This is a genomic window from Streptomyces sp. NPDC055632 (genome assembly GCF_053618675.1).
Genome location: NZ_JBSHHY010000007.1, coordinates 161,711 through 217,675, shown reverse-complemented (window position 1 = coordinate 217,675; position 55,965 = coordinate 161,711). Strand labels below are relative to the sequence as shown.

Annotated in this window: 56 protein-coding genes and 1 tRNA gene; 31 read left to right on the top strand and 26 right to left on the bottom strand. The window is 72.7% G+C overall.

Annotated elements, in window-relative coordinates; all coding sequences use genetic code 11:
• Positions 1-378 precede the first annotated feature (378 nt).
• From ACWGSR_RS13105 to ACWGSR_RS13095, 3 genes are all read left to right on the top strand, one after another.
• Positions 379-1,029, top strand: a complete 651-nt coding sequence (locus ACWGSR_RS13105) for an HNH endonuclease family protein (RefSeq protein WP_376242193.1) — start codon at positions 379-381, stop codon at positions 1,027-1,029.
• Between the two features lie 322 nt (positions 1,030-1,351).
• Positions 1,352-1,819 (top strand): DoxX family protein, encoded by a 468-nt coding sequence (locus ACWGSR_RS13100; RefSeq protein WP_453566197.1) that lies wholly within the window; start codon positions 1,352-1,354, stop codon positions 1,817-1,819.
• Between the two features lie 495 nt (positions 1,820-2,314).
• Positions 2,315-2,950 (top strand): DedA family protein, encoded by a 636-nt coding sequence (locus ACWGSR_RS13095; protein WP_376242195.1) that lies wholly within the window; start codon positions 2,315-2,317, stop codon positions 2,948-2,950.
• Here the strand turns inward: ACWGSR_RS13095 and ACWGSR_RS13090 are convergent.
• Positions 2,910-3,176: a DUF2277 domain-containing protein gene (locus ACWGSR_RS13090; RefSeq protein WP_366375668.1), complete on the bottom strand. Its 267-nt coding sequence runs from the start codon at positions 3,174-3,176 to the stop codon at positions 2,910-2,912. The two genes, ACWGSR_RS13095 and ACWGSR_RS13090, sit on opposite strands and share 41 nt — an antisense overlap.
• Positions 3,177-3,253: 77 nt before the next feature.
• Complete coding sequence (locus ACWGSR_RS13085; RefSeq protein WP_030208456.1) at positions 3,254-3,487, bottom strand: hypothetical protein; 234 nt, start codon at positions 3,485-3,487, stop codon at positions 3,254-3,256.
• A gap of 188 nt (positions 3,488-3,675) precedes the next feature.
• Here ACWGSR_RS13085 and ACWGSR_RS13080 point away from each other — a divergent pair, with 188 nt between their 5' ends.
• Together ACWGSR_RS13080 and ACWGSR_RS13075 are read left to right on the top strand one after the other, a co-directional pair.
• Positions 3,676-4,434: a GntR family transcriptional regulator gene (locus ACWGSR_RS13080; protein ID WP_376242198.1), complete on the top strand. Its 759-nt coding sequence runs from the start codon at positions 3,676-3,678 to the stop codon at positions 4,432-4,434.
• A 187-nt stretch (positions 4,435-4,621) separates the two neighbouring features.
• The gene (locus tag ACWGSR_RS13075) at positions 4,622-5,071 is read left to right on the top strand and encodes a lamin tail domain-containing protein (protein WP_453566078.1); all 450 of its coding nucleotides are present in this window, start codon (positions 4,622-4,624) and stop codon (positions 5,069-5,071) included.
• 112 nt (positions 5,072-5,183) lie between these two features.
• On the opposite strand, the gene ACWGSR_RS13070 is transcribed toward ACWGSR_RS13075, so the two are convergent.
• Positions 5,184-5,819 (bottom strand): DUF4231 domain-containing protein, encoded by a 636-nt coding sequence (locus ACWGSR_RS13070; RefSeq protein WP_453566075.1) that lies wholly within the window; start codon positions 5,817-5,819, stop codon positions 5,184-5,186.
• A gap of 124 nt (positions 5,820-5,943) precedes the next feature.
• Between ACWGSR_RS13070 and ACWGSR_RS13065 the strand changes: the two genes are divergently transcribed.
• The 3 genes from ACWGSR_RS13065 to ACWGSR_RS13055 all read left to right on the top strand — a co-directional run bounded on the left by ACWGSR_RS13065 (position 5,944) and on the right by ACWGSR_RS13055 (position 8,616).
• Entirely contained in the window at positions 5,944-6,150 is a 207-nt protein-coding gene (locus ACWGSR_RS13065) for a hypothetical protein (protein WP_376242204.1), read from the top strand.
• A 145-nt stretch (positions 6,151-6,295) separates the two neighbouring features.
• A complete protein-coding gene (locus ACWGSR_RS13060) occupies positions 6,296-6,703 on the top strand; it encodes a hypothetical protein (protein ID WP_453566072.1) in 408 nt (135 codons plus the stop codon).
• Positions 6,704-6,840: 137 nt separating this feature from the next.
• Positions 6,841-8,616, top strand: a complete 1,776-nt coding sequence (locus tag ACWGSR_RS13055; RefSeq protein ID WP_453566069.1) for an HNH endonuclease — start codon at positions 6,841-6,843, stop codon at positions 8,614-8,616.
• Positions 8,617-8,717: 101 nt separating this feature from the next.
• On the opposite strand, the gene ACWGSR_RS13050 is transcribed toward ACWGSR_RS13055, so the two are convergent.
• Positions 8,718-8,792, bottom strand: a tRNA-Val gene (locus ACWGSR_RS13050).
• 267 nt (positions 8,793-9,059) lie between these two features.
• Here ACWGSR_RS13050 and ACWGSR_RS13045 point away from each other — a divergent pair.
• The 3 genes from ACWGSR_RS13045 to ACWGSR_RS13035 all read left to right on the top strand — a co-directional run bounded on the left by ACWGSR_RS13045 (position 9,060) and on the right by ACWGSR_RS13035 (position 11,473).
• Positions 9,060-9,722: a DUF4097 family beta strand repeat-containing protein gene (locus tag ACWGSR_RS13045; protein ID WP_376242208.1), complete on the top strand. Its 663-nt coding sequence runs from the start codon at positions 9,060-9,062 to the stop codon at positions 9,720-9,722.
• A gap of 169 nt (positions 9,723-9,891) precedes the next feature.
• A complete protein-coding gene (locus ACWGSR_RS13040) occupies positions 9,892-11,163 on the top strand; it encodes a coiled-coil domain-containing protein (protein ID WP_376242228.1) in 1,272 nt (423 codons plus the stop codon).
• Between the two features lie 94 nt (positions 11,164-11,257).
• Positions 11,258-11,473, top strand: a complete 216-nt coding sequence (locus tag ACWGSR_RS13035; protein ID WP_376242210.1) for an FmdB family zinc ribbon protein — start codon at positions 11,258-11,260, stop codon at positions 11,471-11,473.
• Between the two features lie 17 nt (positions 11,474-11,490).
• On the opposite strand, the gene ACWGSR_RS13030 is transcribed toward ACWGSR_RS13035, so the two are convergent.
• The 3 genes from ACWGSR_RS13030 to ACWGSR_RS13020 form a co-directional block, all read right to left on the bottom strand.
• Positions 11,491-12,309, bottom strand: coding sequence for an HAD family hydrolase (locus ACWGSR_RS13030; protein ID WP_453566195.1), 819 nt, complete (start codon positions 12,307-12,309; stop codon positions 11,491-11,493).
• Positions 12,310-12,422: 113 nt separating this feature from the next.
• Positions 12,423-15,095: a phosphoribosyltransferase gene (locus ACWGSR_RS13025; protein ID WP_453566066.1), complete on the bottom strand. Its 2,673-nt coding sequence runs from the start codon at positions 15,093-15,095 to the stop codon at positions 12,423-12,425.
• An 18-nt stretch (positions 15,096-15,113) separates the two neighbouring features.
• The gene (locus ACWGSR_RS13020; protein ID WP_453566063.1) at positions 15,114-16,277 is read right to left on the bottom strand and encodes an HpcH/HpaI aldolase/citrate lyase family protein; all 1,164 of its coding nucleotides are present in this window, start codon (positions 16,275-16,277) and stop codon (positions 15,114-15,116) included.
• Between the two features lie 187 nt (positions 16,278-16,464).
• Between ACWGSR_RS13020 and ACWGSR_RS13015 the strand changes: the two genes are divergently transcribed.
• Complete coding sequence (locus ACWGSR_RS13015) at positions 16,465-17,337, top strand: TerD family protein (RefSeq protein ID WP_376242216.1); 873 nt, start codon at positions 16,465-16,467, stop codon at positions 17,335-17,337.
• Between the two features lie 30 nt (positions 17,338-17,367).
• Here ACWGSR_RS13015 and ACWGSR_RS13010 read toward each other — a convergent pair whose 3' ends face one another.
• From ACWGSR_RS13010 to ACWGSR_RS12985, 6 genes are all read right to left on the bottom strand, one after another.
• Positions 17,368-18,105, bottom strand: coding sequence for a TerD family protein (locus ACWGSR_RS13010; RefSeq protein ID WP_376242218.1), 738 nt, complete (start codon positions 18,103-18,105; stop codon positions 17,368-17,370).
• A 101-nt stretch (positions 18,106-18,206) separates the two neighbouring features.
• Positions 18,207-19,346 carry a DUF475 domain-containing protein gene (locus tag ACWGSR_RS13005; protein ID WP_376242219.1) on the bottom strand — a complete coding sequence of 380 codons (1,140 nt, stop codon included), beginning with the start codon at positions 19,344-19,346 and terminating at the stop codon, positions 18,207-18,209.
• Positions 19,347-19,375: 29 nt separating this feature from the next.
• Positions 19,376-19,951, bottom strand: a complete 576-nt coding sequence (locus ACWGSR_RS13000; RefSeq protein ID WP_453566059.1) for a TerD family protein — start codon at positions 19,949-19,951, stop codon at positions 19,376-19,378.
• Positions 19,952-20,035: 84 nt separating this feature from the next.
• Entirely contained in the window at positions 20,036-20,611 is a 576-nt protein-coding gene (locus tag ACWGSR_RS12995) for a TerD family protein (protein WP_030210761.1), read from the bottom strand.
• A gap of 173 nt (positions 20,612-20,784) precedes the next feature.
• A complete protein-coding gene (locus tag ACWGSR_RS12990; protein WP_376242222.1) occupies positions 20,785-21,243 on the bottom strand; it encodes a peroxiredoxin in 459 nt (152 codons plus the stop codon).
• A 215-nt stretch (positions 21,244-21,458) separates the two neighbouring features.
• Positions 21,459-21,881 carry a DUF3052 domain-containing protein gene (locus ACWGSR_RS12985; RefSeq protein ID WP_366375689.1) on the bottom strand — a complete coding sequence of 141 codons (423 nt, stop codon included), beginning with the start codon at positions 21,879-21,881 and terminating at the stop codon, positions 21,459-21,461.
• Positions 21,882-22,298: 417 nt separating this feature from the next.
• Between ACWGSR_RS12985 and aceE the strand changes: the two genes are divergently transcribed.
• Positions 22,299-25,031, top strand: coding sequence for a pyruvate dehydrogenase (acetyl-transferring), homodimeric type (gene aceE / locus ACWGSR_RS12980; RefSeq protein ID WP_376242224.1), 2,733 nt, complete (start codon positions 22,299-22,301; stop codon positions 25,029-25,031).
• A gap of 99 nt (positions 25,032-25,130) precedes the next feature.
• Here aceE and ACWGSR_RS12975 read toward each other — a convergent pair whose 3' ends face one another.
• Positions 25,131-25,562, bottom strand: a complete 432-nt coding sequence (locus ACWGSR_RS12975; protein WP_453566192.1) for a peptidase inhibitor family I36 protein — start codon at positions 25,560-25,562, stop codon at positions 25,131-25,133.
• Positions 25,563-25,750: 188 nt separating this feature from the next.
• Positions 25,751-27,373 (bottom strand): MFS transporter, encoded by a 1,623-nt coding sequence (locus tag ACWGSR_RS12970; RefSeq protein WP_376246958.1) that lies wholly within the window; start codon positions 27,371-27,373, stop codon positions 25,751-25,753.
• Positions 27,374-27,509: 136 nt separating this feature from the next.
• Here ACWGSR_RS12970 and ACWGSR_RS12965 point away from each other — a divergent pair, with 136 nt between their 5' ends.
• The 7 genes from ACWGSR_RS12965 to ACWGSR_RS12935 all read left to right on the top strand — a co-directional run bounded on the left by ACWGSR_RS12965 (position 27,510) and on the right by ACWGSR_RS12935 (position 35,348).
• Positions 27,510-28,154 carry a TetR/AcrR family transcriptional regulator gene (locus ACWGSR_RS12965; protein ID WP_453566054.1) on the top strand — a complete coding sequence of 215 codons (645 nt, stop codon included), beginning with the start codon at positions 27,510-27,512 and terminating at the stop codon, positions 28,152-28,154.
• Between the two features lie 270 nt (positions 28,155-28,424).
• Entirely contained in the window at positions 28,425-29,645 is a 1,221-nt protein-coding gene (locus ACWGSR_RS12960) for an alpha/beta hydrolase (RefSeq protein ID WP_453566051.1), read from the top strand.
• Between the two features lie 56 nt (positions 29,646-29,701).
• Entirely contained in the window at positions 29,702-30,682 is a 981-nt protein-coding gene (locus ACWGSR_RS12955) for a DUF4429 domain-containing protein (RefSeq protein ID WP_453566049.1), read from the top strand.
• Positions 30,683-30,820: 138 nt separating this feature from the next.
• Positions 30,821-32,215: a sensor histidine kinase gene (locus tag ACWGSR_RS12950; protein ID WP_453566046.1), complete on the top strand. Its 1,395-nt coding sequence runs from the start codon at positions 30,821-30,823 to the stop codon at positions 32,213-32,215.
• The gene (locus tag ACWGSR_RS12945) at positions 32,212-32,892 is read left to right on the top strand and encodes a response regulator (RefSeq protein WP_376328685.1); all 681 of its coding nucleotides are present in this window, start codon (positions 32,212-32,214) and stop codon (positions 32,890-32,892) included. The genes ACWGSR_RS12950 and ACWGSR_RS12945 overlap by 4 nt, the downstream gene beginning before the upstream one ends.
• A 273-nt stretch (positions 32,893-33,165) precedes the next feature.
• Complete coding sequence (locus ACWGSR_RS12940) at positions 33,166-34,146, top strand: alpha/beta hydrolase (RefSeq protein ID WP_453566044.1); 981 nt, start codon at positions 33,166-33,168, stop codon at positions 34,144-34,146.
• A complete protein-coding gene (locus ACWGSR_RS12935) occupies positions 34,143-35,348 on the top strand; it encodes an acyltransferase family protein (protein WP_453566041.1) in 1,206 nt (401 codons plus the stop codon). Before ACWGSR_RS12940 ends, ACWGSR_RS12935 begins: the two co-directional genes overlap by 4 nt.
• A 17-nt stretch (positions 35,349-35,365) precedes the next feature.
• On the opposite strand, the gene ACWGSR_RS12930 is transcribed toward ACWGSR_RS12935, so the two are convergent.
• Complete coding sequence (locus tag ACWGSR_RS12930; protein WP_376232719.1) at positions 35,366-36,391, bottom strand: aldo/keto reductase; 1,026 nt, start codon at positions 36,389-36,391, stop codon at positions 35,366-35,368.
• Positions 36,388-36,843, bottom strand: a complete 456-nt coding sequence (locus ACWGSR_RS12925) for a MerR family transcriptional regulator (protein ID WP_376232717.1) — start codon at positions 36,841-36,843, stop codon at positions 36,388-36,390. Before ACWGSR_RS12925 ends, ACWGSR_RS12930 begins: the two co-directional genes overlap by 4 nt.
• A gap of 70 nt (positions 36,844-36,913) precedes the next feature.
• Between ACWGSR_RS12925 and ACWGSR_RS12920 the strand changes: the two genes are divergently transcribed.
• Positions 36,914-37,768 (top strand): serine hydrolase domain-containing protein, encoded by an 855-nt coding sequence (locus ACWGSR_RS12920; protein ID WP_453566038.1) that lies wholly within the window; start codon positions 36,914-36,916, stop codon positions 37,766-37,768.
• A gap of 80 nt (positions 37,769-37,848) precedes the next feature.
• Positions 37,849-38,091, top strand: coding sequence for a hypothetical protein (locus ACWGSR_RS12915; protein WP_376232715.1), 243 nt, complete (start codon positions 37,849-37,851; stop codon positions 38,089-38,091).
• 68 nt (positions 38,092-38,159) lie between these two features.
• Here ACWGSR_RS12915 and ACWGSR_RS12910 read toward each other — a convergent pair whose 3' ends face one another.
• Genes ACWGSR_RS12910 through ACWGSR_RS12890 form a run of 5 tightly spaced genes read right to left on the bottom strand, consistent with a single transcriptional unit; the run spans position 38,160 to position 43,791 of the window.
• The gene (locus ACWGSR_RS12910; protein ID WP_376232714.1) at positions 38,160-38,753 is read right to left on the bottom strand and encodes a hypothetical protein; all 594 of its coding nucleotides are present in this window, start codon (positions 38,751-38,753) and stop codon (positions 38,160-38,162) included.
• A complete protein-coding gene (locus tag ACWGSR_RS12905; protein ID WP_453566035.1) occupies positions 38,750-40,258 on the bottom strand; it encodes an ATP-binding protein in 1,509 nt (502 codons plus the stop codon). Before ACWGSR_RS12905 ends, ACWGSR_RS12910 begins: the two co-directional genes overlap by 4 nt.
• On the bottom strand, positions 40,255-40,938 hold the full coding sequence (locus ACWGSR_RS12900; protein WP_453566032.1) for a response regulator: 684 nt from the start codon (positions 40,936-40,938) through the stop codon (positions 40,255-40,257). The genes ACWGSR_RS12905 and ACWGSR_RS12900 overlap by 4 nt, the downstream gene beginning before the upstream one ends.
• Positions 40,939-40,972: 34 nt before the next feature.
• Positions 40,973-42,616 carry a murein biosynthesis integral membrane protein MurJ gene (murJ, locus tag ACWGSR_RS12895; protein WP_453566030.1) on the bottom strand — a complete coding sequence of 548 codons (1,644 nt, stop codon included), beginning with the start codon at positions 42,614-42,616 and terminating at the stop codon, positions 40,973-40,975.
• Positions 42,613-43,791 carry a lipid II:glycine glycyltransferase FemX gene (locus ACWGSR_RS12890; RefSeq protein ID WP_453566027.1) on the bottom strand — a complete coding sequence of 393 codons (1,179 nt, stop codon included), beginning with the start codon at positions 43,789-43,791 and terminating at the stop codon, positions 42,613-42,615. The genes murJ and ACWGSR_RS12890 overlap by 4 nt, the downstream gene beginning before the upstream one ends.
• Before the next feature lie 204 nt (positions 43,792-43,995).
• Here ACWGSR_RS12890 and ACWGSR_RS12885 point away from each other — a divergent pair, with 204 nt between their 5' ends.
• The 3 genes from ACWGSR_RS12885 (at position 43,996) to ACWGSR_RS12875 (ending at position 46,103) form a co-directional block, all read left to right on the top strand.
• A complete protein-coding gene (locus tag ACWGSR_RS12885; protein ID WP_453566025.1) occupies positions 43,996-45,156 on the top strand; it encodes an Ig-like domain-containing protein in 1,161 nt (386 codons plus the stop codon).
• Between the two features lie 127 nt (positions 45,157-45,283).
• A complete protein-coding gene (locus ACWGSR_RS12880) occupies positions 45,284-45,925 on the top strand; it encodes a Scr1 family TA system antitoxin-like transcriptional regulator (RefSeq protein ID WP_376232706.1) in 642 nt (213 codons plus the stop codon).
• Positions 45,909-46,103: a DUF397 domain-containing protein gene (locus ACWGSR_RS12875; RefSeq protein ID WP_453566023.1), complete on the top strand. Its 195-nt coding sequence runs from the start codon at positions 45,909-45,911 to the stop codon at positions 46,101-46,103. The genes ACWGSR_RS12880 and ACWGSR_RS12875 overlap by 17 nt, the downstream gene beginning before the upstream one ends.
• A gap of 64 nt (positions 46,104-46,167) precedes the next feature.
• On the opposite strand, the gene ACWGSR_RS12870 is transcribed toward ACWGSR_RS12875, so the two are convergent.
• Both ACWGSR_RS12870 and ACWGSR_RS12865 read right to left on the bottom strand, forming a co-directional pair.
• Entirely contained in the window at positions 46,168-46,818 is a 651-nt protein-coding gene (locus tag ACWGSR_RS12870; RefSeq protein ID WP_376232703.1) for a flavin reductase family protein, read from the bottom strand.
• 203 nt (positions 46,819-47,021) lie between these two features.
• The gene (locus tag ACWGSR_RS12865; RefSeq protein WP_453566189.1) at positions 47,022-47,681 is read right to left on the bottom strand and encodes a pirin family protein; all 660 of its coding nucleotides are present in this window, start codon (positions 47,679-47,681) and stop codon (positions 47,022-47,024) included.
• A gap of 95 nt (positions 47,682-47,776) precedes the next feature.
• Between ACWGSR_RS12865 and fasR the strand changes: the two genes are divergently transcribed.
• The 5 genes from fasR (at position 47,777) to fabF (ending at position 52,663) form a co-directional block, all read left to right on the top strand.
• Positions 47,777-48,958 (top strand): fatty acid biosynthesis transcriptional regulator FasR, encoded by a 1,182-nt coding sequence (gene fasR, locus ACWGSR_RS12860; RefSeq protein ID WP_376232699.1) that lies wholly within the window; start codon positions 47,777-47,779, stop codon positions 48,956-48,958.
• Positions 48,959-49,047: 89 nt separating this feature from the next.
• Positions 49,048-49,968, top strand: a complete 921-nt coding sequence (locus ACWGSR_RS12855) for an ACP S-malonyltransferase (protein ID WP_376232697.1) — start codon at positions 49,048-49,050, stop codon at positions 49,966-49,968.
• A gap of 18 nt (positions 49,969-49,986) precedes the next feature.
• Positions 49,987-51,018, top strand: a complete 1,032-nt coding sequence (locus ACWGSR_RS12850; RefSeq protein ID WP_376232695.1) for a ketoacyl-ACP synthase III — start codon at positions 49,987-49,989, stop codon at positions 51,016-51,018.
• A gap of 55 nt (positions 51,019-51,073) precedes the next feature.
• Complete coding sequence (locus ACWGSR_RS12845) at positions 51,074-51,322, top strand: acyl carrier protein (RefSeq protein ID WP_366375737.1); 249 nt, start codon at positions 51,074-51,076, stop codon at positions 51,320-51,322.
• Between the two features lie 78 nt (positions 51,323-51,400).
• Complete coding sequence (gene fabF, locus ACWGSR_RS12840) at positions 51,401-52,663, top strand: beta-ketoacyl-ACP synthase II (RefSeq protein WP_453566017.1); 1,263 nt, start codon at positions 51,401-51,403, stop codon at positions 52,661-52,663.
• A gap of 124 nt (positions 52,664-52,787) precedes the next feature.
• On the opposite strand, the gene ACWGSR_RS12835 is transcribed toward fabF, so the two are convergent.
• Positions 52,788-53,282: a DUF3145 domain-containing protein gene (locus tag ACWGSR_RS12835; RefSeq protein ID WP_376232691.1), complete on the bottom strand. Its 495-nt coding sequence runs from the start codon at positions 53,280-53,282 to the stop codon at positions 52,788-52,790.
• A 259-nt stretch (positions 53,283-53,541) separates the two neighbouring features.
• On the opposite strand from ACWGSR_RS12835, the gene ACWGSR_RS12830 reads away from it, so the two are divergent.
• Positions 53,542-54,429 carry an SGNH/GDSL hydrolase family protein gene (locus ACWGSR_RS12830; RefSeq protein ID WP_453566014.1) on the top strand — a complete coding sequence of 296 codons (888 nt, stop codon included), beginning with the start codon at positions 53,542-53,544 and terminating at the stop codon, positions 54,427-54,429.
• A 60-nt stretch (positions 54,430-54,489) separates the two neighbouring features.
• On the opposite strand, the gene ACWGSR_RS12825 is transcribed toward ACWGSR_RS12830, so the two are convergent.
• Positions 54,490-55,965 (bottom strand): glycoside hydrolase family 3 C-terminal domain-containing protein (locus tag ACWGSR_RS12825; protein ID WP_453566011.1); only part of this gene is annotated, 1,476 nt, incomplete at its 5' end.

Here is a 55,965-nt window from a genome sequence, read left to right as displayed (position 1 = left end):
GCCGCGGCGGCGGCGGGCGCCCCCCCCCCCGGCCCGCGCGCGAGCGCTTCGCGCTTCACGGGGCCTTCCCGCCGCCGACCGGAACCCCCGCCCGTCGGCGCAGCACCCCCGTCGGCGCAGCACCCCCGCCGGCGCAGCGCCCCCCGCGCGCAGCGACCCCGCACCACCGGGCCCTCCGCCCCCCCCAACCCGCGACCGCCGAGCGGAATCTGACGCTCCACCAGAACGCGCACACCCCTTGATGTGACGTGCCCATGTCGTCACGCTGTTACCTGGCGCACCCCGTACGGAAACCCGGCGCCGCCACGATGACCGGGCACGCCCGGCGCCCCACGGGGACGGCACCCGCCAAGGTCCCCCCACATCAAGGGAGTTCACATGCCCGTCCGCAACGTCTACGCGCGTCGACTCGCCGTTCTCGCCACCTCCGCCACCCTCACCGTCACCGGCCTCCTCGCCACCGCGCCCGCCGCCCAGGCCGCCATGCCCACCCCGGTCAGCGCCGCGACCGCGCGCACCTACCTGGCCGCCCTCACGGTGAAGGCGGAAGGTTCCACCTCGGGTTACAGCCGAGACCTCTTCCCGCACTGGATCACCCAGTCCGGCGCCTGCAACACGCGCGAGACCGTGCTCAAGCGGGACGGCAAGAACGTCGTCACGGACTCCGGCTGTGCCGCCACCAGCGGCAGCTGGTACTCCGAGTACGACGGCGCCACCTGGACCGCCGCCTCCGACGTCGACATCGACCACATGGTCCCGCTCGCCGAGGCCTGGCGCTCCGGCGCCAGTTCGTGGAGCACCGCCCAGCGCCAGTCCTTCGCCAACGACCTGACCCGGCCGCAGCTCATAGCCGTCACGGACAACGTCAACCAGGCCAAGGGCGACCTCGACCCGGCGAAGTGGATGCCCTCGCGGACGGCCTACCGCTGCACGTACGTCAGGGCCTGGGTGCACGTGAAGTACCACTGGAACCTCAGCGTCGACTCCGCCGAGAAGAGCGCCCTCCAGTCCGCCCTCAACGGCTGCTGACACCACACCGCTTGAAGAAACGTCACGGCGGGATTGCCGGGAAGTGAACACGACCGCACACTTCCCGGCGGTCCGATGTTGAACTTGCAAGTACTAGTGAGGCAACCCTAACCTACGGACTCATCGGTTCCGTCCCCCCACCTCGTCCGCCGACGGACGAGGCCAGACCGAAGGAGTCCCACCCATGAGCAACACCGGCGATACCGGCGCCCCGGCCACGTCCGGCGAGGCGGCCGGCGCGAAGGCCGACAGCGACGCCGCGACCGGCACCGGTACCGGCGCCCCCACCGGCACCACGGGCGCGGCCGGCCTCACGGCCCGCCTGGACCGGGCCCAGCCGTACGCGCTCGGCGTCTTCCGCATCGTCGTCGGCCTGTTCTTCGCCTGCCACGGCGCCGCCTCGCTCCTCGGCGTGCTCGGCGGGGCCAAGGGCGGTGGCACGGTCGAACCGGGCACCTGGCCCAGCTGGTACGCGGCGGCGATCCAGCTCGTCGCGGGCGCCCTGGTCCTGCTCGGCCTCGGCACGCGCAGCGCCGCCTTCCTGGCCTCGGGCTCGATGGCGTACGCGTACTTCAAGGTCCACCAGCCCGAGGCCCTCTTCCCGCTGCAGAACGGCGGCGAGCTCTCGGCCCTGTTCTGCTGGGTCTTCCTGCTGCTCGTCTTCACCGGTCCGGGCGCGCTGTCCGTGGACCGGCTCTTCGGAAGCGGGTCCCGCAACGGCGCGGACACGCCGACGCGCGAGGAGAGGACCGAGGAGCGCGAGGAGCAGGGCACGCCGGTCACGGCCTGATCCCGGCTCCGGGCCACGGCCAGAGCCCGGCCACGGCCCGAACCCCGGTCTCGGATCCCGGCCCCACCCAGGCCACGGACCCGACTCCGACCCGCGAACACCCGAGAACACCCACGGACGCCCGCGGAGACCGGCGGATCCACCGGTCCGCCGCTCCACGGGCCCGGAAGGCGCACAGGACCAGGAGACTCCACACGTCCCGGCGCCATACAGGACGGGGCCGGTATCCACAGCACGGATTCCGGCCTTTTCCCGTACGTGACGCGTGTTTGGTACGGACCTTAGAACGGACGATTCCCTTCAGTTTCCCGCACGTCCGGACACCGGCGCCGAACACCGCCCCGGCATCTCCCTTGTACCGCCCCGCCGACACCACCCCGGCCGCGCGCCGGACAACGGCGCTGGACAACGGCGCTGGACATCCGCTCGAGCCACCGGCACCCGCCCGGCACCCAACCGGCGGCGGACCCCCGGTCCCGCGTAGGCTCTGCCCCTGTGAATCTGCTCGACAGCCTGGGCTCGCTGCGGTCGCTCACCGCCGGTCCATGGATCTACCCGGTGGTGGCGACGTCGATCCTGCTCGACGTCTTCCTGCCCGTACTGCCGAGCGGCTTCCTGGTCATCACCGCGGCCACGGCGGCGACCGCGGCCACGGCCACCGCCTCCTCCCCCGACGTGCCGTCGCTGATCCCCCTCCTCCTCTGCGCGGCCACGGCCTCGGTGCTCGGCGACTTCCTCGCGTACCGGCTGGCGCGCCGGGGCGGGGCCAGGCTGGACCGGGCGATAGCGCGCTCGCGCCGCCTCTCCCTGGCGCAGGAACGTCTCGGCACCGCGCTCGCCCGGGGCGGCGGGCTGCTCGTGGTGCTCGCGCGCTTCGCGCCGGCGGGCCGCTCCGTGGTCTCGCTGGGCGCGGGCGCGGCGAAGCGGCGGAGCAAGGAGTTCCTGCCGTGGTCGGCGCTCGCGGGCGTGGTCTGGGCGTCGTACAGCGTGGGGCTCGGCTGGCTGGGCGGTCAGTGGCTGGGCGCGACCTGGTTCAGCGCGGGGGTGTCGACCCTCGCGCTCTTCCTCGCGGGCGGCCTCGCCGCGTACCTCATACGGCGTCCGGCCGAGGCTCCGGCGCACGCTTCCTGACCGCGGGGTGCGGGTGCGCCCCGCGCACCTCCAGGCCGTCGAGGAGTCTCGCGGTGGCCCCGGCGATCTCGTCCACGGCCCGCTCGAAGACCTCGCGGTTGTGGGCGGCGGGGGCGCGGAAGCCGGAGATCTTGCGGACGTACTGGAGGGCGGCGGCGCGGATGTCGTCCTCGGTCGCCTCCTCGGGCAGCACGGGCGGGCGGAGCGTCTTGATGCTGCGGCACATGCCTCCAGTGTGGCGCGCCCCACTGACAACGGCGCCGGCGACGACCACGCCGGCCCGTACGACCGGGCCCGGCGTCCCTACACCCCGACCCCGCCGAGGCCGCGTCTGCTCCGCGCGTTGATCTCGGCGGTGCGGGCCCGCAGCTCGTGCAGGGGCGTGGCGAGCTGGACGTCGACGGGCTCGGCCTCCCACTCGGTGCCGCCGTGCACGGCGCGGATGCGGAAGCGCCCGGAGACGCTGTCCACATAGAAACCGACCCGCCCGGTGGCGGTGTCACGGACGAGGTCACCGACCTCGGGCAGTGGCTGCACGCGTCCCCTCCGTCCCGGAACCTGAAGCATGGGGACACTCAGGGAAGCGCGGCGACCCGGCCCTGTCAACGTATCTCTAGAGATGTCCCCCGATGGATGGATCGACCGGCCGGGACGGCGTACACGTGTGCTTCCGCGTCGAGGGGTGCGCCGTAGGGTGTCCCGCAGATGAAGGGAGTGGTCCACCCGTGACTGACCAGGACAGCGCTCGACGGCCCAAGTACCAAAGGATCGCTGATGAGTTGAGGGACGCGATCCGGTCGGGCGCCTTCGCTCCGGGCGACCGGCTCCCCGGCGAGAACGACCTCATGGCGACCTACGAGGTGGCGCGGATGACGGCCCGGCAGGCCCTCTCCGTGCTGCGGACCGAGGGGCTCACCGAGGCGCGCAAGGGCGCCGGGGTGTTCGTCCGCGTCTTCCGTCCGCTGCGCCGCCGGGGCATCCCGCGCCTGGCGGGCGACCACTGGGGCGGCGGCCGTTCGGTCTGGTCGGCGGACGTGGAGGACCGGGACCTGGTGGTCGACCGGATCGAGGTGGGCGAGGCGGAGGCGGGCGCGCGGATCGCGGAGGCGCTCGACCTGCCGCCGGGCGCGCCCGTCTGCGTCCGGAGCCGCCGGTTCGTCCTGGACGACAGGCCGGTGCTGCTCTCCGTCTCGTACCTCCCGGCCGACCTGGTGCGCGGGACGCCGATCGCGGAGCGGGACACGGGCCCGGGCGGCACGTACGCGCGCCTGGCCGAGCTGGGCCGGCGGCCGGTGCGCTTCCGGGAGGAGATCCGCTCCCGGATGCCGACGGCGGAGGAGTCGGAGGGTCTGGCCCTGGAGCTCGGGACGCCGGTGGTCCTCATCGACCGCACGGCCTTCACGGAGGCGGGGGTGGCGGTGGAGCTGAACGAGATGACGCTGGACTCGTCGTCGTACGTGCTGGAGTACGACTTCGACGCGTAAGGCCTCGCGCGCGGCCCCCACGGACGGCCCCGCGCCACACACCCTCCCCGCGAACACCTCGACCCGGCCGCCCCGTCCGCCCCGGCCCCACTTTCCGCGAAGTGCGGAGAAGTCGTGAAGGAGCTGCGTATTCTGTGTGATCGCCGGACCCCAACGGCGGGGATCCGGCAGAAATCGAGGGACATCCATGCTTCGTGCACGCACGCTCGCGGCCGTGACCGCGGCGGCCGTCTCCGGCGTCCTCCTGCTGCCCACGCAGGCCCAGGCCGCCGGCTCGGTCCACCTCTACAAGATCTGGTACGACAGCCCCGGCACGGACAACCGGTCCACCGCCAGCCTCAACGGCGAGTACGTGCAGATACGCAACACGACCAACGCGGCGGTCAACCTGCGCGGCTGGACGCTCACGGACGCGGCCAACCACAAGTACACCTTCGGCAACTTCGTCCTGGGCAAGGGCAAGATCGTGACGGTCCGCACGGGCCGCGGCACGAACACCGCCGCGAACGTGTACCAGAACCGCGGGGCGTACGTCTGGAACAACGACCGCGACACGGCGACGCTGCGCAGGTCGAACGGCACGAGCGCCGACACCTGCTCGTACAACTCGACGCGGGTGGACTACACGTGGTGCTGAGGCGGCACCGCGCCTGAGCGGGGGCGGGCTCCGGAGAACGGCCCCGGGGCCGCGGACCCGCCCCTGATGCCCGTCGCCCGCCCCGGAATCACTCCCGGCCCCTCCTCGGAATTCACTCCCGGCCCGATCCCTCCCCGGCATCACCGCCGGCCCGGCCTTCTCCGGGCTCACCGCCGCCCCGGGACCTCTCCACCTTCACGCTCTCGGCCCGGACGCTCTCCACGAGGACGCTTTCGGTGCGGGCGGCGGGAACGCCCTGCTGCACGTCGGAGTTGACCTGTCCGCCGAGCGTCATGACGTTCAGGGTGGCCGAGTTCTCGTTGGCGATGGCCTTCTCGACCCGGGCGACCAGCACGGCGAACGCCTCCCGCTTCGAAAGGCCGCGGTAGGGCCCCACCTTCGTCTCGAAGTAGACGCGCTCGTGCCCGAGGAGCTGCTCGGTCGAGCGGTAGTTCTTCCACTGCTCCCGGTACCGGTAGACGCTCTCCAGCGACACCGCGGCGACGACGACCACGCTCAGGACGGTGGCCGTGACCCGCGCGAAGCCCAGTTCCAGGTTCACGAAGACCGGCACGAGGGCCCCGCCGACGACGGACACGGTCCGCATCCGCAGGTGCATCGCCTTCATGTGGGTCGCCTTGGCGTCGTACCACCCCTGGTACTGCTCGATCCGCGTCTCGATGTACCGCTGCGGCGTCATCTCGCCGCTCTGCGCACCCTGTTCGGGCGCGTCCCCCACCTCAGCCATGCGGGGAGTACACCCGCGCTCCTGGACCTGCGTCAACTCTTCACCCGTTCCCCCCGGCTTCCCCACGGGGTACGTTCGCCACGAAGCAACCGACCGCACGTCAAAGGCACTTGAGGGAGCCCCCATGGCACAGGCCCGCACCGCACACCCGACCACCACCACCTCCACCAGGGCCGCCATCGCCCTCGGCGTCCTCGCCGCCGCCCTCGTCGCCCTCGCGGGCCACGGCGCCGTCGGCGCCGCCACGGCCGGCGACCGCGAGACCGGGACGGTCAAGTGGGTCGTCGAGGCGACGGCGGGCGACAAGAAGGTGGAAGTGATCAAGGCCTGACGCCGAACGGCCGACCTCGAACACGAAAGGCCCCGGACCGATCACGGTCCGGGGCTTTCCCCTGCTCACCTCACCCTTTTCCCTGTGATCCCTAGGATGGAAGGACGACCGAGAAAGGAAACACGGAGAAAGGAAACGCAGAGGCATGCGTCCCCAGCGATTCAGCGAACTCGTCGTCGACATCGCGAAGAACAGCCCGACGGCCGACCGCGTGCAGACCCTCGCCGAGTCCGGCGACACCAAGCACCCCTTCGGCGTGGTCGTCACGGTGGGCACGACCGAGACCCGGTGGCAGTTCACCGGCCAGCTGCCCGAGGGCGCCAAGCACGAGGGCTTCCTCGACGAACCGGTCGCGGGCACCCCGGTCCCCACCGGAGAACCGCCCCGGAAGACCGACTCCCCCGAGGCCTGGCTCGCCGCCGCCCTCGCCCAGGCCGCCTCCCCGGAGATCTCGGCCGTCGAACGCTGGTCCACCCAACCGGAAGCGGCCTCCCAGTCGGGCCTGACCATCACCTTCCACAACGGCGCCCGCGTCTTCGCCCGCGCGTTCTGACCCGCGCTCCCTCTCGGAAAGAGAAGCAGGGAGTCGAGACGGCGTGCAGTACGAGCTCCACCCCACGTGGCGGAGAAGCCGAGACCTGCACCTGGCAAGATCGGGGAAACGGAGCGGTGTCATGACGGGGAGGTCCGATGGGAAGCCTGTTGCGTGTCGGTAGCGTGTTTCGATCCGCCCGAAACAAGGATCCCGAGGTAGCGCTCATCGACGGCTACCCGAACATCCACCATGTCACCGCCTCCGAGAGGCTTGCCCAGGTTCAGCTCAGCAAGGGCATCAATCCGACGGCCAAGGTCAAGGCGTTCAGCGGACCACGCCGTCCGTGCATCCTGATCCGCTCCAGTCCGTGGAAGGCCGGAACGGCTGAAACTCCCTGGCACGACGTGTTCGACCTGGAAAACGGTCGAATCCACTATTACGGAGACCACCGGGTCGACCACACGGTGCCGGTGGGGACCACACAGGGCAATGCGGTATTGCTGGAAGCACTGGCGGAACATCGGGGGCTCACCGCGGAGCAGCGTGCTCAGGCCGTGCCGCTTCTGGTGTTCGCCGCGGTCACGCGCAACAAGACACCCAAGGGATACGTCGAATTCTGTGGCGTGGCGGTGATGGACCGCGCCGAGCAGATCGAGCAACGGGCAGAGGGAATTCCCTTCCCCAACTATCGCTACGAGCTGTCCGTCCTGGATCTGAGCGCAGAGGACGATCAGGTCGACTGGGCCTGGATCGAGGCTCGGGGCAACTCCGAGCTCACAGCCGCCGACACGCTCGAACTCGCTCCCCGTTCCTGGCGCCGGTGGGTGGAGCAGGGGCATGTCGCGATACCCGAGCTTCGGGGCCGGGCCCTTCGACCTTCCGAAGACCGGAAGCCGGTTCGACATTCGATCGAAAGCAGCCGTGATCCCTCGCCGCCGCTTCCCGTGCCGCACCGGCCGAGCGACTCCGGTTCGGCGCCCCGTACACCGACCGAGTCGTCCGCCGAGCTCATGGTGAGCGTGCTCATGGACAGATTGAGGAGCCTCCGGGTCCACAAGAGAAACGGTCGGCCGAGCAGGCACAAGCCGTTGGCCCTGCTGTGGGGTATCTCCCGAGTGGCAGCGGGCAAGCCCCACCTTGCACCTTGGCGGGAGTTCCGCGACGAAGTGGGCGGCCTGCTGGCCGAGTTCGGTCTCCCCGAATCCTCCGTCACCCCCGAGTACCCGTTCGTGCACCTGCAGACGAGTCGACTGTGGGACGTTCACGGCCTCCCGCCCGAGCTGGCTGCCGCGAGCCATGCTGCCGCGTTCGACAGGATCAATCCCGAAGGAGGAGTGACCGAGCAGGCCGCACGGTTGTTGGAAGATCCCTTCGTGCGGTCCCAGGCAGTGGCTGTCCTGCGGGAGAACTACCTGGCAGACGTCGACCAGCATGCGCTGATGGAACGACTGGGACTGGCCGGTTACGAGAGCGCCGGCGGCGTCGAGGATCCCGCAGAGGAGCAGGCAGGGGAAACCGGTCCCGCCGCACGGCGCACGTTCTCCTCCTCCCGCATCGTCCGCGACACCGCTCTGACGGCCAGGGTGAAGAAGCTGCACGACAACTGCTGCCAGGTCTGCGACCTCCAGTTGTCGACCCGATTCGGCACTTACAGCGAAGCAGCCCACATCCGTGGCCTCGGCCGCCCTCACGACGGTCCCGACGAACAGCCCAATCTGCTGGTCCTGTGTCCGAATCACCACGTCCAGTTCGACACGCTGGCGATCTACATCGATGCCGAAGGCACCGTTCGCTCGACCGCGGACGACAACCCCGTCGGCCGGCTCCGCGAGCACCCCGCCCACCGGCTCGACGAAGCACACCTTCGCTACCATCGAGCACTCTGCGGCAGGGACACGGCCGACCGTGCCACCCAAGACACGGCTCGCTGACCTGCACGCTCCCGGGCCCTCCCCGTGGCCGGCCCGTCACCGCCGTCTACCACCGGTTGCACCAGAAGCCCCCGGTCATGATCGACCGGGGGCCTCTGCACTGGTGGGCGCGGACGGTTTCGAACCGCCGACATCTGCTTTGTAAGAGCAGCGCTCTACCCCTGAGCTACGCACCCGTGGAAGAGGCAACAGCCTACATGGCCTGTGGGTGGGTGCCGCAAACCGATGGGCCGGGGGGGGTAGCCCCACCCCGGGGACGGTGGGTCGCCCGATCGTGGCGGAGGGTGGTCGGGGCGTAGGTTCGAGGGGTCGTCTTGGTCTTCTGGGGGTTGGTCTTCGTGGTCGTGGGTCGTCGGGTTCGTGTGCTGGTCGCTTCCGGTGGGGTTCTCGCCCTCGCGTTCGGAGTGGGCGGGTGTGGGACGGCCGACGCCGAGGGGGCGCCGGTGGAGAAGAAGAACTTCGCCTTCTCGGGGGAGGCCCTCACCGTCGACTCCGACAACTCACGGCTGGTGATCACCCCCGCCGACGTCGACGACGTGCGGGTCGAGCGGCAGGTCGACGGGTGGGTGTTCATGGGGTCCGGGCCGGACGCCAGCTGGAAGCTGGTCGACGGGCGGCTGACGCTGCGGGTCGAGTGCGACGCGGTCGCCTCCGACTGCCAGTCCGTGCACCGGATCCAGGTGCCCCGGAAGGTCGCCGTCACCGTCGAGAACGACAACGGCGACGTGACGACCGAGGGGTTCGCCACCCCCCTGAAGGTGCGGACCGACAACGGGGACGTGCGGGTGCGCAAGGCCGGCGGGGCGCTCGACCTCGGCACCGAGAACGGGGGCGTGGTCGTCGACTCCGGCACCACGTCGACCGACCTGGCCGTACGGACCGCCAACGGGGACGTCCGGCTCACCCTCGGAGCCGTACCCCGGAAGGTCGACGTCGTCACCGACAACGGCGGCATCACCGTGGAGGTGCCGAAGGCCGAGTACGCCCTCTCCGGGAGCAGCGGGAACGGGGACGTCCGGCTCGACGTCCCCCGGCGGGACAGCAGCGGGAACAACGTGAGCGTTCGCAGCGACAACGGCGACGTCACCGTCCGTACGGTGAACTGACCGGCCCGTGTGTTCGTCCCTACCGGGTGGGAGAATGGATCCGGACCGGGCACGGCGGACACAGCACGGGGAGAGGCACGTGGCGGCGAGCGATACGAGGAGCGCGTCGGCGCCCGGGATTCCTTCCGCGTTCCGGCTGGCGCTCCTGCTGCCCCTGGTGGCGGGAGCGATGCTGCCGGGGGCCTTCGCCGGGGGCGGCACCCGCCGCTGGTTCGGCGGGCGGGGCGAGGGGCAGCGGGCCGAGGCGCAGGCCGCCAAGGACGCCGCCGCGGCCGCGTTCTACGAGCTCGACACCGCCCAGCGCGGGCTGCGCATCTCGATAGAGACCATCACCGCCGTCGACAGCTCGCCCGAGGCGCTCCGCACCGTCGAGGGCTTCGAGGCGCTCGGGCGCCGCATCGACCAGGTCAGCCACGCGTACATCACCGCCGTCGACGCCCACGACCTCGACCGCGACGAGCTGGACGCCGCCACCGCCTCCCGGGCCCGCGCCGAACTCACCCGCGCCAAGGAGCAGCTGGACGGGGTGAAGGGCGAGCTCGACCGCTTCGAGGCCGGGCTCGCCCCGCTCCTCGGGCGGGCCGAGACCCAGCTCGCCCGGCTGGCGCCCGCCGTCGAGCGCGCCCGGCAGGCCCTGCGCGGCGCGAGCGACGCCCTCGACGCCGTCCGGGAGAGCGGGCTGCGCGCCGACGACCTCGCGCTGCGGCTCGCCCGGCTCGGGCCCGAGCTGACCCGGCTCAACGAGGGCGCGGGCCGGCACGGCGTCTCCGAGACCCTCCAGCGGGCCGACCGGGTGCTGCGGGACGCCGAGGCCGTACGGGCCGAGGCCGAGCGGCTGCCCGAGCGCGCCGCCGAGATCGACCGGCGGCTCGTCTCCCTCCGCACCCGCACCGAGGCGCTGACCACCCGCGCCGAAGGCGTCGAGCCCGTCCTGTCCGAGTTGCGGCGGCGGTTCTCGCTCGACTGCTGGCAGGACCTCCAGCACGTGCCCGAGCAGGCCGCGGCGAGCCTCGCGCAGGCCGGGGAGCGGCTCGGCGAGGCCGGGAAGGCGCGGGCCGAGCAGCGCTGGCCCGACGCGACCTCGCTGCTCTCCACCGTCCGCGCCCTCCTCGACTCGACCGACGAGGCCGTCTCGGCCGCCGGCGACCGGCTGCGCCGTCTGGAGGCCGTCGCCAAGGACCCGAACGCCGAGGTCGACCGCGCCCGGTTCGCCGTGCGGGACGCCCAGCGGCTCGCCATGGACGGGCGGACCACCCCCGATCCCCGGCACGCCGGGCCCCTCGACCAGGCCGTCGCGCGCGTCGACCGGGCGGTCGCCTCCCTGGAGGGCCGCCACCCCGACTACTGGCACTTCCTGACCGAGCTGGAGGACGTCCGCGCCACCGCCGCCCGGGTCGTCGGGCAGATCCGGGAGGAGCGGGGCGGCGGCGCCGGTCACTGACCGGTCCGGCCGGCGGGGCGGGCGGCCGCTCCGACCGGCGGGGCGGTCCGCCGGACGGCCGGACGGTTCGCCGGGCAGCCTCTAACCTGTCCCCATGCCTCGTTACGAATACCGCTGCCGCACCTGCGGCGACACCTTCGAGCTCAGTCGGCCCATGGCCGAGTCCTCCGACCCGGCCGCCTGCCCCGCCGGGCACGACGACACCGTGAAGCTGCTCTCGGCCGTGGCCGTCGGCGGAAGCGGCACCGCCGCCCCCGCGCAGAGTGGCGGTGGCGGCGGCGGTTGCTGTGGTGGGGGTTGCTGCGGCTGAATCCGGGACCGGGGGCGTCAGCCCGCTGCCGCCGCCCTGAAGCGGCGCAGGATCTCCTCCCCCGCCGCGACCCCGCGTTCCGCGAGGACGTCGAGGTGGGGGGCGGTCCAGTCGCTGTCGGCCAGTTCGCCGTGGCCCGGGCGCCAGGCCCGGTCCGCGGCGAGCAGCAGGTCGGCGTCGAGCAGGGAGTCCCCGGCCGCCAGGGTGAGCGCGGCGCCGGTGCGGCGGGCGAGCTCGCGGACGGCCGCGCTCTTGGTGAGCGGCTTCGGCACCGCGTACACCTTGCGGCCCTGGAGCGAGACGGTCCAGCCGCGCTCCCCCGCCCAGTGGCCGAAGAGCTCCAGCCAGCCCTCGGGGAGCAGGTCGCGCTCGATGACCAGGTAGGTGAACAGGTCCTCGGCGACCCGGTGCTTGCGCACCCAGGACTGGTCCGTGGTGGCGGAGAGGTACGCGCGGACCTCGGCGAGCGGCGCGCACTCGCCGGCGAGCCGGTCGAGGACGGAGGCGTGCCAGTCCCGGTCGGAGACGCCGTCGACGAGGATGTGCCCGCCGTTGGCGCAGATCGCGTACTTCGGCGCGGTGCCGGGGAGTTGGATGCGCTGGTACTGCTTGCGCGTCCGGGTCGTGGTGGGCACGAAGACGGTCTCGTCGGCCAGCCGCGCCAGGAGGGCGGCCGCCTCCTCGGTCATGTAGGAGAGCGGCCTGGACTCGTGGACCTCGACGCAGAGCAGCCGGGGCGCGAGCGCGTCGGGCATGCCGAGGGCGAGGGCCGCGGACGAGTAGATGAGGGTGCGGTCGAGGTCGCTGGCGACCAGGACCGGCGCCGAGGTCCGCACCGGGGCCGGGGTCGGGTCCTGGGTCTCGGCGGGGGCCGGGGCGTGCGCCGGAGCCGGGTTCGGAGTCGGAGTGGGGGCCGGGGTCGGGATCCGGGGCGTGCCCGTCGTCGTGCTCACTGGGACGTCACCGCCTTGCCGTCGGCGCCCGTCGCGCCCCTGGTGTACTTGGGGTGGATCAGGCCCACGCAGCTGTACGGCAGGTCGTCGACCTCCTCGACCGGGACGCCGCGCTGTTCGGCGAGCAGCCGCACGTGCGCGAGGTCCGCGTCGGCGCCCCGCTTGGCGAGGATCTTCCAGGGGACGCGGCGGAGCAGGACGCGGGTGGTCTCGCCGACGCCCGGCTTGACCAGGTTGACGTCGTGGATGCCGTACTCCTCGCTGATCCGCTCGACGGCCGCCCAGCCCTCCCAGGTGGGGGCGCGGTCGGCGGCCAGGAGCTCCTTGACGTCCGTGTCGACGGTCGCGGCGACCTCGTCGAAGCGGGCGGCGACGGCGTCCAGGAAGACCCCGGAGACGTCGGAGCCGGCCAGCTCGCGGTAGAACTTGGCCCCGTGGAAGTCGTCCGGCCCGACCAGGTCGGAGCGGAGCACGGTGCGCGAGATCAGGCCGGAGACCGTGGAGTTGAGGCAGGCGGAGGGGATGAGGAAGTCCTCGCGCGTGCCGTAGGTGCGGACGCAGGAGCCGGGGTCCGCGAGGACCGCGATGTCCGGGTCGAACCCGTCGAACTCCTCGAACTCCCCTATGGCTTCGGCGAGTTCGCGGGTGATGGCGCCCTTGCCCGTCCAGCCGTCGACGAAGACGACGTCGGCGGGGTCGTGGTGGGCGGCGAGCCAGCGCAGTGCGTTGGCGTCGATGCCCCGGCCGCGCACGATCGAGACGGCGTAGTGCGGGAGGTCGAGGCCGTGGCGGGCCCGCGCCCAGCGGCGCATGAGGACGCCGACGGGGGTGCCGGCGCGGGCGAGCGAGACGAGCACGGGGGTGCCGGCGCGCTCGGCGAGGACGGTCTCGGTGACCGTGCCGACCGCGCGGGCGATCCGGGCGGCGGAACCCTCCAGGGCGGCGTGGAAGAGCTCCTGGTAGCGCTCGCTGGGCTGGTACTCGACGGGCAGCGACTCCGCGTAGTGGGCGCCGCCGCTCTGGATGGCCTCCTCGCGCTCCTCGGTGGGGGCTTCGAGTTCGACGTCCGAGAGGTCCTGGAGCAGCCAGCCGACCTCTTCGGGTGCGTAGGAGGAGAAGGCGGGGCCGCGGAGGGGCTCGGGCAGCATGGAGCTCCTTTCGGGAGCTTCGGTGGCGGTGACGGTGGTTTTGCCGGCTCCGCTGTTCTCGACGGTCCGCGTGGTCCCGGCGGTTCCGGGCACGTACGAGGGGACCACCGCGAGGACCACGTGCGGCACGTGTTCCGCGAGCCGGGCCAGGAGGCCGTCCGGGGCGTGCAGGGCCGGGGTGTCGGCGGCGGAGTCGACGACGAGGACGACGGCGTCGAAGCCCCCGCCCGCCACGTTGTAGGCGTAGCGCTCGCCGGGGCCGTCGGCCGGGTCGTCGTGGGCGGGGAAGACGAGCCGGGTGCGGATCGCGTAGCCGGGGTCGTCGACGGCGAGGACGGGCGAGCGGGTGGTGGTGGAGTAGCGGACGTCGTGCCCGGCCTCCTCCAGGGCGGTGCCGAGGCGCAGCGGCGCGTACATCAGCTCCTCGAAGCCGAGGACGAGGACGCGGGGGGCGGCGGTGGCCGCGCCGGGGGCGGTATCGGTGCCGGGGGCGGTATCGGTGCCGGCGGCGGTGGCCGCGCCGGGGGCGGTATCGGTGCCGGGGGCGGTGGCCGTGCCGGGGGCGGTACCGGTGCCTATGCCGGTGCCGATGCCGGTTTCGGGGGTCTCCGGGGCCTGGGGGGCCTGAAGGGTCCGGGGGGTCCGTGACGCCGCCCCCAGGGCCGCTCCCACCCGGTCGGCCAGGGCCGGCAGGGCCGCCTCCAGGCGCTCCCGGTGCTCCGGCGTGAAGCCGTGCCGCCCGCCGTCGGGCAGGCCCCGGGGCCAGTCGATCTCGGCCCGTACGGCGCCGGGCGCCGGGGCCGCGGCCTTCGGCTCCGGGGCCGTCTCGTGCTCCGCCACCAGCGCCCGGCCCTTCTCCAGGACCCCTTCCGGGAGGCGTACCGTGCCGGCCGCGCGGGCGATCAGGTCGACGCGGGCGCCGATCTCCTCCGCGAAGGCGTCCAGGCGGCCGAGGTCGGCGGCCGAGCGCATGTCGACGAGGGCGACGACGACGTACCGCTCGCGCGGGTAGTTCGCGTGCAGGTCCCTGATCGTGTTGAGGACGGTGTTGCCGGTGGAGAACTCGTCGTCGACCAGCACGAGGGGTCCGTCGCCCGCGAGCAGCTTGGGGTCCTCGGGGAGCAGCAGGTGCGAGGTGGCGTGGGAGTGGGACTCCTCGAAGCCGCCCGCGCGGGCGACGCCGGGCACCGGCCGCCGGGTGGAGTGGAGGTACGGGGCGAGGGCGAGGCCGTCGGCGACGGCGTGGCCCAGGGCGGTGGCGGTCTCCGCGTAGCCGAGGACGACGGCGCGGGCGGCCTCCTCGTCGCCGAGGAGCGCCCGCACGCGCCGGCCGAGGTCGAGGCCGGCGCCGTACACCACCGAGGGGCGCTGGGGCACGTGCTTGCCGAGCACGCCGGAGACGAGCAGGTGCGCGCGCTTGGGGTTGCGGCGCAGTGCGAGGCCCAACAGGTCCGGCAGCTCCTCGTCGCCGATCAGTTCGACGCCCAGTCGCTCCGCGACCCACGTTCCGGTCCACACCACGTCGTCGACGTCCCTTCGTCAGCCGGCCAGTCCGGCGGTGAGCAGCTCCACGAAGCCGACGTCCTCCTTGGCGACGCCGAAGACCTCGGCGCGCAGCAGGATGCGTTCGGCCCACGCGCGGTGCGGCTTCACTTCGTTCATCTTGTTCGTGTACGCGGAGCGGAGCACCCCGCCGCCGCCCCGCTCGGGCCGCAGGATGTCCTGGGCGTCGCTCCACTCCTCGTGGCTGACCACGGAGAGCGCGTGCACCGGCACCACGTGGGTGGGGTGGATGCAGGTCTTGCCGAGCAGGCCGTTGGCGCGGTCGAGCTCGATCTCGCGCAGCAGGCCGTCGAGGTCGCGCTCGATGAGGGCGGTGCGCAGGTCCTCGGCGCGGCCCTCCAGGAAGGGGCTGCGGCGCAGCTGGGGCTTGAACATGCGCTCGCCGGGGCGGAAGTACTCCCAGACGGGTCCGGTGATGGTGAAGCCGGTGCCGTCGGCGCGGCCGAGGACGTTGACGACGTCGGAGATGACGTGGGCGACGACCTTGATGTCGTACGCGGTCATCTCGGGCGAGCGGCGGAGGCCGTAGGCGGAGCAGAAGTCGGTGACGCCGAGGCGCAGGGCGAGGACGTGGTCGCGGTGCTCGCCGGTGATCGAGGCGATTCCGGCCAGGGTCTCGACCCGGGTCTCCAGGTGGAGGAGCTCGGGGGACTCCAGGACGGGCATGGCGTACAGGCGCCTGCCGCTCGTCCGCTCGGCCTCGACGAGCGCTTCGAGGAAGGCGCGGCCCCGCTTCTCGGTGAATTTGGGAAGTACGAATCCGGACAACAGGTGAATCGTTTCGCCGAGGCGTTCGACGAGATCGGTGATCTGGCCGGGCTCCCGGACCCTGATGAAGAGCAGGGGCACGTCCGCGCCGCCGGCGGCGAGGTCCGCGAACTCCCGGACGAGGTTCTCCTCGCCCGCCTCGACGTCGGCGTCACTGATGGAGTCCTCCAGGCAGAGCACCATGGAGACCACGCCGCGGGCGGCCTGTTTGCGCACGGCGTCGGCGAGTCGCGGCCGGGTGGCCGGGCTGTAGAGCGTGGCGCCCAGGGCCGTGGCGAGGGTGCGCGCGGGCGACGCGGCCGTGAACTCGGCCGGTTCCCGGTGGAACAGCCCGGCCCGCTTCGTGGACGGGAGGTGCCCGAAATGACGCATGTGAGTACCCCGTCTGCCTCTCTGTGTCCGGACGACACGTGGCCGGTAATAGTACGTAGGTACGGGTATCCCCGGTTCCCCCAGCGTATGAAATCCAGGTAACCCGTCCGTGTCCGTCGGTCTCGTCCCGGTCTCGGTACCGCCCCCGCGTTGTCCGCGGGTCGGCCGGGAGGGCAGGATTGCGGTCATGACGCACGCGATGCTGAAGGGCTCCAACGTCCCTCTCGACACCGCGGCCGTACGGGCCGTGCTCCGCTGGACCCCGGGCCCCGGGGTCCCCGACGTGGACGCCTCGGCCCTGCTGCTCGGGCCCTCCGGGCGCGTGCGGTCCGACGAGGACTTCGTCTTCTACAACCAGCCGCGCCACCCCTCGGGGCTCGTGCGGCGGCTGCCGAAGAAGCGGGACGCCTCGGGCCTGACGGACACCGTCGAGGCCGACCTCGGCAACCTCGACGCCTCGGTCGACCGGGTGGTGGTCGCGGCCTCCTCCGACGGCGGCACCTTCCGCTCCGTCTCCGACCTGCGGATCCTGCTGTACGACGCCACCGGGCCCGGGCGCGAGCCGCTGGCCCTGTTCGAGGTGACGGCGGAGACCGGCGAGGAGACGGCGGTCATCTGCGGCGAGCTGTACCGGCGCGGGGACGGCTGGAAGTTCCGCGCGGTGGGCCAGGGCTATCCGACGGGCCTCGTCGGCCTCGCCACCGACTTCGGCATCTCGGTCGACGAGGACGCCCAGGAAGGCGCCCAGGAGGGCCACGACGGCCTTCCCGGGGCCCCGGAGGCCTCCCGGGACCCGGACGGCGCCCCCACCGGCTCCCCGGCCCACGGCACGCCCGCCGGCGCCTCCGGCCTCGACGCGACCGTGGTCCGCCCTCCCGTGCCGCCGCAGCCGACGGTGCCGCCCCGGCCGGACCGGGCGCCCGCCTACGGCTACCCGCAGCGGCCGGCGGACGTCCCGGCCCCTGCGTACGGCTATCCGCAGCCCGTGGGCGCTCCCGAGCAGAACCCGGCCCCGGACTTCCGGATGCCGCCGATGGGTCCCCAGTTCGTCAGGCCCTGAGACGGTCCCGGTGGGCACGGCGCCCGCCCGTCACGTCTTGGTCTTGTAGCCGCGGCCCCACTGGAGGCCCCACCCGTACAGCCGGTCCAGCTCCGCCTGGAAGCCGTACACGAACCGCACCTCGCGCCGGACCGTCAGGTCGCCCTTGACGTTCTCCAGGGAGAAGACCGCGCAGGAGCGGGCCTGCGGGGCCCGCTCGTCGAGCTCGATCTCGATCCGGGGGCCGTTGCTCGGGTAGAGCGTGACCTTGGCGTGGGTGCGGTCGAAGGCCGGCGTCTGGTCGTAGATGTAGACGAAGAACAGCAGCCGTTTGATCGCGTCGCGCTGGTCCAGATTGACGAAGATCGTTTCCCCGGAGGAGCCGCCGAAGCGGTCGTCCCCGCTCAGCTTCACGTACGGGGCCGCGTTCAGGTCGCCGAAGAAGTTGCCCAGCGGCTGCACCACGCCCTTGGAGCCGTCGGCCAGCTCGTAGAGGCAGCCCAGGTCGAGGTCGACGTTGACCATGCCCTGGGTGTGCGCCTGGACGACCTCGGGCTTGAAGAACTGGGCGGGGTTGCGCAGCAGCCGGCCGCTCTGGCGGGAGCGGCCCTCGATGTCGGAGGTCCGCATCCGCCAGGAGAGGTTCACCCGGAGGTTGCCGGTGGCGGCCCCCTGCTTGGTGAGCGAGACGGACGGGCGCCGTTTCGTCAGGTCGATCGCGTTCGACACGGCGTTGCCCGAGTCGAACTGCGCCGCCCTCCCCGTGAACAGGTTGTCCCAGAAGGCCATGCCGCCCCCACCCCCACCGCTCGTCCGCGTCCCCACATGCCCGCGGGGCGGCCGGGTGCTCCGGCCGCCCCGCAGTGAAGCGTTCCTCGTTATCAGGGGTGTCACACCCCCGACGTGACCTCTGTCTTGTCTCCCGGGGAGCCGCCCTCGGCCGCCGCGATCGCCTTGTTGCGGCGGACGGACGACCAGAAGGACAGGGCGATCAGGATCACGCCGATGGAGCCGGTGATGAGCTCGCTGATCTCGTGCTGGATGGTGACGAGCAGGATGACGGCGAGCGCGCCGATCGCGTAGTGCGCGCCGTGCTCCAGGTAGACGTAGTCGTCCAGGGTGCCCTCGCGGACCAGGTAGACCGTGAGCGAACGGACGTACATGGCGCCGATGCCGAGGCCGAGCGCCATCCAGAAGATGTGGTTCGTGATGGCGAAGGCGCCGATGACGCCGTCGAAGGAGAACGAGGCGTCGAGGACTTCCAGGTACAGGAACAGGAAGAACGCGGCCTTGCCGGCGAGGCCGACCGCCGAGACCGGCTTGCCCTCGGCCTTGGCCTTCTCCTCCTCCTCGTGCTCGCGCTCCTCCTCTTCCTCCAGCTTGTTCTCGAAGAAGCCGGAGAGGCCGCCGACGACGAGGTAGGTGATCAGACCGGCGACACCGGAGAGCAGCACGGTCGCGGACTTGTCCACGTGCCCGACGCTGGTGTGCGCGTGCGTCGCGAAGGTCATCGCCGTGACGAGCAGGACGATGAGCGCGACGCAGACCGACAGCATGTCGACCTTGCCGAGCTTGGCCAGCGGACGCTCCAGCCAGGAGAGCCACTTGATGTCGCGGTCCTCGAAGATGAAGTCGAGGAAGATCATCAGCAGGAACATGCCACCGAAGGCGGCGATCGCCGGGTGGGCGTCCGTGACCAGGGCCTCGTACCGCTCGGGCTCGTCCAGGGCGAGCTGGACGGCCTCGATCGGTCCGACCTTGGCGCTGATGGCGACGATCGCGACGGGGAAGACCAGCCGCATGCCGAAGACCGCGATCAGGATGCCGATCGTGAGGAAGATCTTCTGCCAGAAGGCGTTCATCTTCTTCAGGATTCCGGCGTTGACGACCGCGTTGTCGAAGGACAGCGAGATCTCGAGGATCGACAGGATCAGAACGACCCCGAACGCCTCCCACCCCCACTGCCAAGCGGCGAAGGCCAGGCCGAGCGCCGTGATGGCGAACGACCAGCCGAAGGTTTTCAGAACCACTGTCTACCCCATCGTGAAATTACATGGCTTTACGAAACGTTGACCCCGAAGTCTAGAGCGATGCCCCGCAGCCCGGACGCGTACCCCTGACCCACCGCCCTGAACTTCCATTCGCCGTTGTAGCGGTATAGCTCGCCGAAGATCATCGCGGTCTCGGTGGAGGCGTCCTCGGAGAGGTCGTAGCGGGCGAGCTCCTGACCGTCCGTCTGGTTGACGACCCGGATGAAGGCGTTGCTGACCTGGCCGAAGCTCTGGCCGCGGTTGTCGGCGTCGTGGATCGAGACCGGGAAGACGATCTTGTCGCAGTGGGCCGGCACCTTGGTGAGGTCCACGACCAGGGACTCGTCGTCGCCGTCCCCCTCGCCGGTGAGGTTGTCACCGGTGTGCTCGACGGAGCCCTCGGGGCTGCGGAGCTGGTTGTAGAAGACGAAGTAGTCGTCCCCGAGCACCCGGCCGGCCTGGCAGAGCAGGGCGCTGGCGTCGAGGTCGAAGGGGGCTCCGGTGGTGGAGCGCGCGTCCCAGCCGAGCCCGACGAGGACCTGGGTGAGGTTGGGTGCGGCCTTGGAGAGGGAGACGTTGCCTCCCTTGGCGAGCGTGACGCCCATGGTTCTGTTCCTCCCCGGTGGATGATGAGGCACGTCCGGCGCCGCACTTCCGAGTGCGGCGCCGGACGGTTCGTGCGGTTCGGCTCAGACGTTGACGCCGAAGTCCTGCGCGATGCCGCGCAGGCCCGAGGCGTAGCCCTGGCCGACGGCGCGGAACTTCCACTCCGCGCCGTGGCGGTACAGCTCGCCGAAGACCATGGCGGTCTCGGTCGAGGCGTCCTCGGAGAGGTCGTACCGGGCGATCTCGGCGCCTCCGGCCTGGTTCACGACGCGGATGAACGCGTTGCGCACCTGGCCGAAGGACTGCTGGCGGTTCTCGGCGTCGTAGATCGAGACCGGGAAGACGATCTTGGCCACGTCGGCCGGCACGCCCGCCAGGTTCACCTTGACCTGCTCGTCGTCGCCCTCGCCCTCGCCGGTGAGGTTGTCACCGGTGTGCTCGACGGAGCCGTCGGCGCTCTTCAGGTTGTTGAAGAAGACGAAGTCCTGGTCGTTGCGGACCTTGCCCTCCTCGCTCACCAGGATGGCGCTGGCGTCGAGGTCGAAGTCCGTACCGGTGGTGGTGCGGACGTCCCAGCCCAGACCGACGGTCACGGCGGTGAGGCCAGGGGCCTCCTTGGTCAGCGAGACGTTGCCGCCCTTGCTGAGGCTGACTCCCACGAGTCCCTCCATAGGTTTCCAGGGGCAGCGCCCCCAGTCGTGCGTTGGCATCGGATCAACGTCTGGATCCTAGTGACGGGTTCCCGGTCGAAACAGTCGATTCGCCCGGTGAATCCGAGGGTGTCGGCCCCGGAGAGCGCCCGGAAGGCCCTCCGGAACCCCGCCCGGGCCCCTCAGAGGGCTTCCAGCGCCTTCACGTAGGCGGCGGCGTCGCGGGCGTCCGGCAGGGCGTTGACGACGCTCCAGCGGACGGTTCCCGCCTTGTCGAGGACGAAGGTGCCGCGCACCGCGCAGCCCTTCTCCTCGTCGAAGACGCCGTAGGCGCGGGAGACCTCGCCGTGCGGCCAGAAGTCGGAGAGCAGCGGGAACTCCAGATCCTCCTGGTCGCCGAAGACGCGCAGGGTGGGGACGGAGTCGGCGGAGACGGCGAGGAGCTGGGTGTCGTCGTTGACGAACGCCGGGAGGTTGGCGCGGAGCTCGCGCAGTTCACCGGTGCAGACGCCGGTGAAGGCGAAGGGGTAGAAGAACAGCAGGACGTTCTTCTCGCCGCGGAGGTCGGCGAGCCGCACGGTGCGCCCGTGGTTGTCCTTGAGCTCGAAATCCGGGGCCTCGGTGCCGACCTCGATCGCCATCGCGTGCGCGTCCCTCTCGACGGGGCCCGCGGCACCGGGCCGACGGAACCCGGGCCCTGGGCCGAAACGGTGAACCCCACCCTACGCCGGTGCGCGAAGGGGCCCGCCCCCGGACACGGAGCCGTGTCCGCGCACGGCGGACCGAAGGACCCGCGCCGGTGCGCGAAGGCCCCCGCAGGACCGGGTCCTGCGGGGGCTCGTCGCGGCGTGGGTGATCAGCGCTTCGGAGAGGCCAGGCGGGTGCCCACCCAGTCCTTGGCGAGGCTGATGCTCTTGGTCTGGGAGAGACCAGCGGTCTGCGCGGCATCGTTGATGTCGCTCGGCTCGATGTAGCCGTCGCGGCCGGTCTTCGGAGTCAGCAGCCAGATCATGCCGCCGTCCTCCAGAAAACCGATGGCGTCCACCAGGGCGTCGGTGAGATCGCCGTCCTCGTCGCGGAACCACAGGACGACGCCGTCGGCGACGTCGTCGTAGTCCTCGTCCACGAGATCGGCCCCGATGATGGACTCGATGCCTTCACGGAGATCCTGGTCGACGTCGTCGTCGTAGCCGATCTCCTGGACCACCTGTCCGGGCTCGAACCCCAGCCTGGATGCCGGGTTGGTCCGCTCCTCCGCGTGGTCCGCGGTCGCGCTCACGGCTTGCCTCCTGCTCATTCGGAAAATGCTTGTGGGCCGCGCGTGTGCGCGCGGCGCTGGCCGTAGTCCACACGTGCCGGGGCGGATCGCGCAAGTACCCGGCCCCGGAGACCGCCGAAACGGTGACGTTTGGGGCCGTCTCGCCGCAACTTCCGGCACTGCGGGACCCCCTCCGTGATCGGGTGCGAGCGGTTCGTCCGCTTTCGAGGACTTCTGACTCTTCAGTCTGCCGAACGCCCGGACGAAACGCATGCGCGGGTTGGGCGTAAGGTTGCGATTTGACCACACCCTGGCACCTGGAGGACGCCCCGAAGGGTTACCCCTCGGTAAAGATGACGTCCGGTGTCGGCGGGGTACACGATGGAGATCCCGACCACCCCGTGGCCCCGTGACCACCCCGAACAGCGAAGGAAGAGCGTGGCTCCCGGATCCGATCGCAACCCGATCATCATTGGCGGCCTTCCCAGCCAGGTCCCGGACTTCGATCCGGAAGAGACCCAGGAATGGCTCGACTCCCTCGACGCTGCCGTCGACGAGCGGGGCCGGGCCCGGGCCCGCTACCTCATGCTCCGCCTGATCGAGCGCGCCCGCGAGAAGCGCGTGGCCGTGCCCGAGATGCGCAGCTCGGACTACGTCAACACCATCGCCACCAAGGACGAGCCCTTCTTCCCCGGGAACGAGGAGATCGAGCGCAAGGTCCTCAACGCCACCCGGTGGAACGCGGCCGTGATGGTCTCGCGCGCCCAGCGCCCGGGCATCGGCGTCGGCGGCCACATCGCGACCTTCGCCTCCTCGGCCTCCCTCTACGACGTCGGCTTCAACCACTTCTTCCGCGGCAAGGACGAGGGCGACGGCGGCGACCAGATCTTCTTCCAGGGCCACGCCTCCCCCGGCATCTACGCCCGCGCGTACCTGCTCGACCGGCTGAACGAGGCCCAGCTCGACGGCTTCCGCCAGGAGAGGTCGAAGTTCCCGAACGGCCTCTCCTCCTACCCGCACCCGCGGCTGATGCCGGACTTCTGGGAGTTCCCGACCGTGTCGATGGGCCTCGGCCCGCTCGGCGCGATCTACCAGGCCCGGATGAACCGCTACATGGAGGCGCGCGGCATCGCCGACACCTCCAAGTCGCACGTGTGGGCGTTCCTCGGCGACGGCGAGATGGACGAGGTGGAGTCCCTCGGCCAGCTCTCCATCGCGGCCCGCGAGGGCCTGGACAACCTCACCTTCGTCGTCAACTGCAACCTCCAGCGGCTCGACGGCCCGGTGCGCGGCAACGGCAAGATCATCCAGGAGCTGGAGTCGATCTTCCGGGGCAACGGCTGGAACGTCATCAAGCTGATCTGGGACCGCTCCTGGGACCCGCTGCTCGCGCAGGACCGGGACGGCATCCTGGTCAACAAGCTGAACACCACCCCGGACGGCCAGTTCCAGACGTACGCCACGGAGACCGGCGGCTACATCCGGGACCACTTCTTCGGCGACGACCAGCGGCTGCGGGCCATGGTCGAGGGCATGAGCGACCAGCAGGTCCTGCACCTGGGCCGCGGCGGCCACGACCACCGGAAGATCTACGCGGCCTACGCGGCGGCGAAGGCCCACGCCGGCCAGCCGACCGTGATCCTCGCGCAGACCGTCAAGGGCTGGACGCTCGGCCCCAACTTCGAGGGCCGCAACGCGACCCACCAGATGAAGAAGCTGACGGTCGACGACCTCAAGCGCTTCCGCGACCGGCTGCACATCCCGGTCACGGACAAGCAGATCGAGGAGGGGCTGCCCCCGTACTACCACCCGGGCCGGGACTCCGAGGAGATCCAGTACATGCACGACCGCCGCGAGGCGCTCGGCGGGTACGTGCCGACCCGGGTCGTGCGGGCGAAGCCGCTGGAGCTCCCCGACGACAAGGCCTACGCGGCGGCCAAGAAGGGCTCGGGCCAGCAGTCGATCGCCACCACCATGGCGTTCGTCCGCATCCTGAAGGACCTCATGCGGGACAAGGAGATCGGCAAGCGCTTCGTGCTGATCGCCCCCGACGAGTACCGCACCTTCGGCATGGACGCGTTCTTCCCGAGCGCCAAGATCTACAACCCGCTGGGCCAGCAGTACGAGGCGGTGGACCGCGAACTCCTCCTCGCCTACAAGGAGTCGCCGACCGGCCAGATGCTGCACGACGGCATCTCCGAGGCCGGCTGCACGGCCTCGCTGATCGCCGCCGGCTCCGCGTACGCCACGCACGGCGAGCCGCTGATCCCGGTGTACGTCTTCTACTCGATGTTCGGCTTCCAGCGGACCGGCGACCAGTTCTGGCAGATGGCCGACCAGCTGGCGCGCGGCTTCGTCCTCGGCGCCACCGCCGGCCGCACGACGCTGACCGGCGAGGGCCTCCAGCACGCGGACGGACACTCCCACCTCCTCGCTTCCACCAACCCGGCCTGCATCGCCTACGACCCGGCGTTCGGCTTCGAGATCGCGCACATCGTCAAGGACGGCCTGCGCCGGATGTACGGCCCCGAGGCCGAGGACGTCTTCTACTACCTGACCGTCTACAACGAGCCGATCCAGCACCCGGCCGAGCCGGAGGACGTGGACGTGGAGGGCATCCTCCAGGGCATCCACCGGTTCAAGCCGGCCGAGGCGGGCACGATCCCCGCGCAGATCATGGCCTCCGGCGTCGGCGTGCCGTGGGCGATCGAGGCGCAGCGGATCCTCGCCGAGGAGTGGAACGTGCGGGCCGACGTCTGGTCCGCCACCTCCTGGACCGAGCTGCGCCGCGAGGCCGTGGCCGTCGAGGAGCACAACCTGCTCCACCCGGACGAGGAGCAGCGCGTCCCGTACGTGACGCGCAAGCTCCAGGGCGCCGAGGGTCCGTTCGTGGCGGTCTCGGACTGGATGCGCTCGGTGCCGGACCAGATCTCCCGCTGGGTCCCGGGCACGTACACCTCGCTGGGCGCGGACGGCTTCGGCTTCGCGGACACGCGCGGCGCGGCCCGTCGCTACTTCCACATCGACGCCCAGTCGATCGTGCTCGCGGTGCTGACCGAGCTGGCCCGCGAGGGCAAGGTCGAGCGGTCGGCCCTGAAGCAGGCCGTGGACCGCTACCAGCTGCTCGACGTGGCGGCGGCGGAGCCGGGCGCGGCGGGCGGCGACGCGTGAGCCGTACCCCGTAAGGGGAGCCGAGGGGCGGTGGGACCGGTGGTTCCGCCGCCCCTCGGCGTTTCCCGGGCCGCTCCGTGCCGTCTCCCGCCTCCGCCCCTACCGCTCCCAGATCTTGAACGCTCTGATCTCGTGGGGCGACTGCGGCACCCAGGTGCCCTTCCCCGGGTAGGTCTCGAACTCGCCCGTCTCCGCGCACTCGGCGGACTGGTAGGTGGTGACCGGCCGTCCGGTGCGGTTCGCGAGGGACTGGGCCGAGGTGCCGGCCGGCAGGGCGACGCAGCTGTCGACGTCGGTCGTGGCCAGCTCGTGGGTCCGGACCCTGCCCTTGAAGTCGGGCTTGGGCCAGAGGCAGAGCTTTCCGGGACCGCAGGCCCCGAGCGTCACCCCCGGGCCGGTGGCCCCGGCTGTCGCCTTGCCGGTCGCCGCAGCAGGTGCCTTGCCGGTCGTCGTGGCGGTCGCCGCGCCCGGCAGGGCGGTGAGGAGCAGGACCGCCAGGACGGCGGTCGTCAGCAGTCGCTTCGTACGCAGGTCGTTCAAGGTTCTCAACCCCCGGTTTCGTCACTCTCCGTGACGATAACTCTGCCGGAGGTCACCGCCTGTTGAGAAGGGGGCCAAAGCTTCTTCACCCGAACGGGCGACGGCCCCCGCCGGACCAGGTCCGGCGGGGGCCGTGCGAAAGACTCGCGAGAAACCCGCGCGAGAAGAGGACCCGCAGATCAGATGTGGGCGCCGCCCATGCCCGCCTCCGCATTCTCGCCGCGCTTGGTCAGCAGGGCGACGCCCGCCGCGACGACCGCGACGACACCGGCGACGGTGAAGGCCAGGCCCATGCCCTGGAGGAAGGTGTCGTGGATGACGCCGCCGATCACCTGGACGAGGTCGGGGGTCATGCCCGGCGCCTTGGCCAGCTCCGGCGGGACCATGCCGAACTCGGCGGCCTGCTCCAGCTGCGGGTTGGGCGGGGCCGGGATGCCGGCCGCCTTCCAGTTGTCCGCGAAGACGCCGGAGACCTTGGAGGACATGACGGCGCCGAGGACCGCCGTGCCGAGCGCGCCGCCGACCTGCATGGCGGCCTGCTGCAGACCGCCGGCCACGCCGGAGAGCTCCAGCGGGGCGTTGCCGACGATGACCTCGGTGGCGCCGACCATGACCGGGGCGAGGCCCAGGCCGAGGAGGGCGAACCAGAGGGACATGACGAGGGTGTCGGTGCCCTCGGAGAGCGTGATCATGCCGAACATCGCGGCGGCCGTGCAGACCATGCCGCCGACGAGCGGCACGCGCGGACCGAACTTGGTGATCAGCGCGCCGGCCAGCGGCGAGGAGACGATCATCATCGCGGTCAGCGGCAGCAGGCGCAGACCGCTGTCGACCGGGCTGAGCCCCTTCACGCCCTGGAGGTAGAAGGTCACGAAGAACAGGCCGCCCATGAAGGCGAAGGCCATCAGGACCATCAGCACCACACCGGCCGAGAGCGGCACGGAGCGGAACATGGCCAGCGGGATGAGCGGCTCCTTGACCTTGGTCTCCCAGAGGGCGAAGAGCACGAAGAGGAGCACCGCGCCGAGCAGGCAGCCCCACGTCTTGGCGCCGCCCCAGCCCCAGGACTCGCCGGCCTTGATGAGGCCCCAGACCAGGGTGCCCATGGCGCCGGAGAGCAGCACGATGCCGGGGATGTCGAAGGAGCGCGGCGCGTTCTCCGCGCGGTGGTCCTTCAGGATCACCAGGCCGAAGACGAGCGCGACGACGCCGACCGGCACGTTGATGAAGAAGACGGACTGCCAGCTGACGTGCTCGACGAGCAGGCCGCCGACGATCGGGCCGCCGGCCGTCGAGGCGCCGATGACCATGCCCCAGATGCCGATCGCCATGTTCAGCTTCTCGGCGGGGAAGGTGGCGCGCAGCAGGCCGAGGGCGGCCGGCATCAGCAGGGCGCCGAAGAGGCCCTGGAGGATGCGGAAGGCGATCACGGCCGCGATCGAGTCGGAGAGGCCGATCGCGCCGGAGGCGGCGGCGAAGCCGGCGATGCCGATGAGGAAGGTCTGGCGGTGGCCGAAGCGGTCACCGAGCTTGCCGGCGGTGATCAGGGCGACGGCGAGCGCGAGCAGGTAGCCGTTGGTGATCCACTGGACCTGGGCGAGCGAGGCGTCGAGATCGGCCTTGATGGCGGGGTTGGCGATCGCGACGATCGTGCCGTCGAGCGCGACCATCATCACGCCCACGGCGACGGCGAACAGGGTCAGCCAGGGATGGCCGCGCAGTCCCTTCGCCGGACCCGATACGGGTCCCGGGGTACCCCCCTGGCCCTGCGGGGCCTTTTCCACGGTGGTCTGACTAGTCATACACCGAGGCTAGTGACAGTCGCTGACAATTGACAAAGCGATTCACGCGTCGGTAACTGTCACGTAGCTCACAGGTACGCTGAGCCGGAAGAAACCCCCGCAAAGCGCCTGTGGCGCCGGAGAAGAGGAACCCGAGGTGACCCTGCCCGGTCTGCGCGAGCGGAAGAAACAGCGGACGCGTGACGCGCTGATCCGGGTGGCCCTCGAACTCTTCACCGCCCAGGGCTACGAGCGGACCACGGTCGACGAGATCGTCGAGGCCGTCGAGGTCTCCCAGCGCACCTTCTTCCGCTACTTCTCCTCCAAGGAGGAGGTCGCCTTCGCCGTCCAGCAGATGGTGGAGGAGCGCTTCGTCCGCTCCCTGGAGCAGCGGCCCCCGGCCGAGGGCCCCCTCGACGCGATGCGCAACGCCGTCCTCTCCTCCTGGGACACCATCGGCGAGGCCATCACCGCGGTCGTCCCGGTCGAGCTGTACCTGCGCACCTTCCAGCTGATCGAGTCGACGCCCGCGCTGCTCGCCGTCCACCTGCGCCGCTCCACCGAGATGGAGGAGACGATCGCCCGGATCATCGCCGAGCGCGAGGGCGTCGACGTGGACGCGGACCCGCGGCCCCGGATCGCGGTGGCCGCGTTCAGCGGGGTGATGCGGGTGACCGGGCAGATGTGGGGCCGGGGCGCGGACCAGAGCCTGGAGGCCATCCGCGCGCTCACCGAGCAGTACCTCGACCACCTCGGCCCGGCCCTGACCCCGCACTGGCGGGACCGGCGGAACGCCCCCTAGGGGCCGGCCGTACGGGAAGGCCCAGGGGCCCGTACGGGAAGGTTCCGAGGCCCGTACGGGAACGGCTTCGGGGCCCGTACGGGAAGGCTCTTGAGCCCGTACGGGGAGACTCCGGGGCCCGTACGGGAAGCCCCCGAAGCCCCCGAAGGAACGCTCCCCGGCCCGGTGCCGGACGCTTCCCGGCCCCTCCCGGTTCCCCGTTCCACGGAAGCGTGACCTCCGTCCCACCTGGTACGGAACCGCCCCCACCGCCCCGTAGGGTGGCGGCCCGTGACACCTGCCGACACCGCTCCCGCCCCCGTCGCCGCGCGCGCCCTGCTCGCGCTCGTCGTCGTGCTCGTGCTCCTCGCGACCACCGGGTGGACCACGGTCCGGCACCAGCCCCCGCCGGGCCCCTCCCGCGAGGCCGCGCTCGCCGCCTGGACGCGCGACCGGGTCGACCACCGCCCGCTGCCCGACCCGGCGGCCCCGCCCCGGACCGTCGCGGCGTTCTTCGCCGGGCTCGGCCCGGCGGGCGGCGCCCGGCTCGCCGCGCGGCACCCGTTCGTCGTCGGCAACCTCAACGGCGCCCCGGTCGCCCTCCGCTACCGCGCCAACCGGATCACGCTCGCCCGCGCGTACGGCGCCGAGCGCGGCAGGGCCGACGACCCCCGGCTCTCCCCCGAGGGCCGGCACGAGGCGCAGCGCCGGACCGACCGCTTCGCCTCGCTGCTGCGGCCGGGCCGCCAGATCCTCGCGTTCGACCCGACGGGCACGGGCCGGGCCGCCGAGGTCCTCGGGGACCTGGAGCGGGCCCGGCGCGTCTCGGTGGTCGTGCCCGGCGTCGACACCAACCTCCTCACCTTCCAGCGGACCCACGGCCGGTACGGGGCCCCCGTCGGCATGGCGCAGGCCCTCTACGACGCCGAGCGGCGGGCCGCGCCCGGGACCGGGGTCGCGGTGATCGCCTGGGCCGACTACACCGCGCCCGCCGGGCTCGGCGTCGACGCGCTGACCGGCCGGCTCGCCGAGTCGGGCGCCGCGCGGCTCGTCGGGCTGACCGAGGCCCTCCCCGGGGACGCCCGGGTGGCGCTCTTCTGCCACAGCTACGGCTCCGTGCTCTGCGGGGTCGCCGCGCCCCGGCTGCCCGCCCGGGTGACGGACGTGGCCGTCTCCGGAAGCCCCGGCATGCGGGTGGAGCGGGCCGCCGACCTCGCCACCCCGGCCCGGATCTGGGCCATGCGGGACGCGGACGACTGGATCGCCGACGTGCCCCACCTGGAGGTGGGCGGGATCGGGCACGGGGCGGACCCGGTGGCACCCGAGTTCGGCGCGCGACTGCTCTCGGCGGGCGGGGCCGTCGGCCACAGCGGCTACTTCGCGCCGGGGACGGTGAGCCTCGGGAACTTCGCCGCGATAGGCGTCGGCGCCTACCCGCGGCTGGTCTGCGCACGTGCCGACGGCGCCTGCCACGACGGAATATCCGGCGCGGAAGGGTCCCGACGCGCGTAGATCCCGTAATTTCGGGACCTTTCACAGGGGCGACGCCGGAGCGGGCGCCGCTTACGATGAGGCGTATGGGTGATGTGCTGGCCGGAATTCATGCCGCCTGGGAGTTCGAGAGCGACGCCCTCGTCATCCGCTTCGAACGGGGGATCCGCACGCCGAAGCTGTACCAGGTGCTGCGCGAACGCCGCGTACCGTACGAAGCGCTGGCGTCCGTGACGCTCACGCCCGGGAAACGGAACACCGTCGTGCTGCACGCCGTGCCGAGACCGGGCGCCGATCCGCTGATGGAGGCGGCCGCGGGGCAGCTCAAGGAGAGCTGCGATCCGTACCGGCTCGTGCTGCCGGCGGACCGCGAGACGCTCGCCGAGTACTACCGGGACGAGCTGCGGGCGCTGCTGCCGCCGGAGCCGGGGGCCGCGGGGGCCGCCGGACACGGCGGGAGCGCCCCGTACGACGGACTCGACGCGCTCGACGGACCCGACCGCGGCGGGGCGTTCGACGTGCCCGGGGACCCGTACGGGGCGGACGGGGGCGTGACGCCCGCCGAGCGGTTCCTCGTGGCGCCGCCGTCGGGACCGCTGTCCTTCAAGGCGTACGACGGGAAGGCGTCCTTCGACGGCAGTGCGGAGGTCGCGTTCCGCTGGTTCTGGACGGGGGCGTCCTCGGAGAAGTGGAAGGCCGGTGACCAGACCTTCTCGGTACGGGACCTCTGCGGGGTCGAGTGGCGCTCGCCCGACGTCTTCGACGGGCACCTGCGGCTGCTGAGCCGGGACGGCGGGCCCCGGCCCAGCCAGCCCGACCACGACCCGGCGTCCGTCGTCTTCGGCCTCGGCTACGGGCTGGTCCACGAGTCCCTCCCCTTCGCGGCGGCGGTCCTCGCGGCGATCCGGGCCTCGGACCGCGCCCCCGTGCCGGTCGGGTCCCGGACACCCGGGGCGGTGGCAGAAAGGATTCGGCACCTGGGCGAGCTGCACCGGGCGGGGCTCGTGACGGACGAGGAGTTCTCCACGAAGAAGGCGGAGTTGCTCGCGGAACTCTGAGTTCCGAACTCTGAGGAGTCCTGAGCTCCGGGCTCCGGGGAGCCCCCGGGTCGTACCCCGGTATCAGGAGCACCCGGCCGCACCCCGGTCCCCGGTATGACGCCGGGGGCCGGGGCCGCTGCCTACGCTGGGCGGGCCATGACCAGCGCACCGCGGCCCGAGCCGCCCACCCCGCCCCGGCCCGAGCCGTCCCCTGCTCCCCCGCCCGGGGCCCCCGATCGCCGGCCCGGCCCCTACGGGGCGGGTGCCCGGCGGGCGGTCGCCGGGGTGCGCGAGGCGTTCCAGGGGTTCGGGGCCGCGCTCACCACCCCGACCACCCCCGGGGCGCCCCTGCTCGCCGACGCCGCCTCCCGCTGGGTGCGGCTGCTCCCGTACGTCGTCGCGCTCGCCCTCGTCGCCTCGCTGCTCCCCACCACCGTCCACCTCCTCGCCGGGGACTACGGCGTCGCAGGCGCCCTCGCCGGCGCGATCGGCACCGCGCAGACCGCGCCGCTGCTGCTCGCCGTCACCCGCCCCCTCCAGGCCTGGTGGGTCGTCTTCGCCGCCGACGTGCTCGGCGCGCTCGTGCTGCTCGCCGCCGACGGCCCGCGCGCCCACCTGTGGCCCTGGACGCCGCCGCTCGTCGTCGGCTACTGCGCGCTGACGGTCGCGCTCGGCCTGCGCGAGTCCCGCCGGGCGCTGTTCGGGGTCTGGCTGGCGACGGGCGCCGCCGGATACGTCCTGGAGGCGTTCCGGCCCGCCGGTTACACCAGCGTCCACACCCTGCTGCTCGTCCTGAGCGGGGTGCTGCTCCTGCTCACCTCGGCGGTGCGCGCGCGGGGCGACGCCCAGCGGCGGCTCGTGGAGCAGGAGACCATCAGCGAGGCCGAGCGGTCCCGCCGCACGCTCCTGGAGGAGCGGGCCAGGATCGCGCGCGAACTGCACGACGTCGTGGCCCACCACATGTCCGTGATCACCGTGCAGGCCGACTCGGCGCCGTACCGCATCCCGGAGCTTTCCGACGCGGCCCGCGAGGAGTTCGGCTCCATCGCGGCGAGCGCGCGCGAGTCGCTGGCCGAGATGCGCCGGCTGCTCTCGGTCCTGCGCAGCGACGGCGGCGAGGGCGGCGGCGAACTGGCCCCGCAGCCGGGGCTCGACCGGCTCCAGCAGCTGGTGGAGGCGACCGTACGGGCCGGGGTGCCGGCCGAGCTGCGGCTCGCCGCCGACCTCGGGGACGTCCCGCAGGCGGTGGACCTGTCCGCGTACCGGATCGTGCAGGAGGCCCTCGCGAACGTCGTCCGGCACGCGCCCGGCGCCGCGACCCGGGTCTCGGTCCGGGCGGACGGGGGGTGGCTGACGGTCCTCGTCGTCAACGGGCCCTCCCTGGAGGTCGGTTCGTCCGTCGAGCGGGACGCGTCCGGCACCGGGCACGGGCTCGTCGGGATGCGGGAGCGCGTACGGTTGACCGGCGGCTCGCTGGACACCGGGCCGCTGCCCGACGGCGGCTTCCGGGTCGCGGCCCGGCTTCCCCTGCGCACGGAGGACCCCGAGTGACCATCCGCGTGATCATCGTCGACGACCAGGCCATGGTGCGGGCCGGGTTCGCCGCGCTGCTCGCCGCACAGCCCGACATCGACGTCGTCGGCGAGGCCCCGGACGGGCGGCGGGGCGTGGAGGCGGCGCGGTCGGCGCACCCGGACGTGGTCCTCATGGACGTGCGGATGCCGGAGCTGGACGGGCTCGCGGCGGCCCGCGAGATCCTGTCCCCGCCGGCCGGGGTCACGCACCGGCCGAAGGTGCTGATGCTGACCACCTTCGACGTGGACGACTACGTGTACGAGGCGCTGCGCGCGGGCGCGTCCGGCTTCCTCCTCAAGGACGCGCCGCCGGCCGACCTGATCGCGGCGGTGCGGGTGGTGGCGGCGGGCGAGGCGCTGCTCGCCCCGTCCGTGACCCGCCGCCTGATCGCCGACTTCGCCGCCTCCCGCCCGGCCCCGCGCCGGGACACCACGGCGCTGCGCCTGAACGGCCTCACCCCGCGCGAGACGGAGGTCCTGGAGCTGATCGCCCGGGGCCTGTCCAACCAGGAGATCGCGAGCAGCCTGGTCCTCGCCGAGCAGACGGTGAAGACCCACATCGGCCGGGTCCTGGCCAAGCTGGACCTGCGCGACCGGGCCCAGGCGGTGGTCTTCGCGTACGAGTCGGGGCTCGTGACGCCGGGCACGGCCTGACGCGGCGGCGCGGCCTGACGCGGCGGTACGGCCGGGCGCGGCGGTACGGCCGGGCGCGGCGGTACGGCCGGGCGCGGCCTGACCCGGCGGTACGCCCCCCGGGGGAAAACCCCACCCCCTCCCGGGGGCCCGCCGCTCCTCCACCCCCTACCCCGGTATCAAAGGGCAGTTGGCCCCCCGGTGTGACGTGCCGCCACCCACCCCCTTCCTACCTTCCTCCCGTCGCCGGACGACCGGCGGACGAACGAGGAACCGGAGAGGGAGGGCGGGCCCATGCGCCGCGTTTCGAGGACCCTGATCACCGTGGCCCTGGCGGCCGTCGCCGTCGCCGGGACGGCCGGATGGGCGTCCGGGGGCGCCCAGGAGGCCGTGACCGGGGCACCGGTCGGGATCGGGGCGTGGGTGGGGGCGGGGCTGCCGGACCCGGAGGGGATGGGGCCGGCCGGGACCGCGCGGTTCTTCGCGGGACTCGATCCCGTACGGAGGAAGGAGCTGGTGCGGGACCACCCGACCGTCGTCGGGAACCTCGACGGGGCCCCTCCGGAGCTGCGGTACGAGGCCAACGCCCTCGCCACGAAGGGGGCGTTCGGCGACGCCCGGGTGCTCGCCTTCGATCCGCGCGGCCGGGGCCAGGTGGCCCTGGTGTACGGGGACCTGGCGCGGGCCGCGCACGTGGCGGTGGTCGTGCCCGGTTCCGACGTCGACGCCGGGCACGTCCGGCCGCTCGCGGACATGGCGTCCGCGCTGCACCGGGCGACCGGCGGCCGGACGGCGGTCGTCGCCTGGGCCGGGTACACCACGCCCGTCGGCGTCGGCCTGGACGCGGCCACCGGGCGGCTCGCCGAGGCCGGGGCCGAGCGGCTCGCCCGGTTCGCGGACGGCCTGGCGGCCGTCGGGGCGGCCGAGCCCTCGGTGTTCTGCCACAGCTACGGCTCGGTGGTCTGCGGACTCGCCGCCCAGGAGCTGAAGGCGAAGGACCTGGTGGTCTTCGGCTCTCCGGGGATGCGCGCCGAGAACGTCGCCGACCTCGGCACCTCCGCGCGGGTCTGGGCGGCGAAGGACCCCACTGACTGGATCGACCGCGTCCCGAACGTCTCGTTCGCGGGCCTCGGGCACGGGACCGACCCCACCGAACCGTCCTTCGGCGCGCGCCGGATCCCGGCCGGGGACGCCACCGGCCACGGCGGCTACTTCGCGGCCGGGACCTCCTCCCTGCGCGCGTTCGCCGCGATCGCCGAGGGGGACGTCCGATGAGTTCCCTCGCCGTCACGGTCCGGCGGATCGAGGCCGCCACCCCCGCCCACCGCGACCGGGCGGTCGACGGGCTGCGGGCCCTCGCCCTGCTCGCCGTGCCCACCGGCCACTGGCTGCTCGGCGGCTTCACGCGCTCCGCCGACGGCGCGCTCCACAACGCCAGCCCGCTCGGCGCCTTCGCCGGGCTCGCGCCGGTGAGCTGGGTCCTCCAGATGCTGGGGATCTTCTTCCTGGTCGGCGGGTACGCGTCCGTCCTCTCGTACCGGCGCCGGAAGGGCTCCACGGGCGACTGGCTGAGGGCCCGGCTCGCCCGGCTCGGGCGGCCGGTGCTCGGGGTCACCGCCGTGTGGGCGGTACTCCTGCCGCTGCTCCGCTTCGGACTCGGGGTGCCCGTGGACACCCTGCGGACGGCGTCCACCCTCGTGGTCCAGCCGCTCTGGTTCGTCGGGGTCTACACGGTGGTCACCGCGCTCACCCCGTACTGCGTGCGGGCCGCCCGGCGCCTCGGGGCGTGGGCGGCGGCCCCGCTGCTCGGCTCGGTCGCCGTCGTCGACCTGCTGCGGTACGGGCCGTACGCCGACGCCGTGCCGTCCTGGCTGAGCCTGCTGAACATCCTGCCCGGCTGGCTCTTCGCCTATCAGCTCGGCGTCTCGTGGGGCGAGGGCCGGGTGACCCGGCGCCACGCGTGGGCCCTGCTCCTCGGCGGGGCCGCCCTCTTCGCCGCGCTGCTGCTCGCCTTCGGCTATCCGGCGTCGATGGTCGGCGTCCCCGGCGAGGCCCGCACCAACTCGCACCCGCCGTCGCTGCTCGTCCTCGCCCTCGCCGCCGCGCAGAGCGGGGCCGCGGTCCTGCTCCGCGACCGGCTGGGCGCGCTCCTGCGGCGGCCCGCGCTCTGGGCGCCGGTCGTGGTCGTGAACCTCTCGGCGATGACGGTCCTGTGCTGGCACCAGACGGCGATGCTGGCCGCCGCGGTCCCCGCCGCGTACGCCGGGGAGGTCCCGGGCCTGGTCGGCGCGCCCGACTCGGCGGGCTGGATCCTGGCCCGGCTCGCCTGGCTGCCGGTCTTCGCCGGGCTCCTCGTCCTGATCGGGCGGTACGCGCGGGGGTTCGAGTCCCCGTGGACGGGGGCCGGGCCCGCCCGCCGCGCCCTGGCGGGACTGCTCGCGGCGGGCTTCGGGATCTTCGCCCTGGGTCTGGGATGAGCGCGCCCGGGGTGTGCTCAGACCTCCCGGCCCACCGACGTGAAGCTCATGTCCGGGTAGCGGTCGCCCGCCACCAGGCCGGCGATCGGCTCCAGCTCCGCCAGTTCGGCGTCGGTGAGGGTGATGCGGGTGGCGGCCGCGTTCTCCAGGAGGCGGGAGCGCTTGCGGGTGCCGGGGATCGGGACGACCGTGAGGCCGTGCACGGAGGCCCGCTGGTGGACCCAGGCGAGGGCGATCTGCGCCGGGGTCGCCCCGTGGGCGGCGGCGATCTTGCGGACCGGGTCGAGGAGGGCGGCGTTCCGCTCCGCGTTCTCGCCGGTGAAGCGGGGCTGCTGGGCCCGGAAGTCATCGCCCTTGAGGTCCTTGGCGGCGTCCGCGAACGCCCCGGTCAGGAAGCCCCGGCCGAGCGGCGAGTACGGCACGACGGTCACGCCGAGGTCGGCGGCGGCGCCGACGGCGCTGCGCTCCACGTCCCGGGAGAAGAGCGACCACTCCGACTGGAGGGCGGCGATCGGGTGCACGGCGTGGGCCTCGCGCAGCTCGGGCCCGGTGACCTCGCTCAGGCCCAGGTGGCGGACCTTGCCCTCCCGGACGAGTTCGGCCATCGCGCCGACGGACTCGGCGAACGGGATCCCCGGGTCGCGGCGGTGCATGTAGTAGAGGTCGATGGTCTCGACGCCGAGGCGGCGCAGGCTGTTCTCGACGGCGCTCCTGATGTACTCCGGGTCGTTGCGGACGGCCCGGTAGGAGGGGTCGTCGGCGCGCCGCTCGATGGCGAACTTGGTGGCGAGGACGACCTCGTCGCGGTGGGCGGCGAGGAAGGGGGCGAGGAACTCCTCGTTGGCGCCGCTGCCGTAGATGTCGGCGGTGTCGATCAGGGTGACGCCGGCCTCCAGGGCCGCGTCGAGGGTGTCGCGGGCGGCGGCCTCGTCGGTGGCGCCGTAGAACTCGCTGATGCCCATGGCGCCGAAGCCCTGGACCCCGACCTCCGGTCCGTCCTGGCCCCCGAGGCGCACGGTGTCGATCCTGTTCACGCTGGTCATGAGGGTGTTCCTCCGCATACGGTCCCGTAGTGGGCGATCTTGACGTCGAGCACGGCGAGCGTGTCCTGGAGCTCGGTGACCCGGGCGAGGACGTCCCGCCGGGTGGCCTCCAGGAGCTCGCGCCGCTCCTCGCGGGTGTGGTCCCCCGCGCGCACCAGCTCGGCGTACCGGACCATGTCGGCGACCGGCATCCCGGTCAGCCGCAGCTTGCCGACGAAGGCCAGCCAGTCCAGGTCGCGCGGGGTGAAGCGGCGCTGTCCCGTGTGCGAGCGGTCGACGTGCGGCATGAGGCCGATCCGCTCGTACCAGCGCAGGGTGTGCGCCGAGAGGCCGGTCAGGGCGGCGACCTCGCTGATGGTGTGGTGCGGCGTCCGGCCGCCGCCGGTGGTGGTCGTAACGCCCGTGGTCGTACCGCTCATGGCCGTACCGCTCGTGCTCGCGATCGCGCTCATGTCTCCACGCTAGGGGGTTGGAGTGCACTCGAAGCAAGCCCGTTCCGAGGGGGGCGTTAGGCTCGGTCGCATGGAGAGCCCCGTGGAGAACAGCGTGGAGAACGGTCTGCCGAGCCTGGCGTCGATCGAGGACTGGCCCGTCCCCACCGCGGCCGCCGCCGTGGTCCGCGCGGACGGCACCCCGGCCGGGGCCCACGGCCCCACCGGGCGGCGCTTCCCGCTCGCCTCGGTGACCAAGCCGCTGGCGGCGTACGCGGTGCTCGTCGCGTACGAGGAGGGGGCGATCGACCTGGACGAGCCGGCCGGGCCCGAGGGCTCGACCGTCCGCCACCTCCTCGCCCACACCTCGGGCCTCGCCTTCGACGAGAACCGGGTCCAGGCCGCGCCGGGCACCCGCCGGATCTACTCCAACACCGGCTTCGAGGCCCTCGGCGACCACGTCGCCAAGGCCACCGACATCCCCTTCGCCGACTACCTGCACCAGGCGGTCCTGGAGCCGCTCGGCATGGCGTCGACGGCCCTGGAGGGCTCGCCGGCCAAGGACGGCGTGTCGACCGTGGACGACCTGGTGCGGTTCGCCGCCGAGGTGCAGGCGCCCCGGCTGCTCGACGCCCGGACCGTCCTGGACGCGATGACCGTGACGCACCCCGGTCTGACCGGCATCCTGCCCGGCTACGGGCACCAGCGGCCGAACGACTGGGGGCTCGGCTTCGAGATCCGCGACGGGAAGTCCCCGCACTGGACGGGTGCCGGCTCCTCGCCGCGCACCTTCGGGCACTTCGGGCAGTCCGGCACCTTCCTGTGGATCGACCCGGACGCGCGGGCCGCGTGCGTGGCGCTCACCGACCGGCCCTTCGGGCCGTGGGCGGTCGAGGCCTGGCCGGCGTTCACGGACGCGGTCCTGGCGGACCTGCGGGCGTCGTAACAGGCCCGCCGGAGCCGTTTGTCGCGGCCGAGGCGGGCAAAACGGAGTCCATGAGAGGCATCGACTCCGTCATAAGAACTGTGGCCCACGTCCTCGCGGGCATCCTGGTCGTCTGGATCCTCATGGACCTGCTCGACGCCAACCGGGGCAACACCGTCGTCGGCTGGTTCCACTCCGCCGCCGACTGGCTCGCCGGCTGGTCGATCGGGCTCTTCGACGTCTCCGCGCACACCCTCCAGGTGCTGCTCGACTACGGCATCCCCGCGGTCGTCTACGTGGTGATCGCGAACGTCGTCGCGGGCCGGGCGTTCGCCCGCGCCTGAATCCCGCCCGGCGGACCACGGCCGGACGCGCCCCGGGGCCTGTCCGGTGGATCGTGGCCGGACAGGGCCTAACCCTCGCAGCGGGCGGCGGGCAGGGAGCCGTCGGGGCCGGTGATCGTCACCTCGGTCCGGCCCGTCTGGTCCGCCGCGAAGGCGGTCGTGCACACGAGCTGGCGGACGGCCGCCTCCGGGAGCCCCTTCACGGGGAAGGAGACCCGGAGCCGGCGCGCCGGGGCGGACGGTCCGCCCGGCTCCGCCTCCACGCGCGGGGTCCACTTGCCGCTCTTCGGCAGGGCGGTGGTGACGCCCGCCGCCGTCTCCTCGGCCCTCGGCCCGGCCATCAGGGCGGCGAGGGTCTTGTCCGTGCCGATCCGCTCGCGGCGCAGGGCCTCGGCGGAGATCTCGTACTCCGGTCCGAAGCCGTCGTACGGGACCGTGTCGCCGGCCGGGGAGGTGGTGGCCGGCCAGGGGCGCCCCGTGTCGCGGACCATCGGCATCAGCCGGCCGTCGGGGCCGACGAAGTAGAGCGTCATCCGCTCCTCGGGGACCGGCTGGACGACGACGGTCGCGGCCCCGCCCGCCTCGACGACGTCGGTCTCCTGTATGCCGCAGCCGGCCAGGGCGAGCAGGGCGGTCGCCGCCACGACGGCCCGGCGCCTCACAGCGGCGTCCGTACGGTGAACACGGCCCCGCCCTCCGGCCCGTTGGCCGCCGTGACGGTGCCGCCGTGGAGCCGCACGTTCTCCAGGGTGATCGCGAGGCCGAGGCCGCTGCCCGCCGAACGGGTCCTGGCCCGGTCCGCCTTGTAGAAGCGGTCGAAGACGTGCGGCAGGACCTCCGGGTCGATGCCCGGCCCCCGGTCGGACACCTCCGTCACCAGCACGTCCCCCTCCGCGTACAGCCGGACCGTGACGGGCGCCGCGCCGTGCCGCAGCGCGTTGCCGACGAGGTTGGCGACGACGACGTCGAAGCGGCGCGGGTCGAGCCGGGCCCTGATCCCCTCCGTGAGGTGCGGGACGACCTGCGCCGGGTCGTCCCAGTGGCGGTGCTGGAGGGTCTTGCGGACGCAGTCGGCGGCGTCGACCTCGTCCGTGTGCAGCTCGGCGGCGCGCGCGTCGAAGCGGGAGATCTCCATCAGGTCCTCGACGAGCACGGCGAGCTTCCCGGTCTCGGTGCTGATCAGGCGGACCGCGCGGGCGGTGTCGCTGTCGAGGCTCCCGGCGTCCTCGTCCAGGACCTCGGTGACGGCGAGCATCCCGGCGAGCGGGGTGCGCAGTTCGTGCGAGACGTCGGAGGCGAAGCGGCGGGCGCGGGCCTCGGCCTCGCGGAGTTCGGTGACGGAGCGTTCCAGCCGGGCGGCCGACTCGTTGAACGTGCGGGCCAGGTCGGAGAGTTCGTCGCCGCCCTTGATGTGGATGCGGGTGTCGAGGCGGCCCTGCCCCATGCTGTGGGCGGCGTGCCGCAGCTCCCGCACGGGCCGCAGGACGCCGCGGGCGGCGAGGAGGGCGGGGATCAGGGCGACGGCGAGGGCGGGCAGGGCGCCGTCGCGGGCGGCGGTGACCATGGCCTCGACGTTGGCCTCCTCCTCGTTCAGCTCCATGACGGCGTAGAGGACGAGGCCGGTGGGCCGGGCGGTTCCCTCGGGGTGGGCCAGGAAGACGGCGGGGACGGCGATGGTCAGGTAGGGGGTGCCGTTCTTCACGACCCGCTGGAATCCGGCGTGCGGGGAGGCGTCCCTGGCTTGGGCGCGGGCCCGCAGTTCGGGGGTGATGACGGAGGAGGCGGGCCGGTCGGTGGAGGAGACGCGGACGGTGCCGTACTCGGCGTAGACGCGCCAGGGTCGGGGCTTGCCCTGGCGGGCGATCCGGAGGACCGCGTCCCGCAGGGAGTCGGCGTCGACGGGCAGGCTGACGTACAGCTCGTCGACCTGCTCGCGGAAGGCGGAGACGGCGGTGTTCTGGGTCTGCTCCAGGACGGCGTTGCGGGCGGCCCGGTAGGTGAGGGCGGCGGTGGTGCCGCAGCCGACGGCGGCGACGAGCAGGAAGGCGAGGACGAGCCGGGTCCGCAGCCCGAAGGGATGCGGACGCAGGCGCGGGGCGCGGGCCCGGCGGCGGGACCCGGGATCGGGCGCCCCGGAACCCCCGCCCTTTCCCCCGCGGACCTTCACAGCGGTCCGAAGCGGTAGCCGAAGCCGCGCAGGGTCTGGATGTAGCGGGGTTCGCCGGGGACGTCCTCGATCTTGTTCCGGAGCCGGCGGACGCAGGCGTCGACCAGCCGGGCGTCCCCGTGGTAGCTGTGCTCCCAGACGTGTTCGAGGAGCTGCTGCCGGCTGAAGACCTGCTCGGGGGCGGCGGAGAGGTGGAGCAGCAGCTTCATCTCGGAGGGGGCGAGGGCGATCCGCTCGCCCGCCTTGGCGACGGTGAGCCCGGCCCGGTCGACGGCCAGCTCCCCGTGGACCTCGATGGCGGACCGCCCGGAGCCGGGCTCCTCGATCCGCCGGAGCACGGCCCGTATCCGCGCCTCGATGACCTCGGTGCGGGCGGGCTTGACGATGTAGTCGTCGGCTCCGGCCTCCAGGCCGACGACGACGTCGAAGTCGTCGCCCCGGGCGGTCAGCATGATGATCGGGAGCTGGCTGCCCTCCCGGACCCGGCGGCAGACCTGGACGCCGTTCATGCCGGGCAGCATCAGGTCGAGCAGGAGCAGGTCCGGCCGGAACTCCCCGAGCGCGGCGAGCCCCGCCTCCCCGGTGGGCGCGGTCCGCACCTCGTGCCCGCGCCGCCGCAGCCCGAGCTCGACCCCCTCGCGGACGGAGGGGTCGTCTTCTATCAGGAGCACGCGGGGCATGTCGTGAAGTATCCCAAAGTCGTCGGGGCGGGTGTCACGCGCGGGATGCGGGGAGGCGGAGCCGGCCCAGCAGCTTGTCGAGCAGGTCCCGCACCTCGGTGAGGCGCAGGGGCCGGGCCAGGACGGCGAAGACGGCGAGGATCGTGAGCGCCCCGGCGATCCCGGCGGGCACGGCCCCGGCCGGGCCGACCAGGTCGGTGACGAGGAGCCCGTACCCGGCGGCGGGCACGGCGGCGACGAGCAGCCGCGCGAGCCCGGCGACGGAGCCCCCGGAGCCCCCGGGCTCCCGGGTCCCCCCGCCCCCGAGCCGCCGCCGCAGCACGTACGCCGTCACGCCCCAGCCCGCCCACAGCGCCAGCGAGTACGCCCCCGCCATCCCGGCGACGGCCCAGCGGGCGGGCAGCAGAAGGTACGCGGAGAAGGAGAGGCCCGCGTTCAGCCCGGCGATCACCAGGTTGAGCAGGAAGGGGGTGCGGGTGTCGCGCAGGGCGTAGAAGGCGCGGGTGCACACGTACTGGCCGGAGAGGGCCACGAGGCCGGGCGCGAGGGCCATCAGGATCCAGGACATCGCGCGGATGTCGCCGTCGTCCGTCGCCCCGTACCGGAAGACCACCGTCATCAGGGGCACGGCGAGCGCGAGGAGCGCGCAGGCGGCGGGGACGACGGCGGCGGAGCTGGTCCGCAGCGCGTACGAGACGTCCCGCCGGACCCCGGCGAGGTCGCCGTCGGCCGCCGCCCCGCTCATCCGGGGCAGCAGCGCGGTCACCAGGGAGACGGTGACGATGCCGTGCGGGACGGCCCACAGCAGATAGGCGTTGTTGTATCCGGCGAGGCCCGAACCGCCGCCGGCCGCCGAGCCGCCCGCCGAGGTGGCGATCCAGGTGGTCACCCAGTACGCGCCCTGGTTGGTGAGGACGAGCAGCACCAGCCAGCCGGCCGACCGCAGCGGGGCCGCGAGGCCGCTGCCGCGCCAGTCGAAGCGGGGCCGCCAGCGGAACCCGGCGGCGCGCAGCGAGGGGACGAGGGCCAGGGCCTGGAGCGCGATCCCGGCGGTGGTGCCCCACCCGAGGAGCGCGGTCTCCCCCGCGCTGAGCGCGCCCCCGTCGCTCACGACCAGGAAGAGGCCGAAGACCGCCACCACGACCACGTTGTTGAGGACGGGCGTCCACATCATGGCGCCGAACCGTCCCCGGGCGTTGAGGACCTGTCCGAGGAGCGTGAAGAGCCCGAGGAAGAAGATCTGCGGGAGGCAGGCGCGGGCGAAGGCGATGGTCGTCTCGCGCTGCGCGCCCGTGTAGTCGGTGTACGTGTCGACGATGAGCGGCGCGGCGAGCACGGCGACGGCGGTGAGCGCCACGAGGGCGAGCGCGCACAGCGTGAGCAGCCGGTCGGTGTAGGCGACGCCGCCGTCCTCGTGCTCCTTGGCGGCCTTGACGAGCTCGGGGACGAAGACGGCGTTGAGGGCGCCGCCCAGGAGCAGGGTGTAGATGATCGTGGGGACGGAGTTCCCGACCGCGTAGCCGTCGGCGACGACGGCCGCGCCGAGCGCGGCGGCGACGACGGCGGCGCGGACGAAGCCGGTGGCGCGGGAGACCAGCGACCCGGCGGCCATGAGGGCGCCGCTGCGGAGGGCGGAGGGGGCCTTCTTCGCGACCGGCGCGGTGAGCGTGGCCGTCATCGGCGCGCCAGATACGCCTGGAAGGCTCGGTAGAGCGCCTGGTTGGTCGTGCCCCGCATCGGTGTCTCCCACTCCCCCAGCGTCTCGACGACCCGGCCGCCCGTGCCGAGCTTCCAGCGGAGGAGGCCGTGGGCGCGGTCGTCCGGGTCGAGGGTGGAGGGTACCCCGCGCAGGTCGTAGACGGCGGCGCCGAGGGCGTGGGCGTCGAGCAGCATGCGCCACTGGAGGGCGTTGGAGGGGCGGACCTCGCGCCGGTGGTCGGCGGAGGCACCGGTCTGGTACCAGACGCGTCCGCCCACGGTGACCATGGTGTGCGCGGCGAGGACCTCGCCCCCGTGGCGGGCCAGGTAGAGCTTCATCCGCCCCGGCTCCTCGGCGTTGAGGACGGCGTACTGGCGCTCGTAGTACGCGAGCGAACGCCCGAGCCGGAAGCCGTCCCGCTCCTCCGTGATGCGCAGCAGCCGGTAGAACTCGGGCAGGTCGGCGGCGGAGCCGACCGTGACCTCGACGCCGGCCTTGCGGGCCTTGCGCACGTTCCTGCGCCACTCCTGGTTGAGCCCGGACCACAGGTCGTCGGCGCTGCGGCCGGTCAGCGGGACCTGGAAGACGTGCCGGGGCTGGGCGTCGGCGCCGTCCTCGGAGTCGCCGCCGCAGCGCCGCCAGCCCCGGGCCCGGAGGCGTTCGGCGACGGCGGTGCCGAGCGGGTCGACCTCGTCGGCGAGGACGTCGGAGATCCTGCGGCCGGTTCCGGCGGCGGCCTTGACGGTGGAGGCGTTCCAGCGGCGGTGGGCGGGGCCGGGTCCGATGCGCACGGCGAAGGCCCCGGAGGCCCTCAAGTGCCCGAGGAGCGGCCCGAGCCATCCGTCCAGGTCGGGGTCGGCCCAGTCGGCGACGGGGCCTTCGGGAAGGTAGGCGAAGTACTTGCGGGTCCCGGGGAAGGGCCGCAGGAGCACCAGCGCGGCACCGGTCAGCGCGCCCCCTTCGGGCCCCCATCCCACCAGTTGGTGGCACCATCCCTCCTTCACCCGCGCCCACGCGGGCACTTGGAGGAAGCTGGGCCCGTCCGCGCCGGTCCGGGTGGCGAGGAACGCCCGGTACGCCTCGGGCGTCACGGGGCCGAGCCGGAGCGGAGCGGTCCGTTCGACGGGCGCGGCCGTCACGAGCGACGCTGACACAACGGGGCCTCCTGGTTCCGCCCCTCGGTGGTGGGGCGCACAGCAGGCTCACAGCCGAATGCGACGGAGCCGCACGGCGTGTGTGACCGGACGATGACCGTTCCGTCGCAGCCCACGTCACACGCGCGTTCGGAAACCTCCGAGCCGTTCCGGCCGTCCTACAGTCCGGAACATCCCACTCTTCCCCACTCGCGGAGGCCTTCCGTGCTGCCGATACGCACATCCCGTCCCACCCTCGCGGCCGTCGCCCTGGCGGTCTCCCTCACGGCCTGCTCGGCCCAGGCGGCGGACAAGTCCCCGGCGGAGCGGTCCCCGGCGCCACCGGCGAAGGTGACGGTCGTGGACAAGGCGGCGGGCAAGCCGGTGACGGTGACGGCCGCGGGCGGCAAGCTGGCGGGGGTCAGGGTCACCGACGCGAAGGGCGGCACTCTCCCCGGCCGCGTGGACGCGACCGGCACGCGCTGGGCGTCGGACCGCAAGGCGGCCCCGGGCACCTCGTACACGGTGGAGGTCACGGCCGGCGGCGCCGACGGCAAGGAGACGACGACCCGTTCGTCCTTCTCGACGCCGGACCCCGAGAAGGTCAACAAGCTGACGCTCGCCCCGGGCAAGAACACCACCGTGGGCATCGCCCACCCCCTCTCGATCGTCTTCGACCACCCGGTGACGAAGAAGGCGGACGTCGAGAGGCAGCTCAAGGTGACGACCTCGAACGGCACCGAGGGCTCCTGGGGCTGGGTGAAGGACTGGTCGGGCCGGGACAGGGCGGACTGGCGGCCGAAGGAGTACTGGAAGCCGGGCACGAAGGTCACCCTCGAAGCGGCTCTGAACGGCACGGACTCGGGCGGCGGCTGGTTCGTACGGGACTACGCCACGGGCTTCACGGTGGGCGACGCGCAGGTGGTGAAGGTGGACCTGGACAGCCACCGGCTCACGGTCCTGAAGAACGGCAGCGCCGTCCGCACGATCCCGGTCTCCGGCGGCACTCCAGGCGGCGACAAGCGCTCCTGGCGGGGCACGGCCGTCCTGATGGCGAAGGAGGGCACCATCAACATGAACTCGGAGACCGTCGGCCTGGGCGACGCCTACGACAAGATGGTCGACTACTCGATGCGCCTGACCTGGTCGGGCATGTACGCCCACGCGGCCCCGTGGAACGCCCGCTACTTCGGCAACGCCAACCACAGCTCGGGCTGCATCGGCATGAGCGACGCGAACGCGGCCGCCCTCTACTCCCTGGTGAAGCCGGGCGACCCGTTCGAGATCAAGGGCGCCGACACGAAGGGCACGGTGGCCGAGGGCAACGGCTACGGCGCGTGGAACGTGAGCTGGGCGGAGTGGAAGGCGAAGAGCGCGCTGAGCTGAGCGCGGGCCCAGGCCTCAACTCGCCCACTCTCACGGGTGGTTTAAGTGATTCGCGCCTCCGGCCCGCGATCTCCTGACTACGCTCGGCGACAAGAACGCCGCGCGTCGCAGGCCGGAGGCGCTGACCATGGTCAACATTCAGGAACTCGATCCCAGCGCTTCCCCGCTGGACTACTACGGCTGGGAACTCCGCCGTCGGCGTGAGGCGCACCGGCTCACGCAACAGCAGCTCGGGGACGCCATCTTCTGCACGGGCTCCCTCGTCGGCCAGATCGAAACGGCGAGAAAGCTCCCCACCCGCGAGTTCTCGGAGCGGGTGGACGCGGCACTCGATACCGACGGAGCGTTCTGCCGACTGGTCGGCCTGGTGCTGCGCAGCCGACTGCCGGCGTGGTTCCAGCCGTACGCGGACCTGGAGGCGCGCGCCACGTACATCTCCGCCTTCCAGGCACAGGTCGTGTACGGCCTGTTGCAGACGCCGGAGTACGCGCGGGCACTGCTGGCCGTCGACTACCCGGACAAGACCGAGGAGATGTCGGCCGGTGAACACACGGCACTCATGGGGTCGTTCAATCTCCTCAGGTTCGAGGACGACCCCGACATCTTCTACGCCGAGAGCTATGACCAGGGGCACATGACCGCCAATCCCTCGGTGATCAAGGACCGTTCAGTCGGCTACGCTCGGCTGCAAGCCACGGCCCTCTCTGTCGAGGACTCGGCAGTACTGATCGCTCGCGTGATGGAGGAACGCTATGGAGACCCGTCCTGACCTGACCGGAGCACGGTGGCGGAAGTCGTCGTACAGCGGAACCAACGGCGGTGATTGCGTCGAGGTCGCCGACGGCTTCCCCGGCGTCGTCCCGGTCCGCGACAGCAAGAACCCGGCGGGCCCGGCCCTGGTCATGGGCGCCGAGGCGTGGCAGGCGTTCGTGGAGGGGCTCCGCTAGGAGCCCCTCTCAGTAACGGCCCCGAACAGACCCTCCCCGTCACGTCATACCGCTTTCGAGCCGGTCAGCGGTCTTGCCGGGGTGTCTGGGAGCGAAAGCTGTGGCCGAGTTCGGTGCCCAGTCCGTAGTAGTGGCGGAAGTTGTAGATCAGCGGGCTCCACGCGGCCGGATCGATGTGCTGGGATCCGGGGACGACGACATGCGGATGGGCGTGGACCTTGAGCACGTGGGCTTCGACGATGAGGAACGCCCCGGAGGCGTCGGGTTGGACCCGGGCGGCGCGTGCCTCCAACTGGATGGGGCATTCGGCGGCCCTGGGCGGCCGGACCAGCTCGGAGGGTTCAGGTCGCAGGTCGGCAGCGGCGAACTTGTCCGGCTCGAAGCGGAAGGTGCCGCGCTTGCTCACGGGTATCGGGGTGCGTCCGGTCAGCGGTGCCAGCCGCTCCACCGCCGGCCACTGGGCCGGCGCCGGGAGGTTGACCACGAGATCGGGGCGGCTGAGGAGATTGTGCGCGGTCTGTCCCTCGGGGCCCAGACCGAGGACGAGAACATGGCCGAGCGCCCAGGCCGAGGACATCGGCGCCAGGTTGAAGGAGCCGTTCTCATTCTCCGTCGAGATCAGTACGACTGGCGTTCCGAAGTACAAAACGCTCGGCTCGATGGTCACATGGGCGGCCGATGTGTCGGGCACGGTGCTGGGTGTCGCGGTGTTCATGGGAGTCGACCATAGGGTGAAGACTCTTCGGTGATCACCGAAGGATCGCTGGTGGATGAGGGACGGCGACGAGAAACGCATGACGCGCACCCGGAGGGCCCGGACCTGCCCGCTCTGGCCGGACTTCTGGCGGGCGGCCCCCGCGCAAGCCTCCGCCCGGCCCGGCGCATCGGCCGACCCGTGAGGCGGTCGGGAGCACACGCCTAACCCGGGCGCCGCATCTCCCACACCAGGACCTCCGCTTCACCCGTCGCGAGCAGAGCGAGGCCCTTCTCGTCGGTGGCGCGGGCCGCGTCGCCCGGGGTGAGTTCCTCAGTGCCGACGCGCACCGTGCCGCGCGTCACGTGGACGTAGACGGAGCCGGCGTCCGGGAGCGGTGCCCGTTCGTCCTTCTTCAGGCGGTGGACGCGCAGGGTCGCGCCCGCGCCCGGGAGTTCGTACGGGGTGGCGTCGCCGATCCCGCGCACCACCTCGTACGCCGGCTCCCCGCCGAACGACGGCGGGGCGAGCCACATCTGTACGAAGACCAGGGGGGTGTCGGCGTCGTTGCGTTCCACGTGCCGGACGCCCGCCGCCGCGCTGAGGTGCTGGAGGTCGCCCGCGCGGACGAGCGTCGCGCGGCCCGTCGAGTCGCGGTGGGTGAGTTCGCCCTCGACGACCCAGGTGACGATCTCGGTGTGGCTGTGCGGGTGCTCGTCGAATCCGGCCCCCGGTGCGAGCCGCTCCTCGTTGCAGGCGATCAGCGAGCCGAAGCGGAGGTTGTCGGGGTCGTAGTGCGGGCCGAAGGAGAAGGCGTGCCGGGTGAGGATGCCCGCAGCCGGGTCGCCGCCGGGGTAGCGCTCGCCCGCGCGCTGGATGCGTATCACGGGCCCCACCGTAGCCACCCGGCCGCCCCCCGCCGGAGGCGAACCCGCCCCGACCCCGCACGTCGGCGTCCGGATAAGGCAGTCTTGTCCCCGTGCCTGAACCCGTGAACGCCTCCCATCCGCACGCCGCGACCCTGAAGCGCCTGGAGCAGTCCTCCGGGCGGCTCGCCGCCGGTGCCATCGCCCGCATGGACGAGACGCTGCCGTGGTACCGCGCGATGCCGCCCGAGAACCGGTCGTGGATCGGGCTCGTCGCCCAGGCCGGCATCGCCGCGTTCACCGAGTGGTTCCGGCACCCGGAGACCCCGCAGGCGATCTCGACGGACGTCTTCGGCACCGCGCCGCGCGAGCTGACCCGGGCGATCACCCTGCGCCAGACCGTGGAGATGGTCCGGACCACCATCGAGGTGATGGAGTCGGCGATCGAGGAGGTCGCCGCGCCGGGCGACGAGTCGGTCCTCCGCGAGGCCCTCCTCGTCTACGCCCGGGAGATCGCCTTCGCGACGGCCCAGGTGTACGCGCAGGCGGCCGAGGCCCGGGGCGCGTGGGACGCGCGCCTGGAGTCACTCGTGGTGAACGCCGTGCTGTCCGGCGAGGCGGACGAGGGCGCGGTGTCGCGGGCCGCCGCGCTCGGCTGGAACTCCCCGGACCACGTGTGCGTGCTGCTCGGCACGGCCCCGGACGGGGACAGCGAGCTGACGGTGGAGGCGATCCGCCGGGCGGCCCGGCACGCCAAGCTCCAGGTGCTCACCGGGGTCCTCGGGAACCGGCTCGTCGTGATCGCGGGCGGCGACGACAACCCCCTCGCGGTGGCGAAGGCCCTGATCGGACCGTACGCGCCGGGCCCGGTGGTGGCCGGCCCGGTGGTCCCCGACCTGCTCGCGGCGACGCGTTCCGCGCAGGCCGCCGCGGCCGGACTGAAGGCCTGCTCGGCCTGGCAGGACGCTCCGCGCCCGGTCCTCGCGGACGACCTGCTGCCGGAGCGCGCCATCGCCTCCGACCCTTCGGCGCGCGAGCAGTTGGTGGAGGAGATCTACAGACCGCTGGAGGAAGCCGGGTCGGCGCTTCTGGAAACTCTCAGTGTCTACCTGGAGCAGGCGAGCAGCCTGGAAGGCGCGGCACGGATGCTCTTCGTCCACCCGAATACCGTGCGCTACCGGCTCCGACGTGTGACCGACGTCACCGGCTGGTCACCCTCCGACGTCCGCTCCGCCTTCACCCTGCGGATCGCGCTCATCCTGGGACGCTTGGCCGACGGCGATACGCAGTCCTAGACTTTTGTCGAACACCAACAATTCCCCCGACGGTTCTTCGTCCTTGTCCCCACGGGCGCTCGGAGCCGTCCCCAAGAGAGAGTGTGAGGGTGCTCGTACTCGTCGCTCCCGGCCAAGGCGCTCAGACGCCCGGCTTCCTGACCCCCTGGCTCGAACTCCCCGGCGCCGCCGACCGCGTGGCGGCCTGGTCCGACGCCATCGGGCTCGACCTCGCCCACTACGGCACGAAGGCGGACGCGGACGAGATCCGCGACACCGCCGTGGCACAGCCCCTGCTCGTCGCCGCCGGCCTGCTCTCCGCGGCCGCGCTCGGCGATGACCTCGCGCCCGGCGTCGTCGCCGGTCACAGCGTCGGCGAGTTCACCGCGGCCGCGTTCGCGGGCGTGCTCGACGACACGGCGGCGCTGCGGCTCGTGCGGACCCGCGGACTCGCGATGGCGGAGGCCGCCGCGATCACGGCGACCGGCATGTCGGCGCTGCTCGGCGGCGACCCCGAGGTCACCGTCCCGCACCTGGAGAAGCTCGGCCTGACGGCCGCCAACGTGAACGGCGCGGGCCAGATCGTGGCCGCCGGCACCCTGGAGGAACTGGCCGCCCTGGAGGCGGACAAGCCCGAGGGCGTCCGCCGGGTCGTGGCGCTCAAGGTCGCCGGCGCCTTCCACACGCGCCACATGGCCCCGGCCGTGGCGAAGCTGGAGGAGGCCGCGGCGCTGCTGTCGCCGGCCGCCCCGACCACCCGCTACGTCTCCAACAAGGACGGGAAGGTCGTCTCGGACGGCGCCGAGATCGTGGCCCGCCTGGTCGGCCAGGTCGCCAACCCGGTCCGCTGGGACCTGTGCATGGAGACCTTCCACGACCTGGGCGCGACAGCGCTGATCGAGGTGTGCCCCGGCGGCACCCTGACCGGCATCGCCAAGCGGGCCCTGCCGGGCGTGTCCACGGTCGCCCTGAAGACTCCCGACGACCTGGACGCGGCCCGTACGCTCATCGCCGAGCACGCGGCCGTCTGACGAGGAGTGTCGAGAAGCATGTCGAAGATCAAGCCCAGCAAGGGCGCCCCGTACGCGCGGATCCTCGGCGTGGGCGGTTACCGTCCCACGCGGGTCGTGCCGAACGAGGTGATCCTCGAGACGATCGACTCGTCCGACGAGTGGATCCGCTCGCGCTCCGGCATCGCCACCCGCCACTGGGCCTCTCCGGAGGAGACCGTCGCCGCGATGTCGGTGGAGGCCTCCGGAAAGGCCATCGCGGACGCCGGGATCAGCCCGGAGCAGATCGGCGCCGTGGTCGTCTCCACGGTGTCGCACTTCCACCAGACCCCGGCGATCGCGACGGAGATCGCGGACCGGATCGGCGCGGGCAAGCCCGCCGCGTTCGACATCTCGGCCGGCTGCGCGGGCTTCGGCTACGGCCTGACCCTCGCCAAGGGCATGATCGTCGAGGGTTCGGCGGAGTACGTGCTCGTCATCGGCGTCGAGCGGCTGAGCGACCTGACGGATCTGGAGGACCGCGCGACGGCCTTCCTGTTCGGCGACGGCGCCGGTGCCGTGGTCGTCGGTCCGTCGGACGAGCCGCACATCGGCCCCACGGTCTGGGGTTCCGAGGGCGACAAGTCCGAGACGATCAAGCAGACCGTCCCGTGGGACGACTTCCGCGTCGGCGACGTCTCGCAGCTCCCGCTCAACGAGCGGGGCGAGATCAAGTTCCCCGCCATCACGCAGGAGGGCCAGGCGGTCTTCCGCTGGGCCGTCTTCGAGATGGCGAAGGTCGCCCAGCAGGCCCTGGACGCCGCCGGCATCACGGCGGACGAACTGGACGTCTTCATCCCGCACCAGGCGAACATGCGGATCATCGACTCGATGGTGAAGACCTTGAAGCTGCCGGAGCACGTCACGGTCGCCCGTGACGTGGAGACCACCGGCAACACCTCGGCCGCCTCGATCCCGCTCGCCATGGAGCGGCTCCTGGCGACCGGGAAGGCGAAGAGCGGCGACACCGCGCTCGTCATCGGCTTCGGGGCGGGTCTCGTCTACGCCGCGACGGTCGTTACCCTCCCCTAGGCACCCGGATCTCCCGGAAGTCCCTTACCGAAGCAACCACAGAAGGAGCGCCACCATGGCCTTCACCCAGGAGCAGATCGTCGAAGGTCTCGCCGAGATCGTCAACGAGATCGCGGGCATCCCGGCCGAGGACGTCCAGCTGGACAAGTCCTTCACCGACGACCTGGACGTCGACTCGCTGTCCATGGTCGAGGTCGTCGTCGCCGCCGAAGAGCGTTTCGACGTCAAGATCCCCGACGAGGACGTCAAGAACCTCAAGACCGTGGGCGACGCCGTCGACTACATCCTGAAGCACCAGGGCTGATCCGGCCCTCGCTGTTCCGGTCAGCCACCCGGCGGTGGCGCCGCATTTCGACCATCACCCTAGGGAGAAAGAATTCCTGTGAGCCCGACCAATCGCACCGTGGTCGTCACCGGTATCGGCGCAACCACACCGCTGGGTGGCGACTCCGCATCGACCTGGGAAGGTCTGATCGCGGGGCGTTCCGGCGTCCGTCCGCTCGAGGGCGAACGTTTCGCCGAACTGCCCGTGAAGATCGCCGCGACGGCCGCCGTCGACCCCGGTGAGGTCCTTCCCCGCCCGCTCGCCCGCAAGCTGGACCGCTCGGCGCAGTTCGCCGTGATCGCGGCCCGCGAGGCGTGGGCCGACGCGGGCTACACCGCCCCGGCCGGCGAGGACGAGAACATCGCGCCCGAGCGGCTCGGTTCCGTCATCGCCTCCGGCATCGGCGGTGTCACCACGCTGCTCGACCAGTACGACGTGCTGAAGGAGAAGGGCGTCCGCCGCGTCTCCCCGCACACCGTCCCCATGCTCATGCCCAACAGCCCCTCGGCGAACGTGGGTCTGGAGGTGAACGCCCGGGCGGGCGTCCACACCCCGGTCTCCGCGTGCGCGTCGGGCGCCGAGGCGATCGGCTACGCCGTCGAGATGATCCGCACCGGCCGTGCGGACGTGGTCGTCGCCGGTGGCACCGAGGCCGCGATCCACCCGCTGCCGATCGCCGCCTTCGCCAACATGATGGCGATGTCCAAGAGCAACGACGAGCCCGAGAAGGCCTCGCGCCCGTACGACACCGGCCGTGACGGCTTCGTGCTCGGCGAGGGCGCGGGCGTCGTGGTCCTGGAGTCCGAGGAGCACGCGAAGGCGCGCGGCGCGCGCGTCTACTGCGAGGTCCTGGGCCAGGGCCTGTCGGCCGACAGCCACCACATCGCGCAGCCCGAGCCGACCGGCCGGGGCATCGCGGCCGCGATGCGGAACCTGCTGGACTCGACGGACCTGAAGCCGTCCGAGGTCGTCCACCTGAACGCGCACGCCACGTCGACGCCGCAGGGCGACGCCGCCGAGATCAAGGCGCTGCGGAGCGTCCTGGGCGACGACCTGGACCACGTCGCGATCTCCGCGACGAAGTCGATGACGGGTCACCTCCTCGGCGGCGCGGGCGGCATCGAGACCGTCGCGACGGTCCTGGCGCTGCACCACCGCCTCGCCCCGCCGACGATCAACGTCGACGAGCTGGACCCGGAGATCGACGCGGACATCGTCCGCGGCAAGGCCCGTCCGCTCCCGGAGGGCACGGTCGCCGCGATCAACAACTCGTTCGGCTTCGGCGGCCACAACGTGGTCCTGGCGTTCCGCACGGTCTGATCGACCCGATCGGCACGGACGCACCGGAGGCCCGCTCCCCGACCAGGGGGCGGGCCTCCGTCGTGTTTCGTCCGGTGCCGGGGGCGGGCCTTCCCGCAGGCCTTCCCGCGGATGCGAGGGGGCGTCAGACGACCTGGTGGAGCCAGCGGACCGGGGCGCCCTCGCCGGCGTAGCGGAAGGGCTCCAGCTCGTCGTCCCAGGGCTTGCCGAGGAGCTCGGCGATCTCGGCCTCCAGCGGCGTCTCGCCCTGCGCGGAGCGCGCCAGGGCGGCCCGGAGGCGGTCCTCGGGGACCAGGATGTCGCCGTGCATGCCGGTGACGGCGTGGAAGATGCCCAGGTCGGGGGTGGCGCTGTAGCGCTCGCCCTCGGCGGTGGGGCAGGGCTCCGCCGTGACCTCGAAGCGGAGCATCTGCCAGCCGCGCAGGGCGGAGGCGATCCGGGAGGCGGTGCCGGTCTCGCCCTTCCAGGAGAGTTCCGCTCTCCAGGTGCCGGGGGACGCCGGCTGGCGGACCCAGTCGAGCTGGACCCTCGCACCGAGGACGCCCGCCACCGCCCATTCGACGTGCGGGCAGAGCGCGCGCGGTGCGGAGTGTACGTACAGGACTCCACGTGTCGTCACCGGGACCTCCAGTGTGGGACGAGGTTCGCCTTTTCCCAGCGGCCTCAGTAAACATCATCGGGAGGGGATCTTCACAAACCCTCAAAAAGGGGACAGGTTGTGACGTGATGTAATTTACCGGAGCCGGTCGGCGAGGGCGCCTCTGGTTCGACGGGGGAAAAGCTACCGTGCCGCACCGTCATCGGGGTGACGTACGGTCGGACCGATGACCGTGCACACGAAGCTTTCACCCGCGAGGACGCCGAAGGAGGGGCCGGGGATGCGCGGCCGACGCCGATTCCGCACCGCCGTCGCCGCCGCGACGGCGGCGCTGCTGTGCGCCGGGGCGCTGGCCGGATGCTCCTCCGGGACCTCCGAGCCGCCCGCCCCCGCCAGGAGCACGCCGGCCCCGAGCCCGACGCCCACCTCCTCCTGGAACGCCTCCCCCTCCTCCCTCGCCGCCGTCGGCGACTCCATCACCCGCGCCTTCGACGCCTGCTCGCTCCTGGCGGACTGCCCCGAGGCCTCCTGGGCGACCGGGACGGACGCGGCCGTCAACAGCCTGGCGCTGCGGCTCCTGGGCCCGGAGAAGGCGGCCGGCCGGAGCTGGAACCTGGCGCGGACGGGGGCGCGGATGGCGGAGCTCCCGGAGCAGATGACCGCCGCGGCGGCCCGGAAGCCGGAGCTGGTGACGGTGATGATGGGTGCGAACGACGCCTGCCGGCCGACCCCGGGCCTGATGACCCCGGTCGGGGAGTTCCGCGCCTCCTTCGCGGCGGCGCTCGCCCGGCTGCGGGCGGCGGCGCCGGAGGCGCAGGTGTACGTGGCGAGCGTGCCGGACCTGAAGCACCTGTGGTCGACGGGCCGGCTCGGCGGCGCGGCGAGCATCTGGGACCTGGGGATCTGCGGCTCGATGCTGGCGGACGCGGCGAACCTGGGGCCCGAGGCTGAGCGGCGGCGCACGACGGTGTCGGAGCGGGTGGAGGCGTACAACAAGGTGCTGGCGGAGGTCTGTGCGAAGGACGAGCGCTGCCGGTACGACGGCGGGGCGGTCCACGGATTCCGCTTCGACGGGGCCCAGTTGAGCCCCTGGGACTGGTTCCATCCGAGCCGGGACGGCCAGGCGCGGCTGGCGGAGCTGGCGTACCGGCGGATCACGGCGGGGTGAGGGGCCCCGGGGCGGGTGTCAGGTCCCGCCCCGGGGCCGTCCCGGGGCCCGCGCCGGAGGTCAGTCGATCTCCAGCACGGCCGTCAGGCGCACGTCGTCGAGGGAGTGTGCGGCCCTGACCTCGTATGCCCCGGGAACGAAGGTCCAGTCGTCCTTCTCCTCGTCCCAGACCTCGAAGGCCCGGCGGGACAGCGCGATCCCGGTCTCGACGGTCTCCCCGGGGCCCGCCTCGACGCTCGCGAAGCCGGCGAGGAGGCGGGCCGGGCGCTCGGGGACGCCGGAGGAGGGCGCGGGCGCCAGATAGATCTGGACGGTCTCGCGGCCCGGCCGGTCACCGGTGTTGGTGATCCGGACGGTAGCCCTGTCCGGGCCCGTGACCAGGGAGTCGTACGACCAGGTGGTGTAGCCGAGGCCGTGGCCGAAGGCGTACGCGGGGGTCCGCCCGCTCCGGTCCCAGGCGCGGTGGCCGATGAAGGGGCCCTCGGCGTAGTCGAGTCGCCCGTCGACGGGGACGACGTCGGTGACGGGGGCGTCGGCGAGGACGGCGGGCCAGGTGGTGGGGAGGCGTCCGCCGGGCTCCTCGGCGCCGGTGAGGACGTCGGCGAGGGCGGCGCCGCCCTCCTGGCCGGGGAACCAGGCGAGCAGGACCGCGGCCACGTCCTCGCGCCAGGGCATCTCGACCGGGGAACCGGCGTTGACCACGACCACGGTGTTCGGGTTGGCGGCGGCGACGGCCCGTACGAGGTCGTCCTGGCGGCCGGGGAGCCTGAGGTCCGCGCGGTCGAAGCCCTCGGACTCGACGCGTTCGGTGGTGGCGACGACCACGACGGCGGTGTCGGCGGCGCGGGCGGCCCCGACGGCTTCGGCGATCAGTTCGTCGGGGTCACGGCGCGGACCGAGGTGGACGAGGGAGAAGGCGACGGCCGGCAGCGGGGCCGCGAACTCCTCGTCGAGGGTGTGGAGCAGGGAGACCTCGACGGTCTCGCCGGCGGTGAGCGGGACCTCGGCGCGCTCGACCGGGGAGCCGAAGAAGGCCTCGAAGGGGTCGGTCTCGGAGCCCATGGCCTGGACGCCGTCGAAGACGGTCTCGCCGTCGACGGCGAGGACGAAGGCGCCGAGGCCCCGGGTGCCGAAGGAGTGCGCGCCGGTCTCGCGCGGGGTGAAGGTGCCGACGACCTCGACGGAGGCGAGGGCCTCGTGGGTGACGCCGTCGGGCAGGTCGCCGCCGATCCACTGGACCTGGCCGGTGGGCAGGGAGCCCTCGCCGAGCAGGTTCCCGGCGGCGTCGCGGCAGCGGGCGCGGAGGGTGAACCCCTTGCCGGCGGGGGCGGGTTCGTCGCTGGGGTCGGCGCCGACCGCGTACGTCAGGGCCCCTTCGGGCAGGACGGCGGCGAGGCCGTCGAGCGGGGAGACGACGTGGTCGGGGAAGACCTGGGCGGAGCCGCCGCCGAGGACGCGGGCGTCACGGGCGGCGGCGCCGGAGAGGGCGACGGTGGTGCCGGGGGCGAGGGGGAGGACGGGATCCCCGTCCCGTAC

Bases quoted from the DNA above. Each gene is read 5' to 3' on its own strand.
- ACWGSR_RS12870 (WP_376232703.1), bottom strand. From the start codon at position 46,818: ATGAACACCGCGACACCCAGCACCGTGCCCGACACATCGGCCGCCCAT.
- ACWGSR_RS13000 (WP_453566059.1), bottom strand. From the start codon at position 19,951: ATGGGCGTCACGCTCGCCAAGGGAGGCAACGTCTCCCTCTCCAAGGCC.
- murJ (WP_453566030.1), bottom strand. From the start codon at position 42,616: ATGACGGCCACGCTCACCGCGCCGGTCGCGAAGAAGGCCCCCTCCGCC.
- ACWGSR_RS12920 (WP_453566038.1), top strand. From the start codon at position 36,914: ATGGAGAGCCCCGTGGAGAACAGCGTGGAGAACGGTCTGCCGAGCCTG.
- ACWGSR_RS12930 (WP_376232719.1), bottom strand. From the start codon at position 36,391: ATGACCAGCGTGAACAGGATCGACACCGTGCGCCTCGGGGGCCAGGAC.
- ACWGSR_RS13040 (WP_376242228.1), top strand. From the start codon at position 9,892: ATGCTGCCGGGGGCCTTCGCCGGGGGCGGCACCCGCCGCTGGTTCGGC.
- ACWGSR_RS12970 (WP_376246958.1), bottom strand. From the start codon at position 27,373: ATGACTAGTCAGACCACCGTGGAAAAGGCCCCGCAGGGCCAGGGGGGT.
- ACWGSR_RS12925 (WP_376232717.1), bottom strand. From the start codon at position 36,843: ATGAGCGCGATCGCGAGCACGAGCGGTACGGCCATGAGCGGTACGACC.
- ACWGSR_RS12990 (WP_376242222.1), bottom strand. From the start codon at position 21,243: ATGGCGATCGAGGTCGGCACCGAGGCCCCGGATTTCGAGCTCAAGGAC.
- ACWGSR_RS13075 (WP_453566078.1), top strand. From the start codon at position 4,622: ATGCTTCGTGCACGCACGCTCGCGGCCGTGACCGCGGCGGCCGTCTCC.
- ACWGSR_RS12940 (WP_453566044.1), top strand. From the start codon at position 33,166: ATGCGCCGCGTTTCGAGGACCCTGATCACCGTGGCCCTGGCGGCCGTC.
- ACWGSR_RS13070 (WP_453566075.1), bottom strand. From the start codon at position 5,819: ATGGCTGAGGTGGGGGACGCGCCCGAACAGGGTGCGCAGAGCGGCGAG.
- ACWGSR_RS13020 (WP_453566063.1), bottom strand. From the start codon at position 16,277: ATGCGTCATTTCGGGCACCTCCCGTCCACGAAGCGGGCCGGGCTGTTC.
- ACWGSR_RS12850 (WP_376232695.1), top strand. From the start codon at position 49,987: ATGTCGAAGATCAAGCCCAGCAAGGGCGCCCCGTACGCGCGGATCCTC.
- ACWGSR_RS13015 (WP_376242216.1), top strand. From the start codon at position 16,465: ATGACGCACGCGATGCTGAAGGGCTCCAACGTCCCTCTCGACACCGCG.
- ACWGSR_RS12875 (WP_453566023.1), top strand. From the start codon at position 45,909: ATGGAGACCCGTCCTGACCTGACCGGAGCACGGTGGCGGAAGTCGTCG.
- ACWGSR_RS12845 (WP_366375737.1), top strand. From the start codon at position 51,074: ATGGCCTTCACCCAGGAGCAGATCGTCGAAGGTCTCGCCGAGATCGTC.
- ACWGSR_RS13090 (WP_366375668.1), bottom strand. From the start codon at position 3,176: ATGTGCCGCAGCATCAAGACGCTCCGCCCGCCCGTGCTGCCCGAGGAG.
- ACWGSR_RS13105 (WP_376242193.1), top strand. From the start codon at position 379: ATGCCCGTCCGCAACGTCTACGCGCGTCGACTCGCCGTTCTCGCCACC.
- ACWGSR_RS12880 (WP_376232706.1), top strand. From the start codon at position 45,284: ATGGTCAACATTCAGGAACTCGATCCCAGCGCTTCCCCGCTGGACTAC.
- ACWGSR_RS12830 (WP_453566014.1), top strand. From the start codon at position 53,542: ATGCGCGGCCGACGCCGATTCCGCACCGCCGTCGCCGCCGCGACGGCG.
- ACWGSR_RS12950 (WP_453566046.1), top strand. From the start codon at position 30,821: ATGACCAGCGCACCGCGGCCCGAGCCGCCCACCCCGCCCCGGCCCGAG.
- ACWGSR_RS12935 (WP_453566041.1), top strand. From the start codon at position 34,143: ATGAGTTCCCTCGCCGTCACGGTCCGGCGGATCGAGGCCGCCACCCCC.
- ACWGSR_RS13035 (WP_376242210.1), top strand. From the start codon at position 11,258: ATGCCTCGTTACGAATACCGCTGCCGCACCTGCGGCGACACCTTCGAG.
- ACWGSR_RS13010 (WP_376242218.1), bottom strand. From the start codon at position 18,105: ATGGCCTTCTGGGACAACCTGTTCACGGGGAGGGCGGCGCAGTTCGAC.
- ACWGSR_RS13060 (WP_453566072.1), top strand. From the start codon at position 6,296: ATGCGTCCCCAGCGATTCAGCGAACTCGTCGTCGACATCGCGAAGAAC.
- ACWGSR_RS13065 (WP_376242204.1), top strand. From the start codon at position 5,944: ATGGCACAGGCCCGCACCGCACACCCGACCACCACCACCTCCACCAGG.
- ACWGSR_RS12955 (WP_453566049.1), top strand. From the start codon at position 29,702: ATGAGGCGTATGGGTGATGTGCTGGCCGGAATTCATGCCGCCTGGGAG.
- ACWGSR_RS13055 (WP_453566069.1), top strand. From the start codon at position 6,841: ATGGGAAGCCTGTTGCGTGTCGGTAGCGTGTTTCGATCCGCCCGAAAC.
- ACWGSR_RS12900 (WP_453566032.1), bottom strand. From the start codon at position 40,938: ATGCCCCGCGTGCTCCTGATAGAAGACGACCCCTCCGTCCGCGAGGGG.